The sequence below is a fragment of the Psychrobacter sp. ANT_H56B genome, from assembly GCF_008369245.1.
Classification (GTDB): Bacteria; Pseudomonadota; Gammaproteobacteria; order Pseudomonadales; family Moraxellaceae; genus Psychrobacter; species Psychrobacter cryohalolentis.
The window spans coordinates 1-57,671 of record NZ_VOBF01000006.1; the positions used below are offsets into that span (position 1 = coordinate 1).

The window sequence follows — 57,671 nt, forward strand, 5'->3', positions numbered from 1 at the left end:
TTGATAAAAAGAACTTCCCTCTATTTTTAAAAGAGTGTGAGTTTAGATTCAATTATGGCGCACCGTCTAATCAGCTTAAAACGTTGAGAAAATGGTGTGATATTTAATCCTTATCTACTACAGCCCCTAAATCTTTATAGGAACAAGCTTTGTATGGATAAGCTTATTCCTATAGAAAAGTATCCATCAACATAAAACAAGCACTCAAAAGTATGTTAAAAACAATGAAGTAGGTATTAATAGACAATGAAAAAAAAGCTTGCAATGAGATGCCATCAATAGCATAATTTTTTCACTATAAAAATGGTGGACTTATGTATACAAGTATTTTTATTCAGAATAGAGCAGGGCATGGGTGGCAGTTTTTATCGATCAGTGTGACGGGTATTTTGATGAGCATGGCCGCTCAGGCTATCACGCCTGAGCAATACCAAGAGCAGCGTAGCGAAGCCTTAAAGCAACAACAGCTCATTAATCCCAATGTCACGATCGATACCAACGTCTTTAAGCCTGCGCCTTCAGCCTCCATCATACCTTCTGCTTCTCAGAGTACTGACCCAGCTTCTCTTCCCTGTTTTGATATCAATAACATTTATCTAACCGGCGAGCTGAGCGAGAAGTTCACTTTTGCACTGACGCCTTATACGATGGGCAAGTCCTCCTTACTTGGCAGCTGTTTATCGGTCAATGACATCAATCAGCTGGTCACCAACGTTCAAAACCGCATTATCGAAAAAGGCTACGTGACCACTCGCGTCTTGGTACAAAACCAAAACCTTAAATCTGGCAATCTATTCCTCACCCTCATTCCTGGACGTATCGATCAGATAACGGCGGTCGATATTAAAGCCAGTCGTCCTATTTATGTCGATAGCCGCCTCAATAGTGGGGGCAACCCTGCCAACTTCGCACCTGCCATGCCAATGCGCTCCGGTGATTTATTAAACGTTCGTGATATTGAACAAGCGCTTGAGAACTTTAAGCGTGTGCCTACGGCCGATGCAGATTTCTCTATTGCGCCAAGTAGCCGTATGAGCACGCCGGGCTATAGTGATATTGCAGTCAAGTGGCAGCAAGACAAGCGCTGGCGCTTATCTGCCTCTGTTGATGACTCAGGTCAAGAGAGCACGGGTATCTATCAAGGTAATGTGACTTTTTCACTAGACAACCCGACTTGGCATAACGATTTGTTGTACCTCTCTTATAACCATGATCTTGATGGTGGTAATGACAAGAATGATGGCAGTTGGGGCTATAACGTCGGGTATGTATTGCCCATTGATAATACCCAACTGACCCTGACGCACAGCGGCTACAACTATGATCAGACGGTTGCCGGTGCCAATCAGGATTATATTTATAGTGGTGAGTCTTATAATACGGAAGCGTTAGTTAGCCATTTGGTCCACCGCGACAATCATAGTAAAACCTATCTAAAAGCAGGTGGTTATGCCAAGCAGCAAAACAACTATATCGATGATACCGAAGTTGAAGTGCAGCGTCGCCGCACGGCAGGTTATAAAGCAGGTATTGGTTACGAGACCATCATTGGTAAAACCCAATGGATAGGTGATGTGATCTATCAGCGTGGTACCGCTGCCTTTAATGCCATCAGTCCGCCTGAAGCCTTATTTAATGAAGGCAGTGCGCGTGCCGGTATTGTTAAAGTCGGTGTTGATGTGGATCGACCAATTAGACTTGCTGATACAGCGCTCAATTACCATGCAGCGTTTAAAGGGCAATATGCGACAGAGGCATTGACACCCAATGAGCGCTTTAGCATTGGTGGTCGCTATAGCGTACGAGGCTTTGATGGCGAGCGTAGCTTAAGTGGCGATCATGGTGCGCTATTAAGACAAGAGCTCAGTGCCTATCTAGGAGATAAGCCGCATGCGGTTTATGCTGGTATTGATGCTGGTTATGTGAAGCTCGACAATGCTGCGCAAGATGATCTGCTGCTCGGCAATCACTTGGTTGGCGGCGTCGTTGGAATTAAAGGCTATGTCACGCCGATTAGAACCAGCTATGACTTATTTGCTGGTTATCCTTTAGCTCAGCCCGATAACTTTAGTGATAAAGAGTGGGTAACGGGCTTTAGCTTGGGTTGGCAGTATTAAGACTCGCCTCTAAGCGCTATCAAATTTCTTAGCTCAAAAAATATTTGTCATAAACAATGCTATACCTAAGGACATCATTATGAACAGTGGTTGCTACCGAGTTATCTTTAATAAAGCCCGTGGTATGCTCATGGTGGTGTCAGAGGCAGCACGCTCTCAAGGTAAAACAGGTAATCCTGCTAATGGCGGTAGTAAAATAAGCCAAGTAGCAGGCGCTTCGCAAACGGCTGCTCAAACAAATAGTACCTATCAAGGCGGTCAGCTTGTAGCGCTGCGCTCACATGTATTATTGGCGTTAGGGCTTGCCACCATCGTTGCTAGCAGCGTCAGTATCAGTCATAGCGCTTATGCTGATGCCACGAGTATTGTCGCTGATCGTAACGCTGCTGCCAATCAACAAGCAACCATATTAAAGTCTTCAAACGGCACCACTCAAGTGAATATTCAAGCCCCAAGCGCGGCTGGCGTCTCACGCAACGTCTTTAGTCAGTTTGATGTGGGTGCTGATGGTGCTATCTTAAATAACAGTCGCACCAATGCTCAGACGCAGCTTGCTGGTTGGGTTGAGGGTAATCCGTATCTGGCTCGCGGTGAAGCCCGCGTTATTCTAAATGAGGTCAATTCAAGCGATCCAAGTCGCTTGAGCGGCTACACAGAAATTGCAGGCGGACGAGCTGAGCTGGTGATTGCCAATCCTGCTGGTATCAGTTGTGCCGGTTGCGGGTTTATTAACGCCTCGCGTACGACATTGACCACCGGTAATGCTTTGATGGATCAAGGCAAGCTCACTGGCTTTGATGTGTCAGGTGGTAAGGTTCGTATAGACGGTGATGGTTTGGATACTAGCGGCTCTGACTACACGCAGATTATAGCTAAGACCTCTGAGATTAATGCCGCTGTCTACGCTAAGAATTTAGATGTCATCACTGGCAGCAATAAAGTCAGTTATGAGGCTGATGCTCAAGACACTGTCATCACTTCAGCGAATAGTAATGCTAGCAACACTACAACCGGTGTGGCGCTTGATGTGTCGGCACTTGGGGCGATGTATGCAGGAAAAATCCGTCTGATTGGTACCGATAAAGGCATGGGTGTGACCAATGCGGGTAGCATCATTGCAAGCTCTGGTGGCTTACAGTTAGACAATGATGGTAATTTGATCAACTCAGGGAGCCTGATTGCCAATCAAGGTAAGGTTGATATCGCGACTAAAGGTTTCAGCGTTGATAATTCAGGAACGATTGCAAGTAGCCGTGATACCGCCACGCTAAATAGCAGTACCTTAAATAACAGCGGCGTGATAAGTAGCCGAGGCACCTTAAGCTTGCAGCAAACAGGCACTATCGATAACTCAGGTGAGATCGCCACTGGTAGCTTTGATGTAAAAGCTAACGCTCTAAATAATAGCGGTAAATTATTGCAAACTGGCAGTGGTCAACTGGCAATTGATACTAGCGCTTTAGTTAATCAACAAGGCGGCATTATCGGTCAAGATTTATATGCTGACGCCAGCATTCCGCCTACTGTCATTCCTACTAAAAAGCCACCAACGACTGCGACTAATGGCAGAAGTGTGGGTGTAGATAACAACGATACGACGCAGCCATCTGAGCCCAATCCTGTACCACTACCTGTTATCTCCCGTGATGGCAGTATCAGTACCAGTAATGTCACTAACACTGGTAGTATTTATAGTAATGGTAAAATTAACATCGCTACCGACACTGTGGTTAACCAAGGCAAATCCAGCTTAGCCGTCAGTCGCTTAGATATTGCTAATAACGGCAGTCTAACCAATAACGGTAGCCGTTTGCAGCTTGAAAACATTGACTGGCAGTTGGCAAACTTTGATAACAGTAATAGTCAGATTACAGCGGCTAATACTATCGCTATTACTTCTGTTGATCAGATTAATAATACTAAAGGTACTATCGAGGCTGTCGGTAATATTAAGCTTAACGCACAAAGCATGCTAGATAATACCAGTGGTTTAATACGCTCTAATGGCACCATAACGACGCAAAGCTCAGCGTTTGATAACACTGAAGGAGAGCTTAGCAGTCAAGGGGATATCACTCTTGATAGCCGTGGTAACTTGACCAATAATAAAGGTCGTATCCAAAGCGATAAAAATCTAACGATTAATGCCAAAAGCTTTAGCAATACTGATGGCACTATCATCGGTGTACAACGTGCTGATATTAGTGTCACTGACGACATCACTATCAATAGTAGTAACAATAATATTCAAGGCAAGACTCTTGCCTTAACGAGCCAAGGCAATTTTACTAATAGTAGCAAACTAGTGGCTCAAGACGCGCTCACTATTAAGGCCAATAGCATCGATAATACCATTGGGGGTGAGCTGATCAGTAATGGCACTACTGAGCTGAGTGCAAAAACTGATATTAATAATCGCGGATTAATCAACGGCTCAAACACCCACTTAGATGCTGGCAGTACTGTCAATAATTATAGTGGTGGTCGTATCTATGGTGATCAGGTCGCAATAGCGGCTAACATGCTCAATAATACTCCGGACGCCATTACTAATACTGATAACTCAAATCCTGCGCCTGTCATCGCAGCCCGCAATCGCTTAGATATCGGCGTCACTACCCTAAACAATAATCCCAATCAGGCGCGCGCTGGTAAGTTTAATGCAGACTTCAATGATCAAGCTCGTCTGCTTAGTAATGGAGAGCTGCATATCGGCGGCAGCTTAGATGCTAATCATCAAACTATAGGCCGTGCGACTACGGTAACCAACAAAGGCGCTTCTATCGAGTCTGTCGGTGATATGACGATCAGCACAGATCTGCTGAATAACGTCAATGCTGACTTTAGAAAAGAGGCGTTCCCTGTTGGTGAAGTTGAGAATAAAGAACAGTTTGCAGCAGGAGGCGATGATGCACGAGCGTATGACCCAGATATAGATGGGCGTAAGTATGACGCGGCAGAGGTAGAGCTACGCGATGATAAAAAGCTTGATAATGAAGATCTTTACGTTATCGCAACCAATCAGCCATTAGGTGCAAGCGGTGGCGAAAATTTCTACATTTTTAATTTCAATCAGCGCATCACCGAAGACAGAACGGTCGTCTCAGACCCCTCTAGAATCATTTCAGGTGGCGTGATTACCTTGCAAGGGAATCAGCTTAACAATGATAAAAGTCAGCTTGGACTCGGTGAAGGGTTTGTAGTCACTGGTGATAGCGTTACCAATGTAGGCGAATCAGATCTACAAGGCTTTAAGATCAAATATATTGAAGACGGTAACGTGATTTACCGGCATGTCGAATCTTCAGGACTAACAGGTAGCAAACATAAAATTGTAAAAGACAACTTAGGTGCTTATGTTCAAGCCCCTGAGAAATTAGAGTCTTATCAGTTGCCGATCTTAGAGCAGGACTTAGATAAAGTCGTGATCGCTCATGATATAACAGACAACGATAACCAACAGATCATCCAAACGCCAACCGATGAGATTCGCAGCAGTGATAGTGCGCCCACGCTACCCAACAGTAGCTTATACGGCGTCAACCCTGACAGCGATGCGGATTATCTGATCGAGACCGATCCTGCTTTTGCTAACTATAAAAACTGGCTATCATCAAGCTACATGTTAGATAGACTTAAGCTCGATCCTAACATCACTCAAAAGCGCTTGGGTGATGGCTACTATGAGCAGCAGTATATTCGTGATCAGATTATGATGCTAACGGGTCGCTACTATCTAGGTGACTACCGTAATCAAGACACGCAGTACCAAGGCCTGATGGATGCAGGGGTTACTACTGCCCAAACGCTAAATCTACGTCCGGGAATAGCCTTAACAGATGCTCAAGTCGCCACCCTCACCACCGATATCGTTTGGCTAGTACAGCAGAATATTACCCTTGCTGATGGTAGTATTCAAAAGGTACTCGTACCCAAAGTCTATACCCGTCAAGCCGTTGGTCAAATCGATGGCACAGGCAACCTAATCGCTGCTAATAATATCGACATGCAGCTTACGGGCGATCTGAGCAACCAAGGCAGTATTGTCGGTCATAAAAAGGTTAAGATTAACGTCAGCAATCTGACTAATCAAAATGGCGGCCTTATTGCAGGTGACTATGTTCAAATAGGTACGCTTAACGACTTAAATAACCTTGGTGGCACCTTGCAAGCGGACAACGCCATGCAGCTTAACGTCGGTGGCGACCTGAATAACAAGAGTCTCACTTACAGCACCGAATCTGTTAAAGGTGCTAGCAACGCAACACGCACAGATATTGCGCAAATTGCCAGTATCTATGTTGGCGATGGCCTCAAAGGTCAGGTGGACGCCAATAGTAATGCCCTAACTACCTTTGTCGCTAATGTCGGCGGCAATACCACCTTTGCCGCTGGCCGTCTTGATAATTTAGGCGGTAGTAGCGTTATAAACACTACAGGGGATGTCAACCTTAATGCTGTCAATGTGGGCTACCAATCCAACAGTATTGGTGATGCCAATAACTACTATAAGCAAGGTGAATCCTTAGATATAGGCAGTCAAATCACGGGTAGTGATGACATTATCATCAAAGCTGGTAATAACATCACCGGCACCGCCACACAAATCAACAGCGATACTGGCACCATTGGAGTCATCGCAGGCAATGACATCACCTTCGTTGAAGGTCGCTACTCACAAAACTTAAGCACCGCCGTCAAAACGGTTGATAAAGGAGTCTTTAGCACCACTAAGACTCAAGACCGTTTTGACTCTCAAAGCGATAACTCTGTCACCAGCAACATTGAAGGCAATCAAATTGCTATTCAAGCCGGTAATAACATCAGTCTAACCGGTACTAACGCCATCAGCGATAAAGGCACCAGTCTCACTGCTGGTAGCAACATCGACATTCTAGCCGCGCAAAACACCTCAAGTGAAAGCACCTTTAGTCAAACTAAAAAGTCAGGATTATTTGGTGCCGATGGTGCCGATGGTGGCATGGGCTTTACCATTGGCAAACAGCAAAACGATGACAGCAATGCCAGCACTACACTAACCCACACCGCAAGCAATGTCGGTGCCATCGACGGCAACGTCATTATTAGTGCAGGTGGTAAGTATCAGCAGACTGGCAGCAATATCATTGCAGGTATGGGTGCTGATAGTGATAAAGACATCAGCCCTACGGATCGTGGCAACACCGTCATCCGTGCAAAAACGATCAACATCGATAGTGTCAAAGACGTCTATACCAATCAAAGCGAAACCAAGTTCAAGCAAAGCGGACTTACCGTCTCAGTCTCTAACAGTCTTGTTGACAGTGCCAAAAGCATTGACAGCTTAATCGACGCTGGAGGCAACACCGACAACGTACGCATGAAAGGCATGGCAGGTGTTGCTGGTGCGCTAAAGGTCAAAGCCCTTGCTAAAGAAGCTAACAAAGCCGCACAAGGACTACTTACTGGCGGTGTCAATGCACAAAGCCTTAAAGGCCTTGGCAACACCCGCATTCAAGCCACTGTAGGCACTCAAAAGAGTCAATCTAACAGCTCAAGCTACACTGAGAAAAACCAAGCGTCTAACATCACCACCAACAACTTAGCACTGATCGCCACAGGCGCAGGCACTGATAGCGATATTAACGTCAATGGCAGTAACCTGAATGTCACTAATGATGCCCTCTTTAAAGCCGATAATGACTTTAACCTAAACGGCGTCGCGCAAAACAGCAAAACTCGTAGCACCAAATCTAGCTCAAGTATGGCTATTGGCGGTTATATGGACAGCAGTGGCTCAGGCGGTATCACTGCCAGTGCTAGCAAAGGCAAAGGGTATGCCAACAGCGACTCAGTGACTTATGCCAACACTCAAGTCAACGTTGGTGGCACGACTACCTTTGATATTGCTAACGACGTCAACGGCAAAGGCGTTGTCTTTAACACTGATAAAGTTCAAGGCATTATCCGTGGCAATGTCAACATGGAATCGCCACAAGACACTTATACCTATGACAGCAATCAAAAGAGCGCAGGCTTTAACCTTGATGTTGACATCATGGGTAACGGTAAAGGCTCAAGTTTCTCAGCCAATGGCGCTAAGACCAATATCACTGCCGACTCTAAGATGGTAGCCCAGCAAACAGGCTTCTTCGCCAATGAAGCCGATCTAGTCGTTGAAGGCAAAGGCACCTTTACAGGAGCCGTGTTCCTGACCTCAGAGGAAGCACAAGCTAAGGGAAAAAGTAACATTGTCTTCAAGCAAGGCGTCACCTCAACCGACATCATAAACACCACAAGCTATCAAGGTGATGCGATCTCTGTTGGCCTCAGTGTTGGTAAAATCAAAGATAAACCACAAGCGACGATGAATGGTCTCGGCTATGGCAGTGACGGCGATAGCAACAGTAGTATTACTAAAGGCGGCGTCAGTGGCTATAACGACGAGCAAGGCATATTCACGATGGACAACCGCGAAGCACTTGCTGGTAAGCTTGAGAGTGTGTTTGATGCCAATCGTGTCACTGAGGAGCTGGGGGCGCAGACGCAGATTACTAAAGAGTTCGGCAAGGAAGCGCCGAAGGCCGTTGGAGACTTTGCCAATAATCGTATCAAAGCGATTATAGCTGACACGACTCTCAGCAATGCAGAGAAAAATGCAGCTATTGCCAAATGGGATGAAGGCGGAATCTATCGTGTCGCTGCTCATACGGCGCTTGGTGCATTAGGTACAGGTAGTGTCGAGGGTGCATTAACCACAGGTGGTGTTGCAGCAGCTGCGCCAACGCTCAATGATGTGCAAGCTAAAGTAGTTAAAGCGCTCATTGATAAAGGCATGAGTGCGGACATTGCCGAAGGCACTGCAAGCGGTGTGATTAGTTTAACTTTATTAGGTGTTGGTAGTGCTGCTGGACTTGATACGTCGAGTACAGTGATCGCTACTAATGTGGATGCGAACAATAGGCAGCTGCATCCGAGTGAAATCCAATTTATTTTAGATAAAGACCGTGTCAAGCGCTTTGCAGATAAATATGGTCTAACGGAGGAGGAAGCTAAGCAGTTGTTATCTTTGAATGCTGCTGCTATGTATGACTATAACTGGATGATGGCAGTGGATGAAATCGGTGCTGCAAATCCAGCTGTCAGAGTATTTCTTAAACAAGAGGCCAAAAATGCAGGATATTCTCAACTTTTCAACTCTGAATACATTACAAAAGAAGAGTTGTCTAATCCTTTCATAAACTTAAAAACGACCTTTGATGCTTATAGTGAGGGAGACAAGCATGTAGAGGACTATATAAACAACGTAGCTATTCCTGTCGATGACTATCTAGCACAGCAACTGTATAAACAGGGCCAAAAAGCTGGTTATGCAAGTGCAGGCGAAGGCGCAAATATAGCAACTGATCTAGGAACTATTTTCGAAGGTTTAAAGCAAGCGCCTAGCTATATTTATGAATCCGCTACAAATAATGAGGTCGGACCCATTGACTCTGCCAAAATGAAGATGTACTACGATAGACTTTTAAGATTACAAGGCAATTATTATGATGCTGGATTTACTTCTGAAAAGGAGTTTGCTGAAGCGCAACGTTTATATTGGGCAGGTGAAATGCTTGGTGCAGCAGGTGGCGCTGCTACTGGTCAGGTTGTAAGATTAACAGGTAAAGTAGGTGATGGAATTGTTAAGCTGCATACGCCTTCGAACGCTATTAACGTACCTAATAATAATCAAACAGGTGTGGTTGGAAACTTATCAAATATTGATAAAACCGGCGACTATGTTTTACCAACTGGAAGACAAAGTCTAGACCCAACTATAACTTCTTTTTCTCAAAAGACAGTGAGTTATCAAAAACCTGGTAAAGATTATAACTATGATACGATATTGGCAGATATGAAAACTAATAATGCATGGATAGGCGATCCAGTAGATGTCGTAAATATGCCTGATGGCGCACCAACTAGTGTTGATAATACTCGAATTCTTGCTGCGCGAGAAGCTGGCGTTAAAGTGGAAGCTAACGTTCACAACTATTCTGATCCTATACCGCTTGAAAGAGCAGAAAATTTGATATTTGAAGGTAAAGTTCCTAGTACATGGGGCGAAGCTATTGAGCTCAGAGTTAAAAAGCAAGCAACACAAAGAGGAGTATCTAAGGAATGGCCGGATACTTTCCCGAATGGCAGTATTTATGATCCAGAGGTTATGAAATAATGATCAAACAAGAAAGCTTTAGACCTTATCCAGTAGAGATTTTGCCAGCAGGATTCATTTATCCTGCTCGTTATCTACAATTAGCAAACTGCACTAACACGGTACAGTCTGATGAATATTTTCAATGGTGGTTCTTAGATTCTATAACTGAGGGAGCCAAGCTATCATATAGTCTTAGAAACAATAAAATTAAGGATTTTAACTTAATTCCATTCGCTCAAAACAGTGATTGGATGGCTTACTTTGATGGCGACGATTGTTCAGCTGATCCAAGAGTAATAGTAGTTGATCTTACTCATTTGCCTTCATTTATGATATTCGAGAATTTTGATGAATGGCTTGCTAAAGCTGAGCAGGATTACTGGTAATAAACTCCTCAGATTAATATTTTTAGAAAAGCGGGTAGTATGCCGAATTATCTTATTTGTTAATGGCAATATAATCTGATGGAACGGTGGAAGTAAGCCAAACGTTATTTTCCGCCTGATAAAATTTATAACCATTTTCTTGCATCTTGCGACTATCGATATTTAATACAACAGGTTTGCCGTAGCGCATACCTGTTTTTATTGCTGTGTCATAATCTTCTGTTAAATGGACATATTGCCTTTCTTTTGGTAAAAGCCCTTCATCGTTGATTTTCTCGATAAAACGTTGCGCCGTACCATGAAGAAGGCTTACAGGAGGAATGGCTTCTTCTAGTTTTAAGTCAATTTTCTTTAACGAGTGACCCTGTACTGCTCTAACAAACTGACGATCGTCCGAGATCGAAAAACGTCCTTTCTTATCATTCTCTACGATAGAGTAGATTTGCTCTAAAGTGATGTTGTTACCTGATGAATTGGTCAATTGAACCAATTTATTAATATTAGCCCATCCTTCACTATCAAGTATTAAACCTATAGACTCAGGCTTATGTCGCAAAATATAGCTTAAAAATTTACTCGTTTCGATATTGTTTTTTTTCATAATATGTCTCAAGGGAAGTATTTAGTATCTATTTTATCATTTTTAAGAAAGTAAGTTAGAAGTGTTCAAGGCTCAACATAGCGTTGGCTAAAAAACGACCAACATAACAAAAGAATGGCGGGCAGTATCAATGCGGGCAGCATAAAAGGCGTAGGCAACACCCGCATCCAAGCGACCATTGGCAGCCAAAAGAATCAGTCTAATAGCTCAAGCTATACTGAGGTCAACAAAGCCTCAAGTATTAATACTAACAACTGATGCCCGTCGCTAATCCCATACAGTTAAACTTGAAAGATTTTTATCACACCGCTTAACAGTAAGTCAAACCACATCTAGTTCAGCGATCAGTAGTCCTTCGCTAACAATGAAACACTGGGATACGATTTTTGGAGGGATTAAGGGGGTATATTAAGGCGCTTTTAGCAATACCGATCTGAAATAAATGTATAAAATATATACTTAAATAAATTAAAAAAGTATAAATTTTATACTTTGTAAGTGACCAAAATTAGTATATCTGACTTGATAAACAACATTAAATGACGCTAAACGTCATTTAGATAATTTCTTATTAACTCTTTATGCATAAGCGTTTGTAGGTTAAAGCACTTTAATACACATCAATGAAATATGGTGGTTCTAGCCTGTCACGCCGGGGGTCGCGGGTTCGAGTCCCGTCCGCTGCGCCATATTTAAAACGAATTTAGACTTTCGAGTTTAAGCAAGTTTCGCCTCAAACATTAGATTGTTTGAGGTTTTTTTGTGCCTGAATTTCTCTTTAAACCCTTTATTTTTATGAACTTGCCATTTTATTTTTTGTCACTTTTCTTGAAGCAGCTTACTCTCTAATAAAAAAATACCTGCATGAATGCAGGTATTTTTTTATTAGAGAGCTTTATAATATTTACATACCTCATTGTCTATTCCAGCTCTTCGATCAGCGCTTGCATCTCAGCGATTTCACGCTTTTGCGCTTTAATAATATCGTCAGCGAGCTGTTGCACTCTAGGATCTTCGATATCTGCTCTTGAGCTGGTCAAAATAGCAATCGAGTGATGTGGTATCATCGCTTGCATCCAATCGACTTGATCGACAGTTGCTTGAGAGCGCACGCCCCATATCCCAACGGCAAACATCAACACACTTAGTCCATAAACCATCAAATTAACTTTGGTTTTTTTGTACATATTACCCATAAAGGCGAGCATAATGACCGCCATACCCGCACCCATGTAGAGCGCCATATAAGCTCGGGTTTCGCTAAAGTAGATGTGATCCCACTCATAGGTATTGAAATACATCATGATGTACATCACAATCGTAGACGTCACTATCATCAGGGTGAACTTGATATAAGGGTTCATGCCCTGTTGATGATTCATGTTGTTTTGATCTGAAGCATTCATAGTATATCTCCTATTACATTAATAATATTAGAACCAGAATTTAACCCCCGCAGTCAAACTACTGCTATCAACTGATTCATTATGTTGACGACGCTGATCTCGAGCACTACCAAGCGCTGTCTCATAACTCACACCCACATAAGGCGCAAGTTGGCGACTGAATGTCTCATAAGTGAGCCTCACTTCAGCATCCATCTCGTTAAAACCTTTGGTAATATGATTGTCGCTGTCTTTTTTACTAAAGGCTGTTAGTCCTACTTCCGGTATCACAACCCAGTGCTGGCTCAAACGCCACTCGTATTCTGCGCCAAGGTCCAATCGAACTTGTCCATCAGAATACAGATAAGCTCTGGCATCGGTTTCAATAAAATAAGGCATAGTACCGACAATACCCGCCATAATGGCAGGTTTGTCATTTTCGGTATCATAAGCAACACCGGCCTCGCCATTCCAGAAGATACTTAGCGGCTTCCAGTAAGATAGTGAGGTCAGACTATCAATTTCTTTATCACCTTCGGTCTGAATACTACCTTCGCTGCGTAAAGAGAGGCGGCGCTCATCTACGCCATACCAAGCACCAACCTCATAATTAATCTGATCGTCGTTAAACTGATAACCTAAATCATCTACAGAAACACCCCATAATGGCATATCACCCATCATCATAGGCTTACCATACTGTCCATAGGGAACGCCGTTTGAGTAGTCGGAACTTCGTGCATCAGCTGGCGCCTTACCACCTTGCATACCCGACATGTCCATGCCACTGTGATCCATACCTGACATATCCATACCGCTATGGTCCATATCCGACATATCCATACCGCTATGGTCCATATCCGACATATCCATACCGCTATGATCCATATCCGACATATCCATACCAGACATGTCCATACCGCTATGATCCATATCTGACATATCCATGCCGCTGTGATCCATATCTGACATGTCCATACCTGACATATCCATACTACTATGATCCATGCCTGGCATCATCATGTCTTTTTTAGCAGTGGACGGGTCAGCAGCATTAGCAAATGATGATGCCAGCAGTACCAATGATGATGCCCCAGCGAACCGTAAACCTACTTTATGTATTTTCATCTCATCTCTCACCTATCAATCAAAGATTTGCTTAAATGACCGCCACTTCTCTAAACATACCAGCTTCCATGTGATAGAGCAGATGACAATGCCATGCCCATCGACCAGCTTCACCTGTGACATCAAAGCTGATTTTTTGTGCCGGCTGCACCATAATAGTATGCTTGCGCACCTGAAACTCGCCGTTAGGCATGCGCAAATCGCTCCACATGCCGTGTAAATGCATCGGATGGTTCATCATCGTGTCATTGACTAAGGTAATACGCACGCGCTCACCCGGCTTAATATTAACCGGTGTCGCTTCACTAAACTTAACCCCATCAAACGCCCAGATATAGCGCTCCATGTTACCGGTTAAATGTAGCTCGATCTCTCGGGTAGGCTTGCGCTGCTCTGCAAATATTGCCTCATCGACAGAGCGCAGCTGGCTATAGTTCAGCACCTTTCTATCAATGTTACGCAGGTTAATACCTGGATCATCAAGGTTCATACGTGGACTGTCCACACGCATGTCAGATTTGAAGTCATACTCAGTTTTGGCATGCTTGGCTTTATAACCATCAGCACCCATAGCGCCCATCATATCTGCCATGGTGAGCCATTCGATTTTGTCCATAGCAGGCGTTGCTGCACGAGCGCCTTCTTTGGTGGCAAGCGTCGCAGCGACATAGCCTGAGCGATCTATGTTTTGGGCAAATATGGTATGGGCATCTTTGGTTGGGGTGACAATGACATCATAGGTCTCAGCCACGCCAATACGAAAATCATCAATCGCAACGGGTGCGACATCAATACCATCGGTTGCCACCACAGTCATTTTGAGACCGGGTATGCGCACATCAAAGATGGTTTGCGCTGAAGCATTGATAAAGCGTAATTTAACGCGCTGTCCTGCCTTGACGATTTGTGCCCAATTAGCCGCGGTGGTTTTGCCATTTATAAGGTAGGTGAAGGTGTTTTCGCCCGACAAGTCAGTAAAATCAGTGGGCATCATGCGCATCTGATTCCACATTTTGCGTTTATCAAACGCAGTTTTCATATCCGTTTCAGCGATATCAGACAGTAGCTTCTTGAAGTCTGGCAGATGATAGTTGTCAAAGTCGGCGCGCTGTTTGAGTAGCTTCAAGAGATTATGCGGGTTGCGGCTGGTCCAATCACTGAGCACGATCACGTGGTCTTCATCGATAGGATGACGCTCACGCCCTTTAGGTTCAATCACAATGGCACCTAGCATGCCGGTTTGTTCTTGGAACCCACTGTGTGAGTGATACCAATAGGTGCCTGATTGTTTTAATTTGAATTTATAAGTAAAGGTGCTGTTTGCAGGAATCCCATCAAAGCTAATACCCGGCACCCCATCCATCTCAAACGGCACCAGCAATCCATGCCAATGGATAGAGGTTGATTCATCCATCTGATTATGAACACGTATCACCACCGTATCGCCCTCAACCATCTTTAGCGTCGGTGCTGGCAGTGAATTATTGATGAGCGTTGCCATGCTCTTTTTACCGTTGACAATAGCGGACTGTTTACTGACGTATAAGTCAAACTCTTTACCGGTCAATATAGGCACTTTATGAGTGTTTTGGTCACTATTGATAGTAGCGCTCTGACTGCCCGAACGACTTGAGTGTCCCAATGCACTACTGGCAATGGTCGGTATCAAGGAGGCGCCAAGGACAGCGGAGGATCCAGTTAAAAAACGTCGGCGGTTCAATATGTTCTGTTTATTCATAATGATGACCTAATTTAATTTGAGAGATGGTGGTTAAGCTTATGGTTATAATATTTAACGATACGTCAATTACGATTGGGAATCTTATTAAGCCGCTTTTAATGCTACTCACATTCAATTTATCCAGATCTCAGCCAAAACAACCATCAAAATTATAGTTGCTGCTGAGGAGAATCAATAGCGGCATAAACTTCTGTGGTGCCGTCTTTATTAAGCTGCATTACTTTATAAGGCATGAATTTATCTTGATACTCCATACCGGGGCTGCCAACTGGCATACTAGGTACGGCAAGACCAATGGCTTGTATAGGAGGATTTTCTAAGAACTGAGCCATGTGTTTAGCAGGGACATGTCCTTCAAAGACGAAACCGTCGGTAGTAACGGTGGTATGGCAAGAGCGCATTTGCTGTGGTACGCCATAGCGATCCTTGAATAAAGAGACATCTGCCACATCTTGCGCGGTTGCACTTAATCCATTGTCTTTTGCATAGCCTACCCATTCTTTACAGCAGCCACAGTTGGCATCTTTATAGACGGTCGCTGAGACGTTTTTGAGTAATGATGACGGGTCGATTGCAGGAGCATCTGCCGGAGCCGAACTTTCGTTTTGTACTTGTGCATTCTGAGTAGCAGACTGTTCAACCTTTACTGGTTGAGAATCAGGGACACTGGTAGTAGATTGGCTACAAGCGGCTAGTGTAAGGGGTAGTGCTGATACCGCCATCAATAAAAGGACACGACCGGATAACCAGTGATGTCCATTAGAAAACCCGTGTATGTAATGTCTCATCAAATCACCTTTAAGTGTCTATTATTATGCTCGATACTCTAAAAACCGGACCCTATATTTGTGGTCTTAACTAAAAACGTTAAATGCAGCACCGTACAGTACTGCATTGTTAATAACGATAACGTTTAATGATGATGCTTCTATATACAGACAGGGTTAATGCTGCATTCCAGAACCATCTTCCGACATCTCCATACCCATACCATCATCCGACATATTCATATCACCATCAAATGACATGTCCATCATATCGTCATCTATCCGAGTGGTTAGCATTGTGTACTGAGCTTCATCTAATTCAGGTAGCGATCTGATAAAAGCGACCATTGCCCACATTCTATCGTCATCATGGGAGGCGCCCCATGCAGGCATTCCCGAAGCCATAATGCCATGTTTGATGGCCCAAAAGCTTTGCTTTGCACCATCCTCAGTTTGATAACGTTTGACGATATCAGCCTTGGTAAAGTTGGGTGGCTTTGGATATAAGCTTTCGCTAAAGTCAGTTTGTACCACTCCCGGAGACAAGTGACAGCCTGCACACATATCCTTATAGTCCGCGCCACCAGAGCTGATCATGTCAGCCTTCTCTAAGTCTGGTACCACAATATCTTTACTGGCAGTTTGTATAGAACGATTGCGCGCAGTTTCTAAAAAGCTATACATCATTGGGCTATGCTCTTGGTCTGCACCCACGTTGACAATACCACTGTTGACAACCGTAAACATCCCAACGATTGCCACAAACAAAGTAAAGAGCACACCCAATAAAAACTTCATATATTTTCCTAAAAACTTATTTCCGTTAATTTCTCTCTGCTATTAGAGAGGAGCTGTGAGTTAACAGAGCTGAAATTTTTAAGATTTACTGTCAGTAGTCACACAATGTTTTTGGTACATTTGCTTCATTTTGCTCATATTGGCCATCATGGCTTTCATAGCAGGGTCATTCATGTCCATCTTGCTATGATCCATTTTTCCCATCATTTGCATATGCTTTTGCATTTTTTCACAGTTCATTTGATCTTTTTCAGCATGCATTTTAGGGTCATGCGCTAGAGCTGAGGTTGATACAACAAGAGCGATGGCAGTAATGGCGATTGATTTAGTCAGTGCTTTAAATTGCGACATAATTAATTCCTATTGATTGGATTAAGAGCTATTGAGGGTAAAGCAGTTAGACCAGCCTCAATGATACATTACTCATTCTGACTGGCACATGATATTAAGATTACAATATTGTCATCTTCACATATTGGGATTTCAATATCCCAAGTAATCTTTTAGTATTACTTCTCGCTATTGTAATTTTTCACAAAATATTTTTCAGATTGCAAGTGTTGATCCTGATGCTGAACCTGACACGCGACTCTCGCATCGACATAACCTTTCATTTGCGCGCTAGAAATTTGTGCATCGTTATGATCTGCGTTCTTTGCAAAACTAGTAACCGCATCACAACTACTAAGAATAGAAGCATCTAAGTTCGTGGTGTGAGCATTGGCCGCTGACATACCAACCAACATTGATACTGAAAGTAAAGCTGCTTTTTTTAATGTACTATATTTTTTCATTTAAAACCCTTTGAATTCAAATAATAAATCATTTAAGTAAGATAATTGCCTAACTCATAGAAGCGTTCTATATCAGAGACAAGCTTCTATGTGGCGTTGATTTAGAATACTAAATAGAGGCTGACAGCGAGATGACACGGACATGACGTTTTTGTTAGAAACAAAACAATACTGTCATCTGCTTGTCATTACAACCAAATGTCATTATCCGCTTTTATCCATAGAGCGCTGTTATAACAAGGACTTTTGATAAATATATAGATGATAATCTAACAACGTTAGTGATACGCTGTTGACAAATATAATGATATGAAGGTAGGCGACGATGAAAGTACTGTTAGTAGAAGATGAGCAAAAACTTGGAGAATATATTAAGAAAGGCTTAACTGAGGCCGGCTTCATCGTGGATCATTATATGACTGGTCTAGATGGCTATCATGCGCTAATGACTGAAGAATTTAGTGTGGTGCTGATGGATGTGATGCTACCTGACGTCAGTGGCTTTGAGCTGATACAGCGCTACCGTGCCGCTGGAAAGCATACGCCTGTTTTATTTTTAACCGCTAAAGATGATTTAAGCGATCGAATCAAAGGTATTGAAATTGGTGGCGATGATTATCTGACTAAGCCTTTTGCTTTTGCTGAGCTGATTGTTAGAATAAAAAGTTTGCTGCGACGTGCCAACCAATCGGACTATAAAAGCACAGTCATCCATACCGCTGATCTAAAAATGGATATTGCCAAACGCACTGTATATAGAGGAGACACCCTTATCAAACTGACTGCCAAAGAGTTTGCTTTATTACAGTTTTTCCTAGAACGTCAAGGTGAAGTACTGCCACGTACTGTGATTGCCTCGCAAGTATGGGATATAAATTTTGACAGCGATACCAATGTCATTGACGTAGCTATCAGACGTCTACGAATCAAAATCGATGATGGTTTTGACACCAAGCTGATTCACACAGTACGCGGTATGGGCTACAGGTTAGAGCCGCTGGCTGTAGGCGTGGGTGACGATGACAAAGATGATCCAAAATAAAATGAGATATAAATTTAAGAATCGACGTTGGCCGCTGTTATGGCGCACTGTTTTTTTACTGACCATATTTGTTGTCATCTCTCAAGTCATTATTTATATATGGGTTCAGCGCTCTGTTAACGAGCACTTTGAGCAAATGGACTCAGAGATCATTACTCATGCCGCGTTTAATTTGCGCAAACGTATGGTTGCCTTGGGCGAGGAAGTAGAGCCATTAACCGCTTCAAAGTCCCAATCACTCATTGATGACAATCACCTGCATTCTTCTTGGCTAGATTATGATTTAAAAACACTAATATCAGATAAAAATGGCAAATTATTATCCAGCGATCCCAGTAATTTCATCTATGATTTACCGACCGACTTTAGCTTGTTACAACTACGGCAGGACTATCGCGATCAGCAGTTTATGATCAAAATTAATAGTAGACATTATCGAGCGATGGTCATTGCAAACCACGAGGCTTTAGCGCTTATTGCGCTGCCTATCGATGTTCATCATCAGTATCTTATACATTTTAATCGCCAGCTGAGCTTGATACTGATCGCGATCACACTATTACTGGTGTCAATTGCCGCATTAAGTGTCTATTGGGGATTTGCGCCACTCGCTACTATCGTCCAAAAGATGAAGGGTATTAATCCTGAGCAGTTACATGAAAGGGTGGTGGTCAGTAATATGCCCTTAGAGCTACGACCGTTGGCTGAGTCTTATAACTTAATGATGGAAAAGCTAGAAAGTAATTTTGAATCGTTATCACGCTTTTCAGATAATATTGCCCATGAGCTACGTACTCCGCTGGCGACGCTTGGCACTCAAACCCAAGTGATGTTAAGTAAGCCTCGAGCGAGCCATGAATATGTTGAGCAGCTGCACCATCAGCATGACACCCTTGAGCAGTTATCTACGCTGATTAATAATATGCTGCTGCTAGCAAAGACACAAAAAGGGCTGTCTGACTCACAGCTCAATCAGATTGATACCGAGTCAATGTTCACTAAGCTTATTGATTACTATGAGCTAATCGCAGAAGATCGGAATATCTCTTTTGAAAAGACGGGCAACTTCCAAGCTGTGCTAGGAGATGAAAGCTTATTACAAAGACTGTTCGCCAATCTCATGTCAAATGCCATTTATTATGCTGCTAGTGACAGTGTGATCATTATTGAAGCCTCTAGTATTGAGATCCCGACTGTGCCTCATACTGTCACGAGTGATAAGCAAGATATGAGGTCATCTATATTAAATCCTGCATCTTTCAAAGTAGTAATCACCAATCGATTGGATCAACCATTGACTCAAGTAGAGGCTGATAAACTGTTTGAGCGCTTTTACCGTCATGATAAAACGAATACGATGCATTCGGGAACAGGCTTAGGCTTATCTATCGTGCAAGCTATCGCCAATGCCCATAATGGCAAGGTCAGTATTACTATAAAAGATGACTCTTACTTTCAAGTCAATGTTGAGTTGATGATGGCTAGATAAAGAAGTATCAAATAAGAAAATTCGAGCTTCTCGTCCCACGTAGCCAAATAATTAAGACTGTATTTAGATGTTATTGTTTAAGCAAATGTCGCCTCGATTATTTACATAATTGAGGCTTTTTTCTGTTTAAAAATTCTCCAAGTATTTCAGCAGCAGATTATTGACCATAGTAACAATATTTCTTCCTCCTTTACAAAATTAATATTCCTGACCATTTAGTCAGTTATTTTAATAAAATCATAAACTTAGATGATATCAATAACTTAGAGTACGTTTTTTACTGATATTTGGGGCTAAAATGCAGTTGTCAGCCCTTATAAAACATGCTTAACTGCTTCAAAGTGTTAATAATTACTGCCAAAATTGGGATTACTGAAATAAGTTATTAAGAAAATTTTTGTAGTTTTAGCAGCATTGATGCTTGTTTTGATGACGTTTTATTTTTATTGAAAGCTAATAGCCTTTTTCCCTCTAGCAGTACGGGTGCGTTTTAACAGGAAGTTAAACCCCGTTTATAGCCATGATATCCATGATGGCAATGTTGCTAGGCACCAACGACTGTAAATAAAGGAATACTACTGTGCGTGATCATTCATTTATAAGCCTATCCTCAATCACTAATAAGCTAAGCTATGCGCTTGTTGCCATTGCTGCTTTAGGCGCTATGAGCAGCGCTCAAGCAAAAGTGCTCTTCACTGATACCAGTATCTCAGCGCTTTACGGTACTGATTATGAGCTAGTGCCTCAAGAAACCTTAACCACCGTTACTTTAGAGCATGCCTCGACCCATACATGGGGTGGTGTATTTTTCTTTGTCGATCGCCATCAAGGTAAAGAAAATGCAGCAGGTAAAGAGTTTAAGGAAACCTATGGTGAGCTTGCGCCCAAACTTAAGCTGGCAAAGTTTGATAACAGCTTTATCAAACAAGTCAATTTAGCGGGGCAGTACGAGTTTGGCTCAAACAGTAACGGTTTTAGTCAAGATAACTATCTGGTAGGTGTTGGCGCGGATTTAAATGTCCCTATTCCGGGTATGAAATATGCATCGGCATCGTTATATCATGCGTTTAATGATAAGGACAATGCTGATGATCAACAGATTACCTTAACCTATGGCTGGGAGAAAAATAACTTTGTCATAGATGGTTATGTTGACTATGCATTTAACAGCGAAGATGATTCTGTGAAAGATAATATCCATATCAATCCGCAATTAAAATACAACTTACAAGAAGTGTTGGGTATTGATAACCGCTTAGAAGTCGGTATGGAATATAGCTACTGGAAGAATAAATTTGGTAGTGACAAAACGCAGAATGCCGCGAGCGCTTTAGTGAAGTTCCATTTTTAAACAGTTATGAATTTTTAAATATGATTAATAACGCCCTCATGCTAACTTTATCGGTTGGATGAGGGGTTTTTTGTTGTGTATGCAAGAAAATCGAAAGTCAGATAGGCTTAAGAAGAAAATAAAGATGCTAAAAAACCGCATAAATTTTAAATTTGACTCATGCGCTTATGGGCGCTGATAGAGTCGACTGACACTTGCAATCAGCGCCACCATGACCATACCCATTATGATAAGAATAGCAGACATCATGTGTGCTGCCTCGTAATTCAATGCTTCTACTTGCTCATAGATAGCAATGGAAACCACTTTGGTTTCACCCGAAATACTGCCACCAATCATCAGTACCACGCCAAACTCGCCAATGGTATGCGCAAAGCTGATTAAGCTGCCAAGGATGATACCGATACGAGCTTGCGGTAATGCTACCCGTATAAAGCGTCTGAAACGGCTAGGTTCCAGTAAGCTTGCAACCTCCATGACACTGGTTGGAATGCGTAAAAATTGCGCATAGACAGGCTGAACAAAAAAAGGCAACGAGTAAATAATAGAGCCAATGACCAGTCCTTCAAAGGTAAAGACAAAGGCGCTGATATTGTATTGCAACAGCCACTTACCGATACCAAAATTGGGGCTTAACAGTAATAATAAATAGAAACCAATTACTGTAGGCGGTAAGACCAGCGGCATCGCAATCACGCCCATGAGCATAATTTTGATGCGCCCAGCGATACGGCTGCGGCTGGGCTTCGCCAGCCAATAGGCGAATGGAGTTGCGAACACCAGCAAGCATAAGGTAGTGACACCAGCAAGCTTGATGCTCACCCACACAGGAAGCAGCATATCTGAGATAAGAGCAGGAGACATCATAACGTTACTGTTTATTTACCTTTTATCTAATAGCTCGCTTATAGCATGTTATATAGAGCATCAATTATAAAGTACCACTTATCACATCCTTTTTTTCAAACATCATGATAAGAAAACACATTTATAGCGATATTTAAAGCCATATGATAAGCGTGCTCACTGATAAAAGAAAGTATAAAACGGCTAGGATGGCTTTTTATTCATAGCGGCTATAGATAAATTACCGAACTGCTAAATAACCAGCTCTAGAGAAATAAGCTTGTCCTGTAGGAGAACGTAGATAATCTGTGAAATCTGCTGCATTTGCTTCATTAGTAATCAGTATGCCGTCTTGTAAGATAGCAGGATAAGATGTTGATGGTAAGAGGTAGAAATGCTCAGGTGTTGCTTTCATTGCTATGACTTGTGAGTGCGCAACAAAGCCATAGTCGACACTACCAGTATGGGCATATTGGAACGCTTGACCGATATTTTCCGCTTGGATAAGACGTTTTTGTCCTATTAGCGCCTCATATAGATTTTGCGTTTGTAGATAGGATTTTGCAGATGCACCATAAGGCGCAAGCTCAGGATTGGCAATGGTGATTTTGCTCTTATCATTGCTATTAAGTAGCTCAGTCAATGTGTTTTGATCGAATACACCGACAGCTTTGGTGGCACTATAAATGGACAGTTGCCCTTGGGTATAAGTAAAAGGCGTATGATTTGCAGCACCTTTAAAAACCTCATTTAGCAGCTGCGCGGGGAAGTCTTGGTTGGCTGCTAAAAAGATATCATATGGTGCACCTGAGATAATTTGAGAATAAAGCTTACCTGATGAGGCAAAAGTGACTTCTATTTCTTGGTCAGGTAAACCCTTATCAGTTTTGTAGCCCTCGATAACTTCAGGCAATACGTCCGATAAATTGGCAGCTGCAGCGATACGGAGTATTTGACTTGGCTCAGTGGTATTGTTGATCTCAGCTGGCAAGTCAGTACCTTTTTCTTTAGTACAAGCCGTTAGCATCAAGGCTAAGCTCAGTGCTGACACTGTTATATTCTTACCCATTATTGCTAAGCCATTTAGAAGAGTCGTCTTGATAATATTCTTGCTTCCAAACAGGAATGTCCGCTTTTATCGTATCTAATATCCAGCGGCAGGCATCAAAAGCAGGATAACGATGGGCAGAAACCACGCCAACCCAAACCGCCACATCACCAATCTCTAAAGCCCCGATGCGATGAATGGCAATAGCGTGAGTAATTTCAAAGCGCTTTTTGGCTTCTTCGATAATGGCACGCCCTTGATTGAGTGCAAGTTCCTCGTAGCCATAGTAGGTTAAGCGGTTGACGCTACTGGCATTATTGTGATTACGTACACGACCTTCAAAGCATACGAAAGCGCCGCAACTGTCATCATCAAGGGTTTTCTTTAGTCGATTTTCATCAATGTCTGAATCTAGTAGCGCAAAGCCATCACGTTCAGCGATGAGATAAGCCTCATCGATGCTACGCTTAATGCTCATCGACTGCCCATGTACTTGGTATGCCATATATTGTCTCTATTTATTATTCTTAAAATTTTTAGCGATACACATAAGCGTCTAAATACTATTAACCGCCTGCTACTGGAGTAATGAAAACCACGCTATCGCCATGATTAATCTCATCTGTCCACTTGGCAAAGTAATCGTTTACTGCCACACGCAGCTCTGACTGTGGACGGCTAAAACGATGCTTTTGGCGCAGTTGCTCGTATAACTCGGTTAATGACGTAGACTGTGGCACGTTTACTTTTTCTTCATGACAATTGGCTTCATCGGCTAAGCTGGCAAAGTATAAAACGGTGATATTCATCGTCGTATTTATATCGTCACTGCTTTCTATTAAATCGCTCATAGAAGTCTCCATTATTTATTAATTGCCAAGCTTTATATCTATCATATCGCTATGGCGTATTTACGCATGTTGATAGTCAGATTTGCCGCCCGTCTTATTCATCAGATGGACGTTATTGATGATGATGTCGTGAGAGATGGCTTTGGTCATATCATAGATAGTTAGGCAAGCGACGCTGACGGCTGTCAGTGCTTCCATTTCTACGCCGGTTTTATGCGTAACTCTGACAGTAGCAGTGACAGTAATGCTATGGTTTGCATCATCGTATGCAAAGCTTAAGCTGATTTTATCTAAGGGTAGAGGATGGCAAAGTGGAATCAGGTCATGGGTGCGCTTTGCAGCCATGATACCTGCGATATGAGCGGTCTGCGTGATACTGCCTTTTTTGGTCATACCATCAGCAGCTTTGATTTGCTCATAAATTATCGCAGGGAAGATCACTTGTCCCTGCGCACGTGCTTCTCTTGTCGTCGCTATTTTGCCACTCACATCGACCATGGTGATATCACCGTCGCTATCTAAATGCGACAAGGCAGTTTGAATGGTTTTTTGACTGCTGATATTCATTTATCATTTCTCTTAAATGGCTAGTTTTTCTCAGTAAATCTTATTATATGTTACGTAAGGCAATACAGGCACGCTCAAAATCTTTAGACGTATTAAAATTGGTAAGAGATTTCCAGTCCTCTGAAAACGTTACAGGCTGCACAATTGGCTGAATAAATTTCATTACTTGGCGCTGCCCATGGTCAATATAATGCTTTAAATCCGGCTCAATACTTAAGCGATAAATACCTAACAATGGATATAAATGATGCTCATCGGTGAGACAAATGACCGATTTATCTACAGCTTGCGTTATATAAGGTTGCAGTTTTTTCCATAAATCGGTTGCAGCAATCAAGCTATCACAGCTAATAACCATCAGCCAAGATGCGTACGAATTTGCCGCATTGACTAATGTCATTGAGCTGGTCAAATATTGTAATGCCGCCTCTATGGCGACCAATGCGCCGCCGGTTTCGATCTGTTCATTGTCATTACTAGCAAAATCGTCAACCGAAAGGTAATCAGTGATATGAATGATGGGCACTTGCGGGTTATTCAAAATCAAATCTGGATTGATACCAAAACCACGACCGTTATCTGCAATCATAATAGGCACATTATAAGCAGTGGCTGCGCTTAGTTTAAGCGTTTGCCTGACATGATAATCAAGCAATTGCTCATTGGTTGGTAGCATCAACTCAGCTTTAGGCGAACCCATACGTTTGGATGCACCGCCTGCTAAGATGACGATACCTGCTAAGCGATTCAAGTGATCTATATCGCTTGAGCTATTTACACTTTTTAAGGTATTTACAGCATCTGTCATGATTAATCGTGACCGGGGTTGGTACGCATAAAGTGCGGGACAAAATTGCATGGGCGCGTACGGCTATCCAGCTGCTCTTGTAAGATGCCTTCCCAAGCAGTACGGCAAGCGCCTGATGAGCCGGGTAGGCAAAAAATGCCTGTACCATTTGCCATACCAGCTACAGCGCGAGATTGGATGGTAGACATGCCAATATCATCTTTTGATATTAAGCGAAACATCTCGCCAAAACCATCTACTGACTTATCAAACAAGACGCTGACTGCCTCTGGAATGCTGTCTCTAATATAAAACCCCGTACCGCCAGTGGTAATCACTGCATGAACATTTGGGTCCGCAATCCAGCCGCTGACAACGGCTCTAATCTTATAGATATCGTCGGTAATCAGTTGACGATCAGCAAGCTGATGCCCTGCTGCGGTCAATTGATCGACCAGATACTGCCCTGAGCTATCTTCTGCCATCGTACGACTGTCAGAAACCGTTAAGATGGCGATATTAAGCGGGGTAAAAGGTGCTTGCAGCTTGCTCATGGATATTCCTTGATAAATATGCTTATTATGAAAAATATTGCTGATAAATAAATTAACCCCCAATCATCGACAAGTTATTCATAATGCCACTGTTCGAGTCATGAAGATGATGGTGCTCAGGTTTAATGGGCATAAAACTATGTAAAGTACTGACCAGTCCTGCAACATCATCTTGCTGCAAATGCTCACGAATGTCGTAATTGCCTTGATCAAATAGGCAAAGATGCACCTTGCCTTGACTGCTAACCCGCAGGCGATTACAGCTGTCACAAAAATGGGCTGCATATGGGGCAATCAGGCCGATACGCCCTTTATAATCAGGATGACTGTATTCAATTGCTGGACCGTCGTTACTGCCGCGTTCATGGGTTTGCCAGCCGTCTTCTATCAGATAATTGGTAATGATGTCGGTTTGGGCATGCTGAGCAAAAAATAAATCGCTGTTGTCACTGGTCTGCATAAATTCAATAAAGCGATAAGTGACTGCTCTATCTTTGACATAATCAATGGCATTCATTAAGTTTTCAAAGGCAGTTTCTGCCATCAGAATGCTATTTATTTTAAGCTTAATATCGGTGGTTGCCAGCAAGGTATCCATATCAGCCAAAAGTTGCGGCAACATATCAAAGCCAGTCATCTTATGGAAAGTAGCGGCATCAAAGCTGTCCATACTGATATTAAGCTGATTTAGTCCGGCTGCCTGCCAACTAGCCAAATGCTTACCAAGCTTATAACCATTACTGGTCATGGCAACGGTTTCAATGCCTTCAGTGTTTTTGATTGTTTTAATAATGTCTACCACATCACGGCGTATAGAAGGCTCACCGCCCGTAATCCTGACTTTTTTGGTGCCAACTTGAGCAAATCCGCGGATTAACGTAGCAATTTCAGCGACACTAAGCTCATCTTGTGGAGGTTTGCCTTGATAGCCATGGGGCAAGCAATATTCACAGCGAAAATTACAGAAATCAGTAATCGATAAACGTAAATAGGTCAAACGTCGTGCAAAGCCATCTGTTAATAGTTGAGCTAATAATGGTTGAGCTAGGTTAGCTGCAGAATCAGTAGACAAAACCGCCAATTTCGATGGTAAATGATCATCAAAAAAATTAGATGCAGCAGTAGGCGAATACAGTTGAGCATTTCCTATGGTGGGGGCAAGATGGTTCATAGATGATTACCATTAATATAAAATATAGTGTGTACTTTTAAGCGTTGCCTCAGGTTGTGAGTGAAATAGGCTATTCAGGTATAAATATGGCGGATTAACTACAAATAACAATCAACCGTCATTCAATTAGTGACTAACACCAGAGTAGCAGTTAGATAATAAATGTTAAGTTTCACACGGTCTATAGTATAGAGGTTTATTCACTGTATCATTTTTAAGCGACATTCACTATATCCAAGGGAAAGGTTGCACTTGTACGCTTTCGCCAGCGGCTACATTGCCAGAATCTTGTGCCAATACAATAAAGCAGTTGGCATGGCTCAGCTGTTTGATACGGTGTGATTGTTGTTTGGTAAAGCTTTCAACATAAAAACTGCCTGCTTCATCTTGGGTTAAAACGCCTCTTTGGAAGTCCTTACGACCCGCTGATTTTTTAACATCGTTTTTAAGTGTTGCCATAACTGTTAATTGCATGGGTCGCTCTGAATGAGACAAGCCTGCTATTTGCCACAAAGCAGGAGTCACAAACTGTAGCGTACCAACGACCGTCGATAGTGGATTACCAGGCAAACCAAAATATAAGACAGGCTTGGCAAGGTTTTGCGTCAGCTCACCAAAGACAAACGGCTTACCAGGTTTCATCGCGACTTTGTAGTGATTAATTTTGCCCAATTGCTCAATGACGGTGGTCAAAAAATCATAATCACCAACGGATACACCAGCGGTAGAGATCAGTACGTCACACTCTTGCATGGCTTGAGTGACAGCAGCCGTCGTTTTGTCTAAATCATCAGGGATAATCCCATAATCTTGAATAGCTATTGGTAAATCAGAGAGCAGGCTTTTAAGAGTGGGGGTATTAGAATTATAGATTTGCGCCAAACTTTTAAGCTCATTGCCAATCGCCACTAGCTCATCGCCTGTCGCGAATACACCAACAATTAATGGCTGATAGACGTTGACTTTATCAAAGCCTAAGTTAGCCAGTAAGCTGATATCAGCAGGATTCAGCCGCTTACCTTTGAGTAAAACGGCTTCTCCCGCTGCAATTTCTTCGCCTTGTTTGCGAATATGGTCATCAGACTGGGCAGTTTGACTAAGGATGATAGGGTATGGCTGTGATTTATCAATGCTATCTCTTATCTCAGCAAAGTTGGTATTTTCTTGCATGATGACGGTATCACATTCATCAGGTACGACCGCACCAGTAAAAATGCGTACTCCTTGACCTGACTGGATATCACCATTATAAGGGCTACCAGCTTGCGATTCGCCGATGATGGTGATGGTGGTATTTGTTGCAAGCTTAGTCCCTTTAGCAATCGCATAACCATCCATCGCGGATAGGTTCTGTCTTGGTATCGAAAAAGGCGAGACGATATCTTCAGCCAGTATGTGATGACAGCTGTCTAATAAATCGTAGTTAGCGACGGCTCTTTTATTAAGCGGATAGTCGTTATTATTATAATTCTCTACGCGCTGCTGTATCTCAGCTACAAGCCCTTCAACCGTAATCATAACCTTGTACTCATCTTATTAATGTTGAGCTATATATAGCATCAGACATACTTTATACCATAAGAATGACATGGCTGACAGGGATTTTATAAGCGGAGTCGTAAGATATGATTGAGGTTGTACGTTAAAAAATAGATAAAAATAGAGCAGATTTTCATATCACTTTACCGAGATAGTTTTTTTATCACTTGCTGGAAGAAAACGATGCAGAAGCTTCAAAAAACATCCCAGTAATGCTATTTTGTCATTAACAATTGCTTATAAGCTTAAGCCAGCTCTATACTCATTTTGGGACCAAAGGGTTCGTAATGAATGTTATCAAGGACATGGTCAAGGATGATCAGGCTATCAATAATGCTTTCCATAAAAGGCATGGAACCACAAACATAAATATCAGCAAGTTTAGGCAAATTGCTAAGCCAAGCTTCATTAAGAATCTGCCCAGACTCAAAGTAAAAAATGTGCTTTTCTACGTTTGTCGCAGTAGCCAATAGTTTATTAACTTCACTATCAAAAGCATGATGCTCTTGGTTTTGGCAAGCATAAACCCAAACGATAGGACGTTTTGGATTGGCGGTAACTTGAGCTTCTAACATGGATAAAATAGGTGTCACGCCAACGCCAGCACTGATCAGCACCAAGGGAATATCGTCTTGCTGCACCAAATCTTGGTCTAGCTCAAAATCACCAGCCGGTGCCGACAATAAAACCGTGTCACCGACGGCTAGATGATCATGTAAATAATTAGACACTAGACCTTTATGCTCATTGCGATTGTCACGTCTAACTGCAAATTGGATACCTTGATCGCTATTGGCTGAGTATAAAGAGTAGTGACGCAGAGCAATATGATCGCTGTCTGCTGGGTCTGTTTTTACGGTAATGTATTGACCAGCAGACAGTTTAATCTTGCTTAAATCGATAGTCTGATTGTTTACTGAATGGTCATTTACCGGGACGACGGTAAAGGCGGCGATATCAGTCGCTGCTTCTACTTTTGCCGTTACTATAAAAGGTGCAAAGCCTTGCCATATTGCCTGCTCATACATACCGTGCTCGATTTGGATAAATATCGAGGCAATCTCATCATAAGCTTCTGCCCAAGCCGTAAGGATATCGTCAGTTGCTGCATCACCCAATACTTCCTTGATGGCAGCAAGCAGATGCTTGCCAACGATAGGGTAGTGCTCTGGTAGGATTTGTAAAGCGCGATGCTTATGGCTGATTTGCGTTACTTGAGGCAATAACGTCGCTAAGTTTTCTAGATGTTTAGCCGCTGCCAAAACTGTCATTGCCAGTGCAGTCTGTTGACGACCAAGCTTTTGATTGGTTTCATTAAAAATATCAAGTAGTTCAGGATGCTCATGAAACATATTTTTATAAAATACAGTAGTAATCGCGATCCCATGCTCTTCGAGTACCGGTACCGTTGCTTTGACGATTGCTAATGTTTGTAGTGAAGCCATTGTGGATCCTTTAGTGAATATTCACATTGATAATATTTAGTGATTTAAGATTAATGAACGAAATTAATAACGATAATCAAAATTTCGAACCGCCGAATGAGCCAATAAAACGCAGTGACTCAACACTTAAAAGTCAAATCGTTAACCGATATTATAAGATTCATTTAAAATGAATCTTATAATATATTATCTTTGTTCTAATATCAATGATGCCATACTATTGTACTGATTCCGTTTGCCAACATTTCTGTATCACAATCTGATTTTATTTTACAGACGAAGGGGTTCGTTTGAGCAAAGTCCACATACATAAATCATTAGTTTTAAAACGCTACGATTCATTAAATAGGTGGCACAAAAAAGCCCTGTTAGGTACAGGGCTTTTTTTATTAAGCGATAGGTAACTTTTTTATTTAAAATAGCACTTTAGACATTTTTGCCGTGTTGCTTTTGCTGAATGTCTTTAGCTAAGTTGTAGCATTCATTGATATGGTCAGTAGCAATCTTCTTAAAAATCATATAGCCCATAGTACCTGCGACCAGTTGACCACCAAGTGGGATAAATTTGGTCACTTGCTTAGCAGCGATACGACCACCAAAGCCTTGCACTGTCTTTTTAACGATGCCACGAGTTGCCATTAAGCCTGCAAAGTCAACGGTACGATCTTTTAGCGCACTCCAGTGAATAGCGCGTGACTCTAAGTCTACCGCTGCTTGACGATCTTCGAGTAAACCAAAGCGCTCACTGATTTCAGGTAACAGCATTGTCAGCATGCTAGCGTCAATTGCCACATCAAAAAATGGTACCGGAACGATAGCCACACCAGCAGAGATTCTGGCGCGCTTTTTGACCATGGCGATACATTCTTTTTTGACTTGTTCAAGATTTAAGTTTGGATCAATCGTATTCGGTAGTTTTTCAGCTAAAGGGGTCGTTTTCATGAAATATCCTTAAAATAGGTAAAATTAGCAATTAAAAGAAAAAAATAAAACATAGAATAAATAACAAGCAACTGCAGTGTTTATAAGATGCCTACCATTTTATGTATTTATAAACGCCATACAATCGCTGCTTTGTAGCAAAATGCTGAAAAATAGGGGTAATCTGCACCGTTTTTGTAAATGAAGCCATACGCTAAAAATAGAAGTTTAGAAATAAATACATTGTCTAGGTGCGCTCAAATTATTCTATAAGTTACGTGATGATGGATGTATAAGCAATCTCTAACCTTGTACCGACATGCCAAAAATTACCTCTAAATTAATATTGTGAGCACTTACTAAAGTCAGTAGAATAGCTTCATGCTAAATTTAACTCCCCGTTATACCAGCACTCGCATTGACGAGTTGCCCGCCGCGTTGCAACCACTTGCCGCTCAATCATTGACGCTTGCTCGCCTATATGCCGCTCGCGGTATTATGCAGTCAGATGAGCTTGAGACACAGCTGGCTGGTTTGCTGCCTGCTGAGAAGCTAAAAGGTATCATTGAAGCGGTAGATCTATTAGATATCGCTATTGATGACGGTCAGCGTATTTTGATCGTTGGTGACTTTGACTGTGATGGCGCAACCAGTACGGCGCTTATGATGCGCGCCCTGACTGCCATGGGTGCCAAGGTTGATTTTCTAGTCCCTGACCGTTTTGAATACGGTTATGGGTTGACGCCAGAAATTGTCGAATTAGGTATTAAAACTTATCAACCGCAAATGATTGTCACGGTAGATAATGGTATCTCAAGCCATGAAGGCGTAGCGCGCGCGCAGGCTGATGGCATTACTGTCATTATTACAGACCATCATCTGACCACCAAAGAGACACCGCCTGCTGAAGCGGTAGTCAATCCCAATCAGCTTGATTGCACTTTTGCTAGTAAAGCTTTGGTAGGTGTTGGGGTAGCGTTTTACGTGCTCGGACGACTGGCAAAGCTGCGCCGCGATGCTGGAAAATCTACCGTACAAGTCAGTCAATATTTGGATTTAGTGGCGCTTGGTACGATTGCTGATGTGGGCGTACTTGATAAAAACAATCGTATTTTGGTCCATCATGGCTTAGCGGCTATTCGTCAAGGACGTGGCTCTCTTGGCATACTAGCGTTACTCGAGCAAGCGGGTCGAGATCCCAAAAAACTACAGGCGCAAGATTTTGGTTTTGTCTTGGGTCCACGTATTAATGCCGCTGGGCGTATGGATAATATGCGCATCGGTATTGAGTGCTTGCTAGCAGATGATTGGGCAACGGCGCAGCGATTGGCACAAGAGCTTGAGCAGCTTAATCGTACGCGTCGCCAAGTAGAAGGTGAGATGCGTACGCAAGCGGATAATATCGTCCAAGCATTAGCTGCTACTAATATAAGTATTGAAGCGGATGTTGAAGAAAGCGATGATATTATCGTTCAGCATAGGCTTGAGAAGAAGATCACTAATACCCGCAGTATTGTGTTATATCAAGATGACTGGCATCAAGGTGTTATCGGTATCGTCGCAGGACGTTTGAAAGAAAGCCATTATCTGCCGAGCATTGTCTTTGCGCCAGCGAATACTGAACGTACAGGTGCTGAAGATGCCATCAAAGGCTCAGCACGTTCTATTGCTGGCGTGCATATTCGTGATGCCATTGAACAAGTTGCCGAGAGCCATCCTGATTTAATCAGTCATTTTGGCGGTCATGCCATGGCAGCAGGACTGACGTTGAAAAGAGGCAACTTTGATGCCTTTGTGACAGCATTTAACGCGGTATTGGCACAGATGAAGGATGAGGTGTTCGCTGAGCAAAAATTCACTGATGGTGCTTTGCAAGCAAGTGATTTTAGCTTATGGTTTGCTGAGCATCTTGCAGAGTCTAGTATTTGGGGACATGGGTTTGCGCCGCCAGTATTCGACGGGGTGTTTGAGGTGTTAAGTTTTAAAGTATTAAAGGATAAGCATCTTAAACTGTCGCTACGTTATCCTGATGTGCAATATCCGATTGAGGCGATTCAATTTAATTTTGATAGCAGTGCTTGGGATTACCGTGCCGAAAAAGTACATATATTGTTTGAGCTGGACATCAATGAATGGAATGGCAAACAAAGCTTGCAGTTAATGATAAAAGATTTGGCGCTGGTAAAAGAGACGGTCGAAGCGAACTAGAGGCTTAACGGTACAGATAGTAACTGCGCTAATAGTCGCTAAGCGTCAATATTTCTATGCTTTAATATTTCCATTCAATGGTCGGAAACTGCCAATCATAGCGAATAGCAAGCATGCGTAAGGTAAAAATCGTTGCCATTGCTGAGATATCAGCAATCCAAGCGGTCACGCCAATATGGTGTAGCGCAAAGTAAAGGATACCACCTGTTAAAGCGGCGGTGATATAGATCTCTTGCTGTAGCACCAGCGGAATTTCATTGCAGATCATATCCCGCCGACAATAATCGTAATAACCCCGAGTAATAGTGCCACCGGCATATTTGCGCCCATACTATCAGCCACCTTGATACCGATTAAGGTGAAGGCTGACAGACCAATAGTGTCAGAGAGTTTAAGAAATGTATCAACGCGTCTAGAATTGGGGTGAAAGAATATCTGCATCACCAGTGAAGAGATGGTAATAACTGTCAAATAGCTCATAACTACCATCCAAAACAGTGGGTGACGATCCAAAATCACATCACGCACCGTACCTCCGCCGATAGCCGTCACAATCGATACCAGCAAGCAGCCGAACACGTCGAAATTTTTATGCTTAGCTAATATCGTCCCTGAAATACTACAAGCGACAATACCAATCATATCGAACAAATAAATCAGTGAGCGCGGGTTAAAAGTAGTAATCAAATCCGAATCTAAGGGAATAATGGGCATGAGTTATTCTCATTAAAGCACTGAGATTACAGTGCTACTGGTTTCTTCGCTCATCGTAAAAACTGGCTAATCTGTTAATCGATCAAACGAATCGAAGGCAAGTGCCAATCGAATTTTAATGCTAGCATACGTATGGCAAAGATGATAAATAGCATTATAAATTCGTTTATTGTCGCGTCTAGCCCCCAGTAGTCGAACGCCACATACGCCAATGAGCCTGCAATACTGGCAGTGATATAAATCTCACGCTGGAGTACGAGCGGAATCTCATTACAAATGATATCACGCAATAAACCACCAATAATGGCTGTCCAAACTCCCATCATAATAGCAATCATTGGCGCTATATCTTGCGTCAATCCCACTTTAAAGCCAATCACACTGAAGGCTGCTAGACCAATAGCATCAAAGAACTTGAGCGCGTTATCAATTTTATGATACAGATGAAAAAACATTTGCAAGATAAGAGAGGTAGCAGTAATCACAATGACGTAATTGAGATCTGTCATCCAGAATAAGGGGTGGCGATCAAGTGCCATATCCCGTAGTGTACCACCGCCGATAGCATTGACCAGTGCAACTAATATGCAGCCTGCAATATCAAAACCTTTGTGCTGCGCGAGCAATGTGCCAGCGATAGCACAGGCGATGATCCCAACCATATCCAACACATACAGCAGGATATCGGGGAAAATAAAGTTATTTATCATCGCTGTATTTAAGCCTTAACCATCTTTGGCAAATAATATCAGTCCCAGAATGATAAGCGCAATACCCACCAAGCCCAGTGTAGAAGGAAGGGCATTATTCAGTAATAACATGCCACCAATTAAAGCAAATATTACTTCACTAGCTTGGGTAGAATCTACGCCTGCCACCTCGCTCGATGTCACCGCTTGCTCACGGGCATATAAAAATATACTCGTCGCCGCCACACCTGCGAGTACTGCTACCAGTAACGTACTAAAAACCTGTGTGGTCGCTGGTTGCTCAGGACGTATGATTAAGCCTAATAATAACCAAAATGGCAAACTACCGAGGGTCATTAACCAGACTTTATTAAAGGCATTTTGTAATAAGGTTGTTTCAATCGCAGGAATGCGCGCAATGAGATTTTGTAAGCGTGACGCAGCTTGTCTATCGATAGGTAGGATAGGGGCTTCGGTAATGATGCGTTGGGTATGAATGTCAATGTTATCATCAGTGTCATTTGGCTGAAGATTATCACGAGCCTGTTGCTGCTCAGCACTGTGCTTGCGCGAATTATGAGACACTTGCCAAACCAGCTGATTGCCAATCGGATAACTGAATGCTGCAATCAGTGCAGGTAGCGCGCCATATAGCAGCATATCAGCCATAGGTATGGTATCAGCGAGAGTGGATGCATGTAAGCCTTCACTGACATTGACCATCACTACACCGATAAAGACGAGTAGCGCATAAATGATAAACTTTTTATCAAATCTTTGCCCAAATGCCACCAACACCAATAAACTTGTCACCACCGTAAACATAAAGGTTGCTGCAACCACCCAGCCGGCAACGTGGTCGCCAGCATAGCAAATACCCGTATAAAATACGCCAAAGCCGATACTGCCGGTGATACACCAAAATCGCCAATGCTGAAAGAAGATAGCGCTCAATTCTCTAATACGTCCAAAACCATGCTGCATCGCAATCAGGACAGTAATGATTAGCCACATGAATAAATAGCGTAGGCTAGCTGACCAAAACCAGTGCCCGCCGTCACTGCTCATCATCTCATTTAAAACAAAGGTGGAGCTAAAAAGCGCGCCCGCTAATAAGCCCAATAAAATGAGTTTGACCATAGCTGTCCCTTTCTTCCTTGGCTTGCTATTTATTTGAGAATCCATTCAGATTTTAGAGACTATTTGCCCTTGGCATCCGCCCAAATAATCTTATGTAGTTGCAATTGAAAACGTACGGGTAGGGCGTCGCCTAACATCCATTCGGCAAGCTCACGTGCGAGTACTGGCACTTCTGGGCTATTGTCGTTTGCTGTATCTTCATGTGCCACATTAAACATCGGTGAAAACCATACCGTACCGACCAAGTCATTTAGCTTATAGTCGATAAGCTTCGCTTTTGCCCAGTCATAATCGGTGCGATTCATGATGACAAATTTTATTTGGTCATGTTGAGTGAGGTAATCGAGGTTTGACCAAAGATTCTTATCAACTTCACCTGAGCTTGGGGTTTTCAAATCCATCACTTTGCTGACCGCTGGCGGGACATTTTCGACCGTCAGTGCCCCTGCCGTTTCAAGAGAAATCTCATAACCCTCATTGAGCAGACGCTTCATCAATTCAATAGCGTTAGGCTGGGCTAAAGGCTCACCACCGGTTAAGCAAATACGCTTGCAAGGGAAGCTGGCAATAGTCGCCATAATAGTCTCAAGCGACTGACGTTCGCCGCCACTAAAGGCATATTCGGTATCGCAGTAAACGCAACGTAGCGGGCAGCCGGTCAAGCGTACAAATATCGTTGGTAAACCTGAAGTCAGTGCCTCACCTTGCAAAGAATAAAAAATCTCCGTTAAACGTAACCCTGCTTCAGGGTCAGTAACAGGGATGGCAGCGGTGCGTAAAGATAACTCACTCATAATATTTCAAATACAGTTAAGGATTGATTGTGCCATCGAGCACATATCAAATAAAAAAGGTTTAAGAATCTGTCTAATGCTTGGAAATTCATTGCCCAGACAAGACAAAGATTATAACGTAAAGTCCTCTATTAAGCTGCTACCTAACAACAAAAAAGATGCTGGAGCATAAAGCTTCAGCATCTTTTTTTATTCAGACTTTTTAATCAATAATTATATGAGTAGTAATACAAATTTAAGCTAAACGTAATAACTCATTTACGGATGTTTTAGCACGGGTTTGCGCATCGACTTTTTTCACGATGATAGCTGCATACAAGCTATGCGTACCATCTTCAGAAGGCAAGCTACCTGGCACAACAACTGAGCCTGCTGGTACGCGACCACGATGAATCTCGCCAGTTTCGCGATCATAAATACGAGTAGATTGACCAATATAGACGCCCATAGAGATAACTGCGCCTTCTTCTACGATAACGCCTTCAACGATTTCAGAGCGCGCACCGATAAAGCAGTTGTCTTCAATGATAGTCGGATTGGCTTGTAATGGCTCTAGAACACCACCGATACCGACGCCGCCTGATAGATGGACGTTTTTACCGATTTGAGCACATGAACCAACGGTCGCCCAGGTATCTACCATAGCGCCTTGATCGACATAAGCACCGATATTAACATAAGATGGCATCAATACGGCGCCTGGCGCGATATAAGAGCCTTTACGCGCAACGGCTGGTGGTACAACACGCACGCCAGCTTCTTTAAACTGCGCTTCTGTCCAATCCGCAAATTTCGTTGGTACCTTGTCATAAAACTGGACATGCTCGCCCGCTGCTTGAACGTAGTTGTCATTTAAGCGGAACGATAGCAAGACAGCTTTTTTTGCCCACTGATTGACGACCCATTCCCCATCCTTTTTTTCTGCAACGCGCAAAGTGCCGTTATCTAGCTGCTCAAGTACTTGATTGATGGCATCACGGACATCTTGTGGCATGGTTGCTGGGCTATATTCGTTGCGGTTCTCAAAAGCTTGTTCGATGGTTTGTTGTAATGACATAAACATTCCTAGAATTGATGAAGGTAAATAAAAAACTTGCCGTATTGTCGCTAATTTGGCGACTTTTAGCAAACGTGATAGACGATACTATAATTTTGGGATTTTATGGGCTTAAGTATTGCTATTTATCCAGCCTAAGATGTCTTGGTAAACCTGTTCTTTATTCTGTTCATGTAGCGGCTCATGGCGCATATGAGGGTAGAGCTGCACAGAGACATGATCAAAATGTTGTCTGTCTAGGTGATTGGCAATATTACGAATACCGCGACCCATATCACCGATTGGGTCATTTTCTCCGCTGATTAATAACATTGGAAAATCTTTGGCAATCGTCATTGCCCAGTTTTTATGCAAGCCTGCATTCATCAGTGTAAAGAGGGTCATAAAGCCGTTATTAGTAAAATCAAAACCCGTCAATGGATCGGCTTCATAAGCTTCAACGGCGGCAGGATTTTCGCTTAACCACGCAAACTTTGATGAAGAAATACGATTATTAAGCTTGCTATTAAGTACTTTACTCATCACGTTAGCAAATAGGGCGTTTGGCTTTTTAGGCGCCGCTTTTGTTAGTAACTTATTGATAGGCAATAATACTTTGATCAATGGATTGGCATCCGCTGTGCCCATTAAAATAGCACCGGTAAAGTTGCGCGCATGGTGTTTAAGGACATTACGGACGATAAACGAGCCCATCGAATGACCCATGACGAAATGTGGCACATTCGGATGACGCGCTTTTAAGCTGTCCGCCATGACGATGACATCTTTTAATAATGACTGCACAGGATGCTCTTCACCAAAAAAACCTAAGTCTTTGGCTGATTTAACCGTTTTTCCATGACCAAGCTGGTCATAAGTGGCGACTGCAATACCGTGATCAGCTAAAAATTGCGCCACGTCTGCATAACGCCCGCTGTGCTCTGCCATGCCGTGTACAATCAGCAAGGTTGCACTAATGACAGTATCACTATGGCTCGGCTCAAAAAAAGTATGATGCAGATAATGGGTATTGTCAGAGGAAGTTATTTGTTCATTATTACTCATAAAAATCCAGTCCTTGAATGGTTAAGGGTATGATGAGATAGATTATATATTTTTTAGGGCTTTATTATAGGGATAAGTTATTGCTACAACCAATCTAATTGCGAAATTTGGCAACATTAGTATGTTGTTTGGTTTTTAGTGAGCGTTATGGTCTAGTCATTTAAACAACAGCTACAAAAATATCAACCATAAAAAAACCCCCATCAAAGTGATGAGGGTCTTGGCAAATGCCATAATCGAATCAAATATGACTCAAAAAATTTACTACTAAAATATGGCTCTCCAACCTGGGCTCGAACCAGGGACACACGGATTAACAGTCCGTTGCTCTACCAACTGAGCTATTGGAGAATAGGCGGTAAGTGTTTAATGTCTTACTGCGAGCTTAGAAAGTCTCTAACGAGTTCTTGCTAAGTGGGGCGTATTCTAGCAAAGATAAAAAATACGTCAAGCTTTTTTTGCATGTTTTTATACATTAAAGATATTAACGCTAGCGCAAAGGTTGCTGTCGAGCCAATTTGCGTCATATCTTCGATATCACTCTGTTTGCGAAGTAACAACAAATAAAGCAACTTGCTTATACTATAATTATTTAGATTTGATAAATAAAAGACTGCATTGGTTAATAAAATAATGCCAATGAAATTACATTGTTAATAGCTATAAAGCTGCTAAAGGCTTATAAGATAAAGATTTATCAAAGCCAAACCAAGAATAAGATAGTAAACGACGAAAAGGATATTTGCGATGACAGACACTGCTAAGAAACAACATATTGTGATTACGGGTGCGACCTCTGGGATTGGTTATCAGCTGGCAAAAGACTATCTGCGAGAAGGACACTATGTCTATGCCGTCGGTCGCGATGAGGAAGCCTTGTCTGAGCTCAAATCATTAGGAGCAGAAACTATCGATTTAGATCTAATGGATCGAGATAAGGTGATTGCTGCTTTTGATAAAATTACTGAGATTGATTTGGCGATTTGCGGCGCTGGCATATGTGAGTATCTAGATATGCCAAACTTTGATAGTGCGGCGTTTATGAAAGTGCTGTCGGTGAATATGGGTACGTTATCGCATGCCATTGAAGGAGTGCTGCCAAAGCTGATTGCTTCAAAAGGACGCTTAGTTGGTATTGGCTCAGCGTCGGCTTACGTGCCTTTTGCTCGTGCAGAGGCTTATGGTAGCTCAAAAGCAGCTATTCACTATTTAATGAAAACTTTACAGATTAGCCTTGCACCGCAAGGCGTGTCAGTGAGCTTAGTAGTTCCCGGCTTTGTAGAGACGCCAATGACCAAACAAAACGATTTTCCGATGCCGTTTTTACAGACTACACAGCAGGCAAGTCAAGCGATTCGTGATGGTATAAAAAGTGGCAATGACATTATTGAATTTCCCAAAAAACTGACGTTGCCATTAAAAGTATTAGGGACATTACCTGATATAGTTTGGCAACAGGTCAGTACAAAAATCAATAAAAAATAGCCAGTTTTAGTATTTTTGAACACCTATAAAGAAAATAACTAGGAATATTTTATGCCGTTTTTGCGCCGTAAATCTAAGCAGCTATCTAATCAAGTAGAAGCCGTTGTTAAGGCTACAAGCCGTCATTCAGAGGATGAGAAGGATGCACAAGTCAGAAAAAGTATCGCTATTATTGGCTCAGGGGTATCAGGTTTAACTTGTGCTCATTACTTGGCAACGCAATTTGACGTCACCATATTTGAAGCCAGTGATTATATCGGTGGACACGTAAATACCATCGATGTGACGTTACAAGATGGTAAAAAAGCCAAGCCTAATAAGGTTGAAAAAAGTGCCATAGATACCGGCTTTATTGTCTTTAATGAGCGTACTTATCCTAACTTCTTTCGCCTGCTTCATGAGCTGCAAGTACCATTTCAAGCAACGGATATGAGCTTTTCTGTCAAAAACGCGGCGCGTCATTTTGAATATAACGGTCATACGCTCAATACCTTGTTATCACAGCGCAAGAATCTTCTGAATCCGAAGTTTTGGGGATTTATTAATGATATTTTGCAGTTTAATAAACAGGTGCGTCAGCTGCGCCAAGATTATGATAAGGCGCGTGAGCAGGGGCAGGATATTGCTGTTTTTACCAAGCAAACGCTAGGCGAATATCTAGATACTAAAAAGTATGGTGATTTATTCACCGATAATTATCTATTGCCCATGGTATCTGCGATTTGGTCGACCTGTCTACGCGACGTACGAGATTTCCCCTTGGTATTTTTCGCTCAATTCTTTGATAATCATGGTTTGCTTGATGTGGTCAATCGTCCGCAGTGGTTTACGATAAAAGGCGGTTCTAAGCAGTATGTAAATAAACTGATCAAACGTTTTGTGAAGGCAGGTGGCAGCGTTCGCGTGAACAGTCCCGTGCAATCAGTGATTCGAGAAGATAACAAGGTGATATTGAACGTTACGGATACAACAGATAATAAGACGCAAGGTCTTGTGTTTGATGAAGTCATCTTTGCCTGTCATGCAGATACAGCGCTCAAAATCTTACAAGATGCCAATCCTATCGAGCAAGAAGTACTGAATCATTTTACCTTTACCGATAACACAGCCATTCTACATACCGATACCTCAGTCTTACCCAAAAAACCACTGGCGTGGGCAAGCTGGAACTATTTAATCGATGATAAAAATGCTATTAAAAAAGATAAAGAATCGCTGCAAACTGCCACAAAGCCCGTATTGACCTATCATATGAATATTTTGCAGCGCTTGACCAAACAGCATAATTACTTAGTAACTCTCAATCATGAGGTAGATGAGAGTCAAGTTATTAAGCGTATCGACTATAGCCATCCAGTATTTAATAATGAAATGATTGCCGCGCAAGCACAGTGGTCAAATATCTCTGGTAGTAGCGATTCGCACACCCATTTTTGCGGTGCTTATTGGTTCAATGGCTTCCATGAGGATGGCGTAAGAAGCGCGCTACGTGTCTGTCAGGCATTGGGATGCAATATCGATATTAAGGATAGCGTTGACCTAAGCCATTTGCCTGATGCTGAAAGCGCACATACGCCGTTCCGCTATAAAGATTTACCAGTAAAAGCAGACAAACAATTACGCAAACTTAAAAAACGTCAGCTAGTCACTGCCACTACCAATCAAGAGTTGGTGCAATACATTGCAATGTTGGCGCCCATGGCTAAAGCGTTTAAAAAGAAAAAACTGGGATTTTTTGCTGCTCGTAAAGATAAGCACTCGTAGCAGTTAAATACAGCATGACCAATTAAGGTTATTAAGTATGGTAGAAGCAGAACAGCCTAACAGTATAAGTGTAGAGCCTACCTTGGTAGATGATACTAAGCGCTTGCCGCACCAAATATTTCACGGAATAACTTGGCACAGCCGGTTGCTACCGAGTGTGCATAAATTTGCCTATCCTTATCGTTATTGGGGCGTCAACATTACTGCATTAGCAGCAGGGAAAACATTGTCAGAAGTGGATATCAGTTCATTTAGCGGCAATAAAATCCTAAAAAAGTTGCCATGGAATAAACCATTACTATTCTCTGGAACAAAAAAAGCCTTACAACAGTTTTATCCTGAGGATTACTTACAAGGATTGAGCATACAAGATAAAAATAGCCTAGGTAAAAGCAAAGATGCTGACGATAAAGGAGGGTATTTATCAGATGTTCAATCACTAGAACAACGTTTAATTCAAGCATTTATAGAACGGACGGGTAGTGCACCAACAGGCGATATGATTGGAATGGTCGTTTGCCGTAATGCAGGGATATATTTTAGCCCAGTAAATTTCTATTTGGGCTTTGATACAGAGCAAAAACCCAGCCATCTATTGGCAGAAGTATCTAATACGCCATGGGATAAACACCATTACTATGGGTTTTTATTAGATGGCGCAAACACTGAGTTTTGTCACGATAAAGATTTCCATGTCTCACCTTTTAATCCTATTGACCAGCAGTATCAGTGGCAAGTAACGATTAAAAGGGCAATAAAAAATACTGTCACCAGTAAAGTAAAAAGTAAGAAAGAAAAGCTGTCTAATCACTGCTTGGACGTTCGTATCGCTATAAATATCAGCGATAAGCGCGGTGAAGTATTAAAAACAGGTATTAAAATGTCTGGCGTACCAATGACGGCATCGACGATTTATGAGAGCTTGCGCAAAAATCCACTGATGAATATAACGTCTTTAATGCGTATTTATGGGCAGGCTTTTAAACTCTATGCCATTAAAAAAGTACCCTATATTAATTACGATGAAACATTAGCCGATAGCAAGCAGCAGAATGGCAATAATAAGCATGAGCAGTGACAGTAACTATTATGCCAAAACTTTAAAGGTTCAAAGACTCAAGAATTTAACGCAGAGCTTTTGCTATCGAATAATTATACAAGGATGGATAAATGATGTCAGCAAGACTAGCAAGCAAGGCACCCGTATCAAAATTAGGAAAAATCACTGCTCACATCAATCAAACGGTTAACGATAGTGCTATTTTGCAGCCAGTTAGTAATAGCGTGAATTATCTGGCGCGAAAAGCCATATTCCGAGCTTTGAAGCACATTCAATTTGGTAGTATTACTATCATTGAGGATTTTGTTGGGCAGGATGCTAAGCCACATTGTTTTGGCACAGCTGCTTCTAGCAACATAAGTAGCTCAGCTATCGGTCGTCATACATTGGATGTGACGCTGACCATTCATGATAGCAGCGTCTATCGTCAGTTATTATTTGGCGGCTCTATTGCGCTAGCGGACAGCTATATCAATGGCGAATGGGATACGGATGATTTAACGGGTTTGATTCGACTGGCAGCGCGTAATTTGGCGGTACTTAATCAGTTAGAAAATCGTTTTGCGGTTATTAGTAAAACCTTTGAGCGAGCCAATCATAAGTTACGCAGTAATGATAAATTGGGTTCAAAGTCTAATATTTTAGCGCATTACGACTTAGGTAATGACATGTACCAGCGTTTTTTAGACGATACGATGATGTATTCATCAGCAGTCTATAAAAAAGTAGATACGACATTGGCGGAAGCGCAGCAGCATAAACTCGCTTTGATTTGTGAGCGTTTACAACTGAAACCCGAAGATACTGTGATAGAAATTGGGACTGGGTGGGGCGGTTTTGCTATTTATGCAGCAACGCATTATGGTTGTCATATAACGACGACCACTATCTCGGATGCGCAATATGAAGAGGCGCAGCGCCGTGTAGAAGCGGCTGGACTGTCGGATAAAATTACCTTACTGAAGCAAGACTATCGCGAACTGACAGGACAGTATGACAAGTTGGTCAGTATTGAGATGATTGAAGCGGTTGGACACGAGTATTTACCGACGTTTTTTGCCAAATGTAATAGCCTGCTGAAGCCAACAGGTTTGATGGTATTACAAGCTATTACCTTTAATGATCAAAACTATCAAGACTATATAAAGTCGGTCGATTTTATTCAGACGCACATTTTCCCTGGTGGTTGCTTATTATCTAATCAAGAATTGACGACGCAGTTTACTGAGCAGACCGATATGGTCATCAAGCAATTGCATGATTATGGTTTTGATTACGCGTACACGCTACGGGATTGGCGTACTGCGTTTATGGCACAACGTGAGGAAATAAAAGCACTCGGTTATGATGAAGCGTTTATTCGCTTATGGGAGTTTTATTTCTGCTACTGCGAAGGGGGGTTTTTGGAACGTACGATTGGAGTCGTGCAAGTCACCGCCGTTAAGCCAAACAACATTGATGCATGGCATTCATAGGCTGCATTTTAGTCCCTATTATAAAAGGATCTTACTATGGGTTATATTTATATCTATCTTGCTTCTCTTGTCATATTTTTGGGCATTGATGCGGTTTGGCTGAAGACCATGACCGGTCTGTTTTATGAAAAGCGTATCGGACACTTACTTGCCGAACAGCCAAATATGACTGCTGCTGGGGTGTTTTATCTGTTTTACCTATTGGCGCTGTGTATTATTATTTTATACCCACAAATCAGATCAAATGCGCCGATTCACCATATCTTCTTATTGGGCGCTTTGATAGGACTGATGGCTTACGGTACTTATGATTTTACCAGCTTAGCGTTATATAAAGGTTTTACTCTGGACACCGCTTTGGTTGATTTTGCTTGGGGTGGTATTTTAACAGGTTCAGTGAGTGCTATCGTGGCTTGGCTTGCCTATCGTTTTCATTGGTTAAGCTAATCTAGTAGTTAAGTTAAATCGACTATATTTGCGCTGTCGGAATTGCTATTGTATAAATAGCACTTTAAATATATTCTACACCCGTTAAGGAACATTATGACGCAATATAACACCAGCTCTACCGCCAAAACAGTCCCATTAAACCATGAGCTGTATATGTCAGTGCTTATGACGCCAGATATGGCCAATTTTATTGGTAACGTCCATGGTGGGGATTTGCTCAAGATGCTGGACCAAGTCGCTTATGCCTGTGCCAGTCGCTATAGCGGTAGTTATGTAGTGACACTGTCAGTTGATCAGGTGATGTTCCGTGAGCCTATTCATGTTGGAGAGTTGGTAACGTTTGCAGCTAGTGTCAATTACGTTGGTAAGACTTCAATGGAAGTCGGCATTCGAGTAGAGGCAGAAGATGTACGTGCACGTACCGTTCGCCATACCAACAGCTGCTATTTTACCATGGTGGCGATTGATGAAAATCGTAAGCCCACGCTAATCCCTGAGCTTGAGATTAAAGATGCCTTGCAACAATGCCGATTTGACGCAGGCTTAGAGCGCAGAAAGCTGCGTATGGAAGGCTCGCAACGTATCAGCTGTGACATCAGTAAATTGACTAATAAAGTAGCAAGCGCATAATCTGCTCATTAATGCAGACAATAAACATACTCTCACCAAAACATTACTGATAAGAACAGATTTTTTGACTACAGTAAATGGAATCTAAAGTAACTAATAGATCAGCTAGTGTATATATATAACTAGTCTGGTTTTATACCTTAAACCATCCATTTATTGAGACCTAGATGAGTTTAAAGCCGCTAGAATCCAATCCAAAAGATGCGCCAACGCCGCGCGCTAATACGCATGGCATTGGTCGCTCACGCGCTCAAAACCCTTTTAATGCTTCAGATAATACCAATTCTGACCCCTCTAAATCTGTGCCAAGCCATGATGACAAAAAATCGAGCTCATTAATAACGGTTTTGATTGCAGTTGGTGCCAATCTTATTATTGCGATTGCTAAAACAGTAGCAGCGTTTATGACAGGTTCCGCTTCCATGATAGCGGAATCAGCGCATTCTTGGGCAGACGCGGGCAATGGTACACTGTTAATCGTTGCAGAGAAAAAGTCGGTCAAACCTGCTGACAAGAGCCATCCACTCGGCTACGGTAAAGAGTCGTATGTATGGTCAATGATTGCCGCGTTTGGCGTCTTTATGGCAGGTTCAGTAGTGTCTATTTATACTGGCATTACCGAGTGGAATGCAGCTGAAACTGAAACCAACTATACCATCGGTTTTATTATCTTGGCAGTCGCCTTTGTGCTTGAAGGATTTTCTTTAACACAAGCGTATTTGCAAAGTAAAAAACATGGCGAAGCGATTAATGTCAGTGCCATCGGCTATGTGATGGACACCTCTAATCCCACCTTGCGCGGTGTGTTCTTTGAAGATTTGGCGGCAGTAGTAGGTTTGGTTGTGGCAGCAGCTGCTATGGCAATGCACGCCTATACTGGCGAACCATTCTGGGATGCGCTTGGGTCTATCATTGTCGGTATATTGCTGGCAGTAGTGGCAGTCTTTTTAATCAGTCGTAATCGTGATTTTTTGGTTGGCTATAGAGTCTCAGAAAAAATGCACGATTATATTTTATCAGAGCTTATCAAGCATCCAGATATTGATAGTGTTTCTTACTTGCATTTGGAGTGGGTAGGTCCCAAAAAAATATTTATGGTCGCGGCGGTCGATATTGCTGGAAATCAACATGAACATGAGATTGCGCAAAAATTTGAAAGTATAGAAAATCAGTTTCGTAGTCAGTCATTGTTTCAAGAAGCTATCTTAACTTTATCTGTCCCTAACGCTGAAATCTTACGCTTACCTGATAATGAACATTTATAATCTATAATAAGAATGAGAACATAATATGAAAAGTCCTTTAAAACCGTTAACAAAACATCCTAATCGTCATACACAGATAGTGTCACCGTTGCTGGCATTAGTAGTGGTGACTTTGATGTCAGCTACTGCTGTACAAGCCAATGCAGAATTAATCGTACACAGTGATGCCAATCGAATTCAACAATCAAAAACGGTCACATCAGCACCCTATAGCGTCCGTAAGATTGATGATGCACAGAGTGTCAACCGTCCATTACCTACTGACATCTCTATTATTAAACTGATGCAAGTCATGCATATTGACGACCAAATCCAATCTATCGTCGATGGCAAGCAAGCGGCTATCAATGCAATCAATACGCAAACTCAGAATCAACAGGCGACTGATGAACCGTTGAATAAACGTCAACGTGAGCTACAAAATCAGATCCAAAGCGTGTTAGGGCAATATGCCAAAATTATGACCAATGGGATAGGCAATACGGCAGATATTCAAACCTTAACGCAAGCTTATATCACTGCTGCAAAAATTTACTATACGCAAGCGGAAGTGGATGCCCAAATCAAATTTTATGATACTGCTGTCGGTCAAAATATCTTAGCAAAACAGCCACAAATTACTGCCGCTTTTTTAAAGCAATCTTTACCGCAAGATACCTCAGAGACTGAAAACCAATTAAGTGAGCTATTGCCGCAGATGAAGCAAATAGTGAAAGGTATTTTTTAAAGTGTATGTTAGAAATATAGTTAAAGTTCCTAAAAGATCTATGCTAGTGCTGGTATAAATGTTTTGCAGCCTCTGTCTGCATAGGCACAGCAAGTAAGAAAAATTAATACCAGTAATATACGATTCATCGGTATTGATGTTTAATGATCCTAGTCAAAATCGTCAAACATAAAAAAGGTCACCATAGAGGTGACCTTTTTCTATTTAGCAAATAAGTTAATCTTATGTTGAAACGTGCTTATTTTTTAGACGTATCTTTTTTCGGGGCATTTGCACCGATAAACCAAGCATCTTTATCAACAGTACGACTTACTTCAGTCAATAAGTCAGCGGTATCTTCATCACCAGCATCGCTAGCGGCATCAATCCCTTCACGCAAAGACGCAGCAATGGTCTTATAGCGATTGGTCAGCTCACGAACATGCTGGTCAACGTCAGTAATATCAGTCGGGTAAGTCTCTAAGATAGAGTCCTCAACGACACGTTTAGAGATACCATTGGCTTTGCCGCCAAGGATAACAATGCGCTCAGCGACTGTATCATAAGCTTCTGTTAAGCGTCCATAAGTGTCATCCAATAACTGATGTACACCAATGAAACCAGTACCTTGAAGATTCCAATGACATTGCTTGCTATCCATACTCAAATCAATCAGGTTTGCTAAATTCGCATTCAACAAATCGATCATTTTTTTTGCAGTTGCGTCATCTATTCCACTTGCGTAACGTTCTCTCATATTCTGCTCCATTATTCTATTTTAATTAATTTAAGTTTCTAATTATCAACAGCTCTTTAAATTTTGATTTATTAAGGTGTTGCTGAATGATTATAAATTCATTATCGATAATAACAGCTTAAATAATAGATGGAACCCCAACATTTAGGCTTTATACAAGGGTCGTGTAATGAGTTTGTTAATCATGAAAACCTTTGTAAATTTAACCGCTAAAATAGACCCTTTGATAACAATCAGTGCACACGCCAGCATATTCAATCGTATTAAACTTTGATTTAATTGACGTTAAGTTAAGAATAGTCATATGCATTTTAAGCCTTATAAATATTTAGTCCTTTGGTCTAATGCCTTTCTCTGCGAATTTATCAAACAGCTGTTGCTGAGTTAAGTTGACTGTGTCATTGGCAAATTCATAATAATCAGGTTTTCTATCAATGAAAATCTGGCTCTCAAAAGTAAGGTTTGGATTCTCTTGAAACAGTCCTAGTGACAGAACATAAGTCTCAGAGCTAAGCTGATGATAATAGAGATTGGTGCCGCATTTATGGCAAAACGCACGCTCCGCCCATGCTGAAGAGGGGTAAATAGTCATTGACTCCTCACCTTTAATATCAGGTTTTGAGTGGCTATGTATCGCCATTAATGGTCCGCTGCCCCAACGACAACACATCGTACAATGGCATGCCTCAAAGGTATTGATATCTTCTAATTCTATGGTGACGTTACCGCACAGACAGTGACCTTTCATAACTCGTTCCTTGATTAATGGTCATTGAACTATACCTGAGTTTTTATATTTTTTATTGAGTGTTTGTGCATCCATGTGTAGGTGTCTAGCCCAATAAATGACCTTTAAAAATAAAGGTTTAACCCCATATTGTTATAAACCTAACCTCTTATAACCTTTTATAAATATCAGGAAGACAACCATTATGCGAATGCCTGAACCGCGCTCGTCGCGTCAGTTAAATCAATTGGCCACTCAGCTACAAGGCGAAGCTGAAATTAGTGGTGTCAACGCGTCTGGGACACAAATATCAAGTCGTGCTTTTGAGATGGTCACCGAGTTTGAGCCAGCAGGCGATCAGCCGCAAGCGATAAAGAAACTGGTTAATGGGATTAATGCTGGCATGGATGAGCAGCTATTACTGGGTGTGACGGGTTCTGGTAAGACCTATACCATGGCAAAGGTCATCTCTGAGACGCAACGCCCAACTATTATCATGGCACATAATAAAACGCTTGCCGCCCAGTTATATGGTGAGTTTAAGTCGTTTTTCCCCAATAATGCAGTTGAGTATTTCGTCAGTTATTACGACTATTATCAGCCAGAAGCCTATGTCGCAGCGAGCGATACCTTTATCGAAAAAGACAGCGCCATCAATGATCATATTGATCAAATGCGTCTGTCAGCGACGCGTGCACTACTTGAGCGTCGTGATGCAATTATCGTCGCCTCGGTATCATGCATTTATGGTTTGGGTGATCCAGAAAGTTATCTAAAAATGCTTCTGCACGTCGTCGTTGGTGACAAAATCGATCGCACTGCTACCATTAAACGTCTTGTTGAAATGCAATATACGCGCAATGAGCTAGACTTTGGACGAGGTACGTATCGGCTGCGTGGTGAGCTGTTAGATATTTATCCTGCTGAGTCTGAGCAGCTAGCGGTGCGTGTGCACTTGTTTGATAATGAAGTGGAAAAAATCACGTGGTTTGATCCTTTAACGGGTAAGACCGTGCGTACCGTGCCACGTATTACTATTTATCCAAAATCACATTACGTGACGCCGCGCAATAAATTGGAGGCTGCCAGTCATACCATCCGCGCTGAGCTTGAGCCGCGTTTAGAGTATTTCCGCGAAAACAATAAACTGATTGAAGCACAGCGTCTTAAAGAGCGTACTCAGTATGATCTTGAGATGATTCAACAGCTCGGCTACTGTAACGGTATCGAGAACTACTCGCAGCATCTCTCTGGTCGTCCATCAGGGGAAGCACCACCGACGCTGTTTGATTACATTCCAGAAGATGCGTTGTTATTTCTTGATGAGTCGCACGTGACTGTGTCGCAAATCGGTGCGATGTATAAGGGCGATAGATCACGTAAAGAGAATCTCGTCAATTATGGCTTTCGACTACCAAGCGCGATGAATAACCGTCCCATGAAGTTTGAAGAGTGGGAGCGTATCAAGCCTAAGACTATTTATGTGAGTGCCACGCCTGCATTGTATGAGCTTGAGCACAGCGAGCAAGTGGTCGAGCAAGTCGTACGTCCGACCGGTTTGATTGACCCTGAAATTGAGATACGTCCTGTATTGACGCAAGTCGATGATGTGCTGTCTGAGATTACCAAGCGCCGAGAAAAAGACGAACGCGTGTTAATCACAACCTTGACCAAGCGTATGTCAGAGGATTTGACCAGCTATCTCAAAGAATATGATGTCAAAGTTGCTTACCTACACTCGGATATCGATACCCTTGAGCGTATGCAGATTATCCATGAGCTGCGTACGGGCGTACATGATGTGTTGGTCGGCATTAATCTATTGCGTGAAGGGTTAGATATGCCTGAGGTGTCATTGGTCGCAATATTTGATGCCGATAAAGAGGGCTTCTTGCGTTCTGAGCGTGCTTTGATTCAGACCATTGGACGAGCTGCGCGTCATATCAATGGTAAGGCTATCCTTTATGCTGATCGTATTACCAACAGTATGCAAAAAGCGATTGATGAGACCGATCGTCGCCGCGAAAAACAAGTCGCCTTCAACCTTGAACATAACATTACGCCAACAGGTGCGCGCCGTAGTATCACGGATAAAATTGACACAGGTGATGACCATGATGCTAATGATAATCAGATGATTCCAATTAAGAGCAATCTGCCTGATGTCGATATCAGTATCTTACGCAGTCCTGATTTATTGGCTAAAGAAATCAATCGCCTTGAGAAGCTCATGAAGCAGATGTCGCGTGACTTGAAGTTTGAAGATGCTGCAAAAACGCGTGATAAGGTGCTCGAATTAAAGGCGCATTTACTGTAAAGAGTAAAGCTACTAATTTCAAAATAGTAATAAAAAGGTGAGTTGCCAACGGTGCAGCTCACCTTTTTTATGGTCTTCTTATAACCAAAATAACCTCGCTTTTGCCCGAGGTTATTAATAACGAATAATTGGTAATGACAAAACTTGTGTTTATACCAAATGCCAATTAATATGATATCAATGAGCAATATGAACTTATAACAACGGACGTTAAGGCACATAATCCATCATGCAAAATAATAAATGCTTAGAATTAAATGCGAATGAAAACTCACTAGGCATGTCAGCTTCTGCCAAAAAAGCCATTACAGCCTCTTTAGGTGCAGGCTTCCGTTATCCAGATAATCCACGTGCGGCACTCATTAGCAAAATTGCCACCATCCATGGCGTGGCAGAAAACCAAATCTCATTAGGCAATGGCTCGACTGAAAATATTCGAGCTACCTTACAAATGCTGCAATATAAAGCTCTAAAAGAGGGTAGGCAGTTTCAAATGGTGATCCCTGTTCCCACTTTTGATTGTGCAGAGATGTATGCGAATGCCATTGGCGTGCCCGTCGTCAAGATACCGTTAACCGCTGAAAACTATGATTATAATTTTGATGAACTACAAAAAGCAGCTGACGATTTTGATGGCATCAGCCTACTTTATATTTGCAATCCAAACAACCCAACTGGAATCATTACATCAACTTCAAGGCTTAAAGCTTGGATAAGTAAGGCGCCAGACAACCATTACTTTTTATTAGATCAAGCTTACTTGGAGTATGTGTCAGATCCAAGCTTTGAAAGTGGGATTGAGTGGGTGAAACAAGAGTTATCCGACAATCTTATTGTTATCCATACTTTCTCAAAGTTATGTGCCTTAGCAGGTATGCGAGTGGGCTACGCAGTTTCTAACCCGCAAGCTATTGAGAGTGTCGAAGCGTTTATGTCTATGGACAACACCAACTTGTCAGGTGCGGTTGCTGCTATTGCGACGTTAAATGATGCCAAGTTTTTAGCGCTCAGCTTACGCAATACCAATCAGTCGCGCCAGATGATTGAGACAGTATTGGACGATCTTGGAGTGCGTTATTTACCCTCACAGACCAATTTTATTTTTCATGAAATAAAAGGTGATTTAAAAACTTATATCGATAGAATGCGTGACCATGGCATCAAAGTTGGTCGCGAGTTTCCACCTATTACAGGCTTCAATCGCTTGACGCTTGGCACGCCTGATGAGATGGCAGCATTTATTAAAGTATTAAAGTTATTTCGTGAAAAGGACTGGGTATGAGTGAGATAAATCATATGTCTTAACCAACCTCAAACGCAGTTTTACATATCCCACCTTAAAAAACACCACTTTATCTTATAAGATTGGTCAGTTAAGCACACCCTTTTAGGGTACTAGCTTTCAAGTTGCTAGATAAATTTAAGTCGCTGGATAAACGTTGAGCGATAGCTAAAGTTAGGTGTGCTAACGTAAATTATAATTATAAGGTTAAAGATATATTCATGTTTGATATCAAATCATTTTTTAAACGAGAAGTAGAAAAAAAACTCATCAATTTAGACGATTATATTTTTATGCCTGAGCGTGTAGAGATGGCGCTAGAAGGCGGATTATTAAATTGTGTACTCAATAGTGATGGTCGAGTGGATGTTTTTTATAACAAGGATGGCGTGACAGAAGTAAGTTCCGCCTCACGTAAGCATCCATTTACTGCGTTTGAGACCGAGCTATATCATGGGGTTTATGATGATATTATTCATGATTTGACTAAAGAGGTGAGTAAGATACTTGAGCGTCGGTCAAAATACTTTCGCCAGAACAAGACATTGCATCCTACAGCGTCTCTAATGTCTCAGCCATATACAACAAGTAAGCTATAGGCTTGTTTGAACTATTGTAGGTTTAGAAAAAATAAAAGCAATCGGTAAGAAAAAGGGTGCGTTATATTTAAATGACGCGCCCTTTTTCTTACTTCATTTTTTAGTGTCAACTTGAAACAGTTACTATTGATGCTTACTTTTTTGTAGCAACAGCTTTATCTTTGGCAGATAACACAGATGATTTAGTAATAGGAATAGATTGTGCGCCTTCAACTAAATGATTGGTCTTGGTTTGTGTGACCAAGCCTTTGGTAAAGAGAGTACTGTCGTCGCGTGTTTTTAAAGTATTGGTAAAATACCATTCACACTGAAAAGTGTGTTCATTGATATCAACAGGGCGTTCTGCGGTTAATGATAGATCGCGATCTATTGTTGATAATCAATACGAATAGGCTGGGTTAAGCAATCGCCAACCCAGCCTAATTATTTATAATGACTGATACTATTAATAAACTATTTATTTAACGATACTGGAATAACAGCTCTGCAATGATTTTGCAACGACTCTAGCCACTAATTGCACACGATATTGTGGGTCTATGGCTGCATTACCCAATTCAACGATGCTGACTTGTTGCGGTGCTTGCTCACTAACGCAACCACAAACTCTGCCTTTTACCGCTTCTTCTTGCGCTTCAGTCATAGCGACACTGGCAATACGCCACGCGTTTTGCTGTTCGATCTGACTGCGACATTGATTGTCGATAGCTGCTTTAAAAACGCTCATACCGATCTCGTTTGCAGTACCCATTGCTGTTCCTGCATTGGTATTACCGCCCGTTGAGGCACAGCCCGCTAGTGCAAATGTTGCTAGTAATGCTGTTGATGCGAATAATTTTTTCATCAAATTTCCTTTCAGATTGATCAGTATTATGAGGGGATATTCTTAAAGTTTTATATCGTGCTGAGCAGATGTACCAAAACCTATAAACTGCTTTTTACTGTCTATACCTTGTGATATTTGCATGATATACATCAGCACAAATAAAAAGTCATCTTACTAGAACTCAATATTGATGACAAAGGAAATATAAACGTGCTATCAGAATATTTATTAACAATTGTTTTTTATACCAAGTTATGTCGTAGAAAAAATGATGATAAATATTATAGGAGTAGTTCATCTTTATGGACTTAAAGGTTTACAAGGCGGTTAAAGTTTGTTTAAATAACTTACAATATGAAACTTAGTATCGCTTAGCGAAACAAGAAAGCGGTATTTAGTGAATAATAGCGCTTAACTTTCAATAAATTTCGATTTATAGTCAGGATAAGGGTTAGTGAGAAAAACAATATAGCAATATAAAGTCTCTCATGTTTTAATTAGATAGACTGTTTTTTTATAGCGCTCTCATGACAACAGAGTGAGTAAAAAGCCATTCAAAGTAGCACGTTGCTAGTATGACGGATATGGATAGTACCATCATATCTGAGTCATATTTTTGTAAGTCCATTTGCTTTATTTTATCAAGGAAGAAAATAATGAAGTCCATTTATAAACTGCCTTTACTTGCGGCAATGATTGCAGCCAGTATGACAATGGTTGCCTGTTCAGACAAAGCGGCTACTGATAGCGCAGCTACTGACGGTGCTACTGCTGATACCACCACAGATACCGCTGCCACAGCAAATGACAAGCTTGAAACCAAATTTGTCACCATTGCTACAGGTGGCGCTTCAGGTCCTTACAATATTATTGGAACGTCTTTAGCAGAGATTTATGCCAAGACTTTTGGCGTTAATGCTAAGACCCAAACGACAGGGGCGTCAGTAGAAAACGTCAACCTATTGACCCAAGGTAAAGTAGATATGGTGCTGGCACTTAGTGATGTTGTCACTGATGCAGTCGAAGGTAAAAATGACTTTAAGGCACCTATCGCCAATATTCAGCAAATTGCTGTTCTGTATCCGAACGTCATTCAGCTGGTTGCTTCAGAGAAATCTGGCATCAAAAATATTGAAGATTTAAAAGGCAAACGTATTGCGGTTGGTGATCAAGGATCTGGTACTGAAGTCAATGCTCGTACCCTGTTAGAAGGTTTTGGTATTACCTATGATGATGTCAAGGTAGATTATTTAGGCTTTGCAGATGCTGCAGATGCGATGAAAGCTGGCAAAATTGAAGCGGCATTTTTTAGTAGTGGCTTACCAAACTCTTCGTTATTAGAGCTAGAGCAAGGCATTAAGTTGCAGTTGGTGACCATCAATCAAGATAAGCTTAAGAAAATTATTGAGACCAAGCCTTACTTTAAAACTTTTGAGATTCCTGCCGGTACCTATGGTAATGCTGCTGCTATTCCAACCACAGCCGTCATGAATGCCTTGTTAGTACGCTCTGATATCTCGGAAGATGATGGCTATAAGCTGACCAAAGCATTATTTGAAAACTTGGATGGTCTAAAGAATGCTCACCAAGCGGCGAGCGATATCAGTTTAGAGACGGCTCAAGTCGGTATGGTTGCTCCTATTCATCCTGGTGCCAAAAAATACTATGATGAGAAAGCAGCTAAATAAACAAGTATGGTGGTTTGCTGGCGTAGCAGCTATTGCTGCGCTGGTTTTATTTATACTATGGGCGATTTTCAGCCGCCAAACAGTCATTGAAGTACGAGTAGCGGGCGTTGCTGGTAACAATAGTGCCAGCCTAGTCTGCTATTTTGTTGAGCCCAATTTTCAATTGCGCTGGATTCACTCGGTAGAAAAGCAGTGGTGGGAGGAGCAGTATCTTCGTGAAGAAGAGGGCTTACTATTAACCACTACCTACTTTCAAGCGTTTGGTGCTGGTACGCCGTCTACTGAAAATGTCGCTCCTATACAAAAAGAGGGCTATGTCGGGTATCAAATCAACCAAAGGTTTCCCCATCTCAACTGGGTTGTATCAAGACTGACAAAAGGTGAGATTGACTATGCCAGTCAGCGCATTCTTATTCATCAACTGGTACCAGATTATTCAGAAGTAACTATCATGCCCAAAGCATATAGTCCAATCGATAGATTCAATAAGGATTTTTGTCATGAACTCCCAAGTGATGGATCACAGTAGCGATAAGCCTCACTCTAGTGATGATGCTAAGTTGGCAAATCAGCCAAATGCGCCTGAAGATACTGAGAATTACGATGACGTTGATCCTAGTGTCACACAGGCAATATTAGAAAAATACGATCGAGAATCTATTACGCGTCATATCACCCAAGGTCCAGTGAAGTATATTATCGCTGCGATCTGTATTTTCTACTCCATTTTTCATTTATACATTACCTTTAATCCAATGCCATCGTTACTACAGCGCTCTGTGCATGTGGGCGTTGGCTTCGCTTTGATTTTTTTGATTTTCCCTGCCAGTAAAAAAAGCAGCCGTAAGAAAGTGGCATGGTATGACTGGATTTGGTTTATCTTTTCCTTATCTGGGATGACGTATCTCATTTATGAGTATCAAGATATTGTCACCAGTCGCGGCGGTATGGCAAATTCGGTCGATGTGATCTTTTCTATTATTACGGTTATCTGCGTCCTTGAAGGCAGTCGGCGTATTACTGGCTGGATCTTGCCCATATTAGCCTCTATATTTTTGCTATACCCCTTTATCAGTCATTTGGACTTTATGCCGGATAGGTTGCTGACCAGACCTTATGATTTGGGCGATATTTTTGGTCAATTATTCTTAAAGACCGAAGGCTTATATTCGGTTGCAATTGGTGCTTCAGTCACTTTTATCTTCCTATTCATTCTATTTGGGGCATTTTTAGCGCGTTCTGGAATGGGTCAGCTGTTTAATGATTTGGCATTGGCGCTGGCAGGCGATAAAAAAGGTGGACCTGCTAAAGTCGCTGTCATATCAAGCGGCTTTATGGGCAGTATCAATGGTTCAGCCTTATCGAATGTAGTCAGTACGGGCGCGTTTACCATCCCATTGATGAAAAAGGTTGGTTATCATAAAGACTTTGCAGGAGCTGTAGAGGCGAGTGCGTCGGTCGGTGGTCAAATATTGCCACCTATTATG

49 protein-coding genes, 1 tRNA gene and 2 pseudogenes (1 of these 52 running past the window's edge) are annotated in these 57,671 nt (G+C 42.0%); 23 read left to right on the forward strand and 29 right to left on the reverse strand.

Annotation, left to right across the window (positions count from 1 at the left end; translation table 11 throughout):
• The 4 genes and pseudogenes from FQ082_RS08300 to FQ082_RS08315 form a co-directional block, all read left to right on the forward strand.
• Window positions 1-107 (forward strand): annotated as a pseudogene (locus FQ082_RS08300) (IS1595 family transposase); the annotation flags it as partial.
• Between the two features lie 207 nt (window positions 108-314).
• Window positions 315-2,117, forward strand: a complete 1,803-nt coding sequence (locus FQ082_RS08305; RefSeq protein ID WP_149492748.1) for a ShlB/FhaC/HecB family hemolysin secretion/activation protein — start codon at window positions 315-317, stop codon at window positions 2,115-2,117.
• Window positions 2,118-2,196: 79 nt separating this feature from the next.
• Window positions 2,197-10,314 (forward strand): hemagglutinin repeat-containing protein, encoded by an 8,118-nt coding sequence (locus FQ082_RS08310; RefSeq protein WP_149492749.1) that lies wholly within the window; start codon window positions 2,197-2,199, stop codon window positions 10,312-10,314.
• Window positions 10,314-10,682 (forward strand): hypothetical protein, encoded by a 369-nt coding sequence (locus FQ082_RS08315; RefSeq protein WP_149492750.1) that lies wholly within the window; start codon window positions 10,314-10,316, stop codon window positions 10,680-10,682. Before FQ082_RS08310 ends, FQ082_RS08315 begins: the two co-directional genes overlap by 1 nt.
• Window positions 10,683-10,734: 52 nt before the next feature.
• On the opposite strand, the gene FQ082_RS08320 is transcribed toward FQ082_RS08315, so the two are convergent.
• Complete coding sequence (locus FQ082_RS08320) at window positions 10,735-11,283, reverse strand: RNA 2'-phosphotransferase (RefSeq protein WP_149492751.1); 549 nt, start codon at window positions 11,281-11,283, stop codon at window positions 10,735-10,737.
• 114 nt (window positions 11,284-11,397) lie between these two features.
• Here FQ082_RS08320 and FQ082_RS13075 point away from each other — a divergent pair, with 114 nt between their 5' ends.
• The gene (locus FQ082_RS13075; protein WP_223145351.1) at window positions 11,398-11,541 is read left to right on the forward strand and encodes a hypothetical protein; all 144 of its coding nucleotides are present in this window, start codon (window positions 11,398-11,400) and stop codon (window positions 11,539-11,541) included.
• A gap of 662 nt (window positions 11,542-12,203) precedes the next feature.
• Here the strand turns inward: FQ082_RS13075 and FQ082_RS08325 are convergent.
• From FQ082_RS08325 to FQ082_RS08355, 7 genes are all read right to left on the reverse strand, one after another.
• Window positions 12,204-12,689 (reverse strand): DUF305 domain-containing protein, encoded by a 486-nt coding sequence (locus FQ082_RS08325; protein WP_020443003.1) that lies wholly within the window; start codon window positions 12,687-12,689, stop codon window positions 12,204-12,206.
• Between the two features lie 27 nt (window positions 12,690-12,716).
• Window positions 12,717-13,796: a copper resistance protein B gene (locus FQ082_RS08330; protein ID WP_149492752.1), complete on the reverse strand. Its 1,080-nt coding sequence runs from the start codon at window positions 13,794-13,796 to the stop codon at window positions 12,717-12,719.
• Between the two features lie 31 nt (window positions 13,797-13,827).
• Window positions 13,828-15,534: a copper resistance system multicopper oxidase gene (locus FQ082_RS08335; RefSeq protein WP_149492753.1), complete on the reverse strand. Its 1,707-nt coding sequence runs from the start codon at window positions 15,532-15,534 to the stop codon at window positions 13,828-13,830.
• 152 nt (window positions 15,535-15,686) lie between these two features.
• On the reverse strand, window positions 15,687-16,325 hold the full coding sequence (locus FQ082_RS08340; protein WP_041772227.1) for a DUF411 domain-containing protein: 639 nt from the start codon (window positions 16,323-16,325) through the stop codon (window positions 15,687-15,689).
• Window positions 16,326-16,481: 156 nt separating this feature from the next.
• Window positions 16,482-17,102, reverse strand: a complete 621-nt coding sequence (locus tag FQ082_RS08345; protein ID WP_149492754.1) for a c-type cytochrome — start codon at window positions 17,100-17,102, stop codon at window positions 16,482-16,484.
• A 78-nt stretch (window positions 17,103-17,180) separates the two neighbouring features.
• Window positions 17,181-17,453, reverse strand: coding sequence for a hypothetical protein (locus tag FQ082_RS08350; RefSeq protein ID WP_020443008.1), 273 nt, complete (start codon window positions 17,451-17,453; stop codon window positions 17,181-17,183).
• Window positions 17,454-17,611: 158 nt separating this feature from the next.
• On the reverse strand, window positions 17,612-17,896 hold the full coding sequence (locus FQ082_RS08355) for a hypothetical protein (protein ID WP_149410012.1): 285 nt from the start codon (window positions 17,894-17,896) through the stop codon (window positions 17,612-17,614).
• Window positions 17,897-18,221: 325 nt separating this feature from the next.
• On the opposite strand from FQ082_RS08355, the gene FQ082_RS08360 reads away from it, so the two are divergent.
• The 3 genes from FQ082_RS08360 to FQ082_RS08370 all read left to right on the forward strand — a co-directional run bounded on the left by FQ082_RS08360 (window position 18,222) and on the right by FQ082_RS08370 (window position 21,778).
• Window positions 18,222-18,938 carry a heavy metal response regulator transcription factor gene (locus FQ082_RS08360; protein WP_149492755.1) on the forward strand — a complete coding sequence of 239 codons (717 nt, stop codon included), beginning with the start codon at window positions 18,222-18,224 and terminating at the stop codon, window positions 18,936-18,938.
• A gap of 1 nt (window position 18,939) precedes the next feature.
• On the forward strand, window positions 18,940-20,427 hold the full coding sequence (locus tag FQ082_RS08365; RefSeq protein WP_149492756.1) for an ATP-binding protein: 1,488 nt from the start codon (window positions 18,940-18,942) through the stop codon (window positions 20,425-20,427).
• A gap of 580 nt (window positions 20,428-21,007) precedes the next feature.
• Complete coding sequence (locus FQ082_RS08370) at window positions 21,008-21,778, forward strand: DUF5020 family protein (protein ID WP_149492757.1); 771 nt, start codon at window positions 21,008-21,010, stop codon at window positions 21,776-21,778.
• A gap of 165 nt (window positions 21,779-21,943) precedes the next feature.
• Here the strand turns inward: FQ082_RS08370 and modB are convergent, their stop codons facing one another.
• The 11 genes from modB to FQ082_RS08425 form a co-directional block, all read right to left on the reverse strand.
• Window positions 21,944-22,645 (reverse strand): molybdate ABC transporter permease subunit, encoded by a 702-nt coding sequence (modB, locus tag FQ082_RS08375; RefSeq protein ID WP_149492758.1) that lies wholly within the window; start codon window positions 22,643-22,645, stop codon window positions 21,944-21,946.
• A gap of 220 nt (window positions 22,646-22,865) precedes the next feature.
• Window positions 22,866-23,693, reverse strand: a complete 828-nt coding sequence (modA, locus tag FQ082_RS08380; RefSeq protein WP_149492759.1) for a molybdate ABC transporter substrate-binding protein — start codon at window positions 23,691-23,693, stop codon at window positions 22,866-22,868.
• Window positions 23,686-24,177 (reverse strand): molybdenum cofactor biosynthesis protein MoaE, encoded by a 492-nt coding sequence (locus tag FQ082_RS08385; protein WP_149492760.1) that lies wholly within the window; start codon window positions 24,175-24,177, stop codon window positions 23,686-23,688. Before FQ082_RS08385 ends, modA begins: the two co-directional genes overlap by 8 nt.
• A gap of 61 nt (window positions 24,178-24,238) precedes the next feature.
• Window positions 24,239-24,523 (reverse strand): MoaD/ThiS family protein, encoded by a 285-nt coding sequence (locus FQ082_RS08390; protein ID WP_149492761.1) that lies wholly within the window; start codon window positions 24,521-24,523, stop codon window positions 24,239-24,241.
• A gap of 60 nt (window positions 24,524-24,583) precedes the next feature.
• Window positions 24,584-25,090, reverse strand: coding sequence for a cyclic pyranopterin monophosphate synthase MoaC (gene moaC, locus FQ082_RS08395; RefSeq protein ID WP_149492762.1), 507 nt, complete (start codon window positions 25,088-25,090; stop codon window positions 24,584-24,586).
• A 43-nt stretch (window positions 25,091-25,133) separates the two neighbouring features.
• Complete coding sequence (locus FQ082_RS08400) at window positions 25,134-25,898, reverse strand: molybdenum cofactor guanylyltransferase (protein ID WP_149492763.1); 765 nt, start codon at window positions 25,896-25,898, stop codon at window positions 25,134-25,136.
• 2 nt (window positions 25,899-25,900) lie between these two features.
• A complete protein-coding gene (moaB, locus tag FQ082_RS08405; protein WP_011513061.1) occupies window positions 25,901-26,431 on the reverse strand; it encodes a molybdenum cofactor biosynthesis protein B in 531 nt (176 codons plus the stop codon).
• Window positions 26,432-26,483: 52 nt separating this feature from the next.
• Window positions 26,484-27,602: a GTP 3',8-cyclase MoaA gene (gene moaA / locus FQ082_RS08410; protein WP_133105199.1), complete on the reverse strand. Its 1,119-nt coding sequence runs from the start codon at window positions 27,600-27,602 to the stop codon at window positions 26,484-26,486.
• A 228-nt stretch (window positions 27,603-27,830) separates the two neighbouring features.
• The gene (gene glp / locus FQ082_RS08415) at window positions 27,831-29,120 is read right to left on the reverse strand and encodes a gephyrin-like molybdotransferase Glp (RefSeq protein ID WP_149492764.1); all 1,290 of its coding nucleotides are present in this window, start codon (window positions 29,118-29,120) and stop codon (window positions 27,831-27,833) included.
• A 266-nt stretch (window positions 29,121-29,386) separates the two neighbouring features.
• Window positions 29,387-30,586, reverse strand: coding sequence for a globin domain-containing protein (locus FQ082_RS08420; protein WP_149492765.1), 1,200 nt, complete (start codon window positions 30,584-30,586; stop codon window positions 29,387-29,389).
• A gap of 426 nt (window positions 30,587-31,012) precedes the next feature.
• Window positions 31,013-31,528 carry a hypothetical protein gene (locus tag FQ082_RS08425; RefSeq protein ID WP_149410024.1) on the reverse strand — a complete coding sequence of 172 codons (516 nt, stop codon included), beginning with the start codon at window positions 31,526-31,528 and terminating at the stop codon, window positions 31,013-31,015.
• Window positions 31,529-31,888: 360 nt separating this feature from the next.
• Between FQ082_RS08425 and recJ the strand changes: the two genes are divergently transcribed.
• Entirely contained in the window at window positions 31,889-33,715 is a 1,827-nt protein-coding gene (gene recJ, locus FQ082_RS08430; protein WP_149492766.1) for a single-stranded-DNA-specific exonuclease RecJ, read from the forward strand.
• Between the two features lie 61 nt (window positions 33,716-33,776).
• Here the strand turns inward: recJ and FQ082_RS08435 are convergent.
• The 7 genes and pseudogenes from FQ082_RS08435 to FQ082_RS08465 all read right to left on the reverse strand — a co-directional run bounded on the left by FQ082_RS08435 (window position 33,777) and on the right by FQ082_RS08465 (window position 39,504).
• Window positions 33,777-34,429 (reverse strand): annotated as a pseudogene (locus FQ082_RS08435) (trimeric intracellular cation channel family protein).
• A 74-nt stretch (window positions 34,430-34,503) separates the two neighbouring features.
• Window positions 34,504-35,139 carry a trimeric intracellular cation channel family protein gene (locus FQ082_RS08440; protein ID WP_149492767.1) on the reverse strand — a complete coding sequence of 212 codons (636 nt, stop codon included), beginning with the start codon at window positions 35,137-35,139 and terminating at the stop codon, window positions 34,504-34,506.
• 15 nt (window positions 35,140-35,154) lie between these two features.
• Window positions 35,155-36,258, reverse strand: coding sequence for a multidrug resistance efflux transporter family protein (locus FQ082_RS08445; RefSeq protein WP_149492768.1), 1,104 nt, complete (start codon window positions 36,256-36,258; stop codon window positions 35,155-35,157).
• A gap of 59 nt (window positions 36,259-36,317) precedes the next feature.
• A complete protein-coding gene (gene queE, locus FQ082_RS08450) occupies window positions 36,318-37,052 on the reverse strand; it encodes a 7-carboxy-7-deazaguanine synthase QueE (protein WP_149492769.1) in 735 nt (244 codons plus the stop codon).
• A gap of 235 nt (window positions 37,053-37,287) precedes the next feature.
• Window positions 37,288-38,109 (reverse strand): 2,3,4,5-tetrahydropyridine-2,6-dicarboxylate N-succinyltransferase, encoded by an 822-nt coding sequence (dapD, locus tag FQ082_RS08455; RefSeq protein WP_020443027.1) that lies wholly within the window; start codon window positions 38,107-38,109, stop codon window positions 37,288-37,290.
• A 111-nt stretch (window positions 38,110-38,220) separates the two neighbouring features.
• Entirely contained in the window at window positions 38,221-39,153 is a 933-nt protein-coding gene (locus FQ082_RS08460; protein ID WP_149492770.1) for an alpha/beta fold hydrolase, read from the reverse strand.
• A 275-nt stretch (window positions 39,154-39,428) separates the two neighbouring features.
• Window positions 39,429-39,504 (reverse strand) — tRNA-Asn (locus FQ082_RS08465).
• A gap of 396 nt (window positions 39,505-39,900) precedes the next feature.
• Here FQ082_RS08465 and FQ082_RS08470 point away from each other — a divergent pair.
• From FQ082_RS08470 to FQ082_RS08505, 8 genes are all read left to right on the forward strand, one after another.
• A complete protein-coding gene (locus tag FQ082_RS08470) occupies window positions 39,901-40,638 on the forward strand; it encodes an SDR family NAD(P)-dependent oxidoreductase (protein WP_149492771.1) in 738 nt (245 codons plus the stop codon).
• A gap of 51 nt (window positions 40,639-40,689) precedes the next feature.
• Complete coding sequence (locus FQ082_RS08475) at window positions 40,690-42,402, forward strand: NAD(P)/FAD-dependent oxidoreductase (RefSeq protein WP_149492772.1); 1,713 nt, start codon at window positions 40,690-40,692, stop codon at window positions 42,400-42,402.
• Between the two features lie 37 nt (window positions 42,403-42,439).
• The gene (locus tag FQ082_RS08480) at window positions 42,440-43,480 is read left to right on the forward strand and encodes a DUF1365 domain-containing protein (protein WP_149492773.1); all 1,041 of its coding nucleotides are present in this window, start codon (window positions 42,440-42,442) and stop codon (window positions 43,478-43,480) included.
• 92 nt (window positions 43,481-43,572) lie between these two features.
• On the forward strand, window positions 43,573-44,937 hold the full coding sequence (locus FQ082_RS08485) for an SAM-dependent methyltransferase (protein WP_149492774.1): 1,365 nt from the start codon (window positions 43,573-43,575) through the stop codon (window positions 44,935-44,937).
• A 36-nt stretch (window positions 44,938-44,973) separates the two neighbouring features.
• Window positions 44,974-45,384, forward strand: a complete 411-nt coding sequence (locus FQ082_RS08490; RefSeq protein ID WP_011513081.1) for a DUF2177 family protein — start codon at window positions 44,974-44,976, stop codon at window positions 45,382-45,384.
• 96 nt (window positions 45,385-45,480) lie between these two features.
• The gene (locus FQ082_RS08495; RefSeq protein ID WP_011513082.1) at window positions 45,481-46,017 is read left to right on the forward strand and encodes an acyl-CoA thioesterase; all 537 of its coding nucleotides are present in this window, start codon (window positions 45,481-45,483) and stop codon (window positions 46,015-46,017) included.
• Between the two features lie 167 nt (window positions 46,018-46,184).
• Window positions 46,185-47,282: a cation diffusion facilitator family transporter gene (locus FQ082_RS08500; RefSeq protein ID WP_149492775.1), complete on the forward strand. Its 1,098-nt coding sequence runs from the start codon at window positions 46,185-46,187 to the stop codon at window positions 47,280-47,282.
• Window positions 47,283-47,307: 25 nt separating this feature from the next.
• Window positions 47,308-48,009 (forward strand): DUF2059 domain-containing protein, encoded by a 702-nt coding sequence (locus FQ082_RS08505; protein ID WP_149492776.1) that lies wholly within the window; start codon window positions 47,308-47,310, stop codon window positions 48,007-48,009.
• Window positions 48,010-48,247: 238 nt separating this feature from the next.
• Here the strand turns inward: FQ082_RS08505 and dps are convergent, their stop codons facing one another.
• Entirely contained in the window at window positions 48,248-48,745 is a 498-nt protein-coding gene (gene dps, locus FQ082_RS08510; protein ID WP_149492777.1) for a DNA starvation/stationary phase protection protein Dps, read from the reverse strand.
• Between the two features lie 328 nt (window positions 48,746-49,073).
• Window positions 49,074-49,493, reverse strand: coding sequence for a GFA family protein (locus tag FQ082_RS08515; protein ID WP_149492778.1), 420 nt, complete (start codon window positions 49,491-49,493; stop codon window positions 49,074-49,076).
• A 184-nt stretch (window positions 49,494-49,677) separates the two neighbouring features.
• Between FQ082_RS08515 and uvrB the strand changes: the two genes are divergently transcribed.
• From uvrB to FQ082_RS08530, 3 genes are all read left to right on the forward strand, one after another.
• Window positions 49,678-51,789, forward strand: coding sequence for an excinuclease ABC subunit UvrB (uvrB, locus tag FQ082_RS08520; protein ID WP_020443038.1), 2,112 nt, complete (start codon window positions 49,678-49,680; stop codon window positions 51,787-51,789).
• Between the two features lie 229 nt (window positions 51,790-52,018).
• Window positions 52,019-53,071, forward strand: a complete 1,053-nt coding sequence (locus FQ082_RS08525) for a pyridoxal phosphate-dependent aminotransferase (protein WP_149492779.1) — start codon at window positions 52,019-52,021, stop codon at window positions 53,069-53,071.
• Between the two features lie 221 nt (window positions 53,072-53,292).
• Window positions 53,293-53,670, forward strand: a complete 378-nt coding sequence (locus FQ082_RS08530; RefSeq protein ID WP_149492780.1) for a hypothetical protein — start codon at window positions 53,293-53,295, stop codon at window positions 53,668-53,670.
• Window positions 53,671-54,127: 457 nt separating this feature from the next.
• Here the strand turns inward: FQ082_RS08530 and FQ082_RS08535 are convergent, their stop codons facing one another.
• Window positions 54,128-54,514, reverse strand: coding sequence for a hypothetical protein (locus tag FQ082_RS08535; protein WP_011513090.1), 387 nt, complete (start codon window positions 54,512-54,514; stop codon window positions 54,128-54,130).
• Between the two features lie 638 nt (window positions 54,515-55,152).
• Between FQ082_RS08535 and FQ082_RS08540 the strand changes: the two genes are divergently transcribed.
• The 3 genes in view from FQ082_RS08540 to FQ082_RS08550 are tightly spaced (each overlapping or abutting the next) and all read left to right on the forward strand, a layout consistent with a single transcriptional unit that may run on beyond the window.
• On the forward strand, window positions 55,153-56,184 hold the full coding sequence (locus FQ082_RS08540) for a TAXI family TRAP transporter solute-binding subunit (protein ID WP_149492781.1): 1,032 nt from the start codon (window positions 55,153-55,155) through the stop codon (window positions 56,182-56,184).
• Window positions 56,165-56,713 (forward strand): DUF1850 domain-containing protein, encoded by a 549-nt coding sequence (locus tag FQ082_RS08545; protein ID WP_262498188.1) that lies wholly within the window; start codon window positions 56,165-56,167, stop codon window positions 56,711-56,713. Before FQ082_RS08540 ends, FQ082_RS08545 begins: the two co-directional genes overlap by 20 nt.
• Window positions 56,685-57,671, forward strand: the start of a protein-coding gene (locus tag FQ082_RS08550) for a TRAP transporter permease (RefSeq protein ID WP_223145352.1). The gene runs 1,092 nt beyond the window's last position; 987 of the gene's 2,079 nt are visible here — the first part of the coding sequence; it begins with the start codon at window positions 56,685-56,687; its stop codon lies beyond the right edge, outside the window. The genes FQ082_RS08545 and FQ082_RS08550 overlap by 29 nt, the downstream gene beginning before the upstream one ends.

What these genes read in the sequence shown, in the direction of transcription:
- FQ082_RS08385 (WP_149492760.1), bottom strand. Translation starts at nt 24,177, where the DNA reads ATGGCATACCAAGTACATGGGCAGTCGATGAGCATTAAGCGTAGCATC.
- FQ082_RS08400 (WP_149492763.1), bottom strand. Translation starts at nt 25,898, where the DNA reads ATGACAGATGCTGTAAATACCTTAAAAAGTGTAAATAGCTCAAGCGAT.
- FQ082_RS08355 (WP_149410012.1), bottom strand. Translation starts at nt 17,896, where the DNA reads ATGAAAAAATATAGTACATTAAAAAAAGCAGCTTTACTTTCAGTATCA.
- recJ (WP_149492766.1), top strand. Translation starts at nt 31,889, where the DNA reads ATGCTAAATTTAACTCCCCGTTATACCAGCACTCGCATTGACGAGTTG.
- queE (WP_149492769.1), bottom strand. Translation starts at nt 37,052, where the DNA reads ATGAGTGAGTTATCTTTACGCACCGCTGCCATCCCTGTTACTGACCCT.
- FQ082_RS08425 (WP_149410024.1), bottom strand. Translation starts at nt 31,528, where the DNA reads ATGAAAACGACCCCTTTAGCTGAAAAACTACCGAATACGATTGATCCA.
- FQ082_RS08445 (WP_149492768.1), bottom strand. Translation starts at nt 36,258, where the DNA reads ATGGTCAAACTCATTTTATTGGGCTTATTAGCGGGCGCGCTTTTTAGC.
- FQ082_RS08535 (WP_011513090.1), bottom strand. Translation starts at nt 54,514, where the DNA reads ATGAAAAAATTATTCGCATCAACAGCATTACTAGCAACATTTGCACTA.
- FQ082_RS08460 (WP_149492770.1), bottom strand. Translation starts at nt 39,153, where the DNA reads ATGAGTAATAATGAACAAATAACTTCCTCTGACAATACCCATTATCTG.
- FQ082_RS08315 (WP_149492750.1), top strand. Translation starts at nt 10,314, where the DNA reads ATGATCAAACAAGAAAGCTTTAGACCTTATCCAGTAGAGATTTTGCCA.
- FQ082_RS08360 (WP_149492755.1), top strand. Translation starts at nt 18,222, where the DNA reads ATGAAAGTACTGTTAGTAGAAGATGAGCAAAAACTTGGAGAATATATT.
- FQ082_RS08495 (WP_011513082.1), top strand. Translation starts at nt 45,481, where the DNA reads ATGACGCAATATAACACCAGCTCTACCGCCAAAACAGTCCCATTAAAC.
- FQ082_RS08515 (WP_149492778.1), bottom strand. Translation starts at nt 49,493, where the DNA reads ATGAAAGGTCACTGTCTGTGCGGTAACGTCACCATAGAATTAGAAGAT.
- FQ082_RS08340 (WP_041772227.1), bottom strand. Translation starts at nt 16,325, where the DNA reads ATGAGACATTACATACACGGGTTTTCTAATGGACATCACTGGTTATCC.
- FQ082_RS08470 (WP_149492771.1), top strand. Translation starts at nt 39,901, where the DNA reads ATGACAGACACTGCTAAGAAACAACATATTGTGATTACGGGTGCGACC.
- moaA (WP_133105199.1), bottom strand. Translation starts at nt 27,602, where the DNA reads ATGAACCATCTTGCCCCCACCATAGGAAATGCTCAACTGTATTCGCCT.
- modB (WP_149492758.1), bottom strand. Translation starts at nt 22,645, where the DNA reads ATGATGTCTCCTGCTCTTATCTCAGATATGCTGCTTCCTGTGTGGGTG.
- FQ082_RS08530 (WP_149492780.1), top strand. Translation starts at nt 53,293, where the DNA reads ATGTTTGATATCAAATCATTTTTTAAACGAGAAGTAGAAAAAAAACTC.
- moaC (WP_149492762.1), bottom strand. Translation starts at nt 25,090, where the DNA reads ATGAATATCAGCAGTCAAAAAACCATTCAAACTGCCTTGTCGCATTTA.
- FQ082_RS08525 (WP_149492779.1), top strand. Translation starts at nt 52,019, where the DNA reads ATGCAAAATAATAAATGCTTAGAATTAAATGCGAATGAAAACTCACTA.
- FQ082_RS08420 (WP_149492765.1), bottom strand. Translation starts at nt 30,586, where the DNA reads ATGGCTTCACTACAAACATTAGCAATCGTCAAAGCAACGGTACCGGTA.
- FQ082_RS08365 (WP_149492756.1), top strand. Translation starts at nt 18,940, where the DNA reads ATGAGATATAAATTTAAGAATCGACGTTGGCCGCTGTTATGGCGCACT.
- FQ082_RS08540 (WP_149492781.1), top strand. Translation starts at nt 55,153, where the DNA reads ATGAAGTCCATTTATAAACTGCCTTTACTTGCGGCAATGATTGCAGCC.
- FQ082_RS08545 (WP_262498188.1), top strand. Translation starts at nt 56,165, where the DNA reads ATGAGAAAGCAGCTAAATAAACAAGTATGGTGGTTTGCTGGCGTAGCA.
- FQ082_RS08305 (WP_149492748.1), top strand. Translation starts at nt 315, where the DNA reads ATGTATACAAGTATTTTTATTCAGAATAGAGCAGGGCATGGGTGGCAG.
- moaB (WP_011513061.1), bottom strand. Translation starts at nt 26,431, where the DNA reads ATGAGCAAGCTGCAAGCACCTTTTACCCCGCTTAATATCGCCATCTTA.
- FQ082_RS08330 (WP_149492752.1), bottom strand. Translation starts at nt 13,796, where the DNA reads ATGAAAATACATAAAGTAGGTTTACGGTTCGCTGGGGCATCATCATTG.
- dps (WP_149492777.1), bottom strand. Translation starts at nt 48,745, where the DNA reads ATGAGAGAACGTTACGCAAGTGGAATAGATGACGCAACTGCAAAAAAA.
- FQ082_RS08310 (WP_149492749.1), top strand. Translation starts at nt 2,197, where the DNA reads ATGAACAGTGGTTGCTACCGAGTTATCTTTAATAAAGCCCGTGGTATG.
- FQ082_RS13075 (WP_223145351.1), top strand. Translation starts at nt 11,398, where the DNA reads ATGGCGGGCAGTATCAATGCGGGCAGCATAAAAGGCGTAGGCAACACC.
- FQ082_RS08320 (WP_149492751.1), bottom strand. Translation starts at nt 11,283, where the DNA reads ATGAAAAAAAACAATATCGAAACGAGTAAATTTTTAAGCTATATTTTG.
- FQ082_RS08350 (WP_020443008.1), bottom strand. Translation starts at nt 17,453, where the DNA reads ATGTCGCAATTTAAAGCACTGACTAAATCAATCGCCATTACTGCCATC.
- FQ082_RS08325 (WP_020443003.1), bottom strand. Translation starts at nt 12,689, where the DNA reads ATGAATGCTTCAGATCAAAACAACATGAATCATCAACAGGGCATGAAC.
- FQ082_RS08490 (WP_011513081.1), top strand. Translation starts at nt 44,974, where the DNA reads ATGGGTTATATTTATATCTATCTTGCTTCTCTTGTCATATTTTTGGGC.
- FQ082_RS08440 (WP_149492767.1), bottom strand. Translation starts at nt 35,139, where the DNA reads ATGATAAATAACTTTATTTTCCCCGATATCCTGCTGTATGTGTTGGAT.
- FQ082_RS08480 (WP_149492773.1), top strand. Translation starts at nt 42,440, where the DNA reads ATGGTAGAAGCAGAACAGCCTAACAGTATAAGTGTAGAGCCTACCTTG.
- uvrB (WP_020443038.1), top strand. Translation starts at nt 49,678, where the DNA reads ATGCGAATGCCTGAACCGCGCTCGTCGCGTCAGTTAAATCAATTGGCC.
- FQ082_RS08345 (WP_149492754.1), bottom strand. Translation starts at nt 17,102, where the DNA reads ATGAAGTTTTTATTGGGTGTGCTCTTTACTTTGTTTGTGGCAATCGTT.
- modA (WP_149492759.1), bottom strand. Translation starts at nt 23,693, where the DNA reads ATGGGTAAGAATATAACAGTGTCAGCACTGAGCTTAGCCTTGATGCTA.
- FQ082_RS08475 (WP_149492772.1), top strand. Translation starts at nt 40,690, where the DNA reads ATGCCGTTTTTGCGCCGTAAATCTAAGCAGCTATCTAATCAAGTAGAA.
- dapD (WP_020443027.1), bottom strand. Translation starts at nt 38,109, where the DNA reads ATGTCATTACAACAAACCATCGAACAAGCTTTTGAGAACCGCAACGAA.
- glp (WP_149492764.1), bottom strand. Translation starts at nt 29,120, where the DNA reads ATGATTACGGTTGAAGGGCTTGTAGCTGAGATACAGCAGCGCGTAGAG.
- FQ082_RS08485 (WP_149492774.1), top strand. Translation starts at nt 43,573, where the DNA reads ATGATGTCAGCAAGACTAGCAAGCAAGGCACCCGTATCAAAATTAGGA.
- FQ082_RS08335 (WP_149492753.1), bottom strand. Translation starts at nt 15,534, where the DNA reads ATGAATAAACAGAACATATTGAACCGCCGACGTTTTTTAACTGGATCC.
- FQ082_RS08505 (WP_149492776.1), top strand. Translation starts at nt 47,308, where the DNA reads ATGAAAAGTCCTTTAAAACCGTTAACAAAACATCCTAATCGTCATACA.
- FQ082_RS08500 (WP_149492775.1), top strand. Translation starts at nt 46,185, where the DNA reads ATGAGTTTAAAGCCGCTAGAATCCAATCCAAAAGATGCGCCAACGCCG.
- FQ082_RS08390 (WP_149492761.1), bottom strand. Translation starts at nt 24,523, where the DNA reads ATGAGCGATTTAATAGAAAGCAGTGACGATATAAATACGACGATGAAT.